Genomic DNA, 56,897 nt, shown 5'->3' on the forward strand with positions numbered 1-56,897 from the left:
GAGTAGGGAACTGCCAGGCATTAAATAAGTGAAGAAGCCCCGCACGAAAGTGCGGGGCTTTTTTACGTCTGCAGATCGTGAAAAACTGCATCACAACATCCATTTCAGCGTTTCTCAAGCCAGTCGGCAATGAAGTCTGCAACGCTGTCCGGACGATTTATATCCAGAACTGGCACGTTCAGCGTTAATTTCTGGTCGCTGGCGACAGCGATTACCTGCTCATCAAGCAGTTCCTCGATCCCACCCTTGATCCCGGCCCGCCATAAAACAATTTTAGGTACGGGTTCATCTTTGAAGCCTTCGACCAGCACGACCTCAAGCGTAGCGTGATCCATGCGGCTGAGCAGATAAGGCAGATTAATCGACTGCTTTTCCGGCGTCTCACACATCAGCGCCCATCGCTCTGAACTGGCCACTATTACCTGACTGGCACCCGCTTTTCTGAGCAGATAGCTATCTTTGCCAGGCGTATCCACATCCATCTGATGATGGGTATGTTTAATCAATCCTGCGCGAATACCTTTATCACCGAGAATCGGTATCACCTGCTGCAATAGCGTCGTTTTCCCGGTTCCACTCCAGCCCACAATGGCAAGTATAGGTAATGACATGTCAGCCTCTGTTGTTCAGGTCATCAGGTGTGTTGATATTGCGGAAGGCGGCCTCATCATCATCCATCCGGACAGCATGACCACCGTGGTCACGCAGAAAATGCATAAGACGTCGTTCTCCAGCCTGAAGATAGTCATAAAGAGGTGCAGCCATCTCCCGATGAATCAGCGCCAGCGTCGGGTGATCGCGCGACTGTGAACGTACCCAGGCTGCCGGCGCATCTCCGCGTTGATCGACCAGTTTTTCTACGAAGTTGAGAGGTATTGCAGGCGTATCACAGGAGCAAAAAGCGGCCCATTCACCATCGATGGCGAGCAACCCACTGTAGATACCGGCCAGCGGACCGGGATAATCCTCAAAGACGTCCTGCACCACGCGACATCCGCTTAACTGATAGCGATCAATATTACGATTCGCATTAATCATGACAATGTCGACTTGTGGCCTGAGCCGTTCAAGGACATGCTGATAAAGCGGCCTGCCATCCAGCTGTACTAGCCCTTTGTCCTGACCACCCATACGGCGGCCCTGACCACCGGCCAGAATGATGCCGGTTAATATTGTCATGACTGTGCCCTCGCTGATGACGCACTGTGAAAGGAGAAATCTGAATGAAATGCCATCGTTTAAACGAGTTAATCGCGTTGCTGCAACCCGCCTGGCAAAAAGAGCCTGATCTTAATCTGGTCACATTTTTGCAGAAACTGGCTCAGGAATCTGGTTTCCGTGGCCCGTTAAGTGAATTAACCGATGATGTATTAATTTACCATCTCAAGATGCGTGACTCAGCCAGCGATGATGAGATCCCAGGCCTGAAAAAAGACTATGAAGTTGATTTCAAAACAGCACTGCTCCGCGCACGGGGTGTCATTAAACAGGACGAGTAGTGTTATCCTTGGCTGCTATTTGCAAGGGCAACTACAGGTAACATGATGAGCGACGCTGCTTTTAATTTCCAGACATTGAATCCCGACGTGTTGCTTGATGCGCTCTGGGACACAGGAATTCGCGTCGAATCGGGTCTGACAGCCCTGAACAGCTACGAGAACAGGGTTTATCAATTCAGCGACGACGAAAAACGCCGCTATGTTGCGAAGTTTTATCGCCCACAGCGCTGGCGTGCCGAACAGATTGCTGAAGAACATCAGTACGCACTTGATCTGCTGGCTGACGAAGTGCCCATCGCGGCGCCACTGCGGTTAAAGGGTGAGACACTGCACAGTCACGCTGGCTTCTTCTTTGCCGTATTCCCCAGCCTGGGCGGACGGCAATATGAGACAGACAACGAAGATCAGATGGAGTGGGTAGGCCGCTTCCTGGGCCGCATTCATCAGACCGGGCGTAAAGCGCTGTTCAGGCATCGGCCTGCCATCGGTCTGGATGAATATCTGCATGAACCCCGGCAGGTGCTGGAGCACTCTCTGTTAGTGCCTGCATCGCTTAAAGTCGCACTGCTACAGGCTATCGATAAGCTGGGAAACACGCTGCAACAACAGTGGCACACCACGTGGCAGCCGCTACGATTACATGGCGACTGCCATCCGGGTAATATCCTGTGGCGTGACGGACCGCTGTTTGTCGATCTGGATGATGCCCGTAATGGCCCGGCCGTGCAGGATCTCTGGATGCTGATCAGCGGCGATCGTCAGGAACAGCGTATTCAATGGGATATACTGCTGGAGGCGTACAGTGAGTTCAGTGATTTTGATATTAATGAATTGTCACTGATTGAACCTTTACGCGCCATGCGCATGGTTTATTATCTGGCCTGGGTTGTCCGACGCTGGCAGGATCCCGCTTTTCCGCGCGCTTTCCCCTGGATGACAGATGAAGATTTCTGGCGCAGGCAAATTTCACTCTTTACCGAGCAGGAGAAGCTGTTGCAGGAACCTCCTCTGCAGCTGACACCGCAATATTAATGACGTAGTCAGGAGAATTTTTCACGATGAAAAAAATTTGGTTTGCACTGATGGGTTTAGTGCTGGCATTCAGCGCATCTGCTGCCCAGTTCACTGAAGGTAAACAATATGTGAGTCTGCCTAAACCTGTGGCCGGCGAACCTCAGGTGATGGAGTTCTTCTCCTTCTTCTGCCCGCACTGCTATCAGTTTGAACGTATTTATCACGTCAATGACGCGGTGAAAAAGAATCTGCCTGCTGACACTAAGATGGTGAAATACCACGTCGATTTTCTCGGTGGAGAGCTGGGGCCGGTCGTGACCCAGGCCTGGGCTGTCGCGATGGCGCTGGGCGTTGAAGATAAAGTGACAGCACCGATCTTCGATGGCATTCAGAAAACGCAGACCATCACCGATCCTGCCAGTCTGAAAGAGACCTTTGTCAAAGCGGCCGGTATCTCTGCGGCGGACTATGATGCAGCCTGGAACAGCTTCGCCGTAAAAGCGCTGGTTGCGCAGCAGCAAAAAGCCGCTGCTGATGTTGATCTGCGTGGTGTGCCTGCTATTTTCGTGAATGGCAAATACATGGTTAACAACGGCGGTCTTGATACCAGCTCTATGGATAATTTCGTCGCAGACTATGCGAACGTGGTTAAATTCCTGGTAAGCCAGAAGTAATCAGCCTCACACCCCCGTTAAACGCCAGCTCTGCTGGCGTTTTTTTTATGCCTTTGAACAACGGGCCAATTTTTGTCCATCTCCAGGGCATAAATTTAATATCCACACAAGGGATCGCGCTATTAAAAATAGCGATCGGGTCACGGAAATTAAATAAGCCAATGAAATTTATGGTTTTTATTCAAGTGCCGATTATTTATTTTCCTGAAAAACAGCGCGTTATAATTTTTACGCACAAAGTTATCCACAGAACGATCGTTGCGATCCTGTCCCCAAAAGCGTGAAAAACTCCAGACGTGGCACGCCTTAGTTCACCATTTCTGCCTGGTTGTGGCATCCTTATAGCCCAACTCATAGCAACGAAGACTACACAGACTTATGGCGCAAATAGCAGAAAATCCCCTGATTCTGGTCGATGGCTCATCCTACCTTTATCGCGCGTATCACGCGTTTCCGCCGCTGACCAATAGTGCAGGTGAACCCACTGGTGCCATGTACGGCGTGCTCAACATGCTGAAAAGCCTGCTGGCGCAATACAATCCGAGTCACGTTGCTGTGGTGTTCGATGCCAAAGGCAAAACCTTCAGGGACGAGCTGTTTGAGCATTACAAATCTCATCGTCCCCCGATGCCTGACGAGCTCCGTGCACAAATTGAACCACTGCATGAGATGGTGCGGGCGATGGGGCTGCCGTTGCTGGCTGTGAGCGGCGTCGAGGCTGATGATGTCATCGGTACGCTGGCGCTGGAAGCGGAGAAAAAGGGTCTCTCAGTGCTGATCAGCACTGGCGACAAAGATATGGCGCAGCTGGTCACGCCCGCCATCACGCTGATTAACACCATGAGCAACACCATTCTGGGACCAGAAGAGGTTGAGCAGAAATATGGTGTTCCACCCGCATTGATCATCGACTTCCTTGCCATGATGGGTGATAGCTCCGACAACATTCCTGGCGTGCCAGGCGTCGGTGAGAAAACGGCACAGGCGTTGCTGCAGGGGCTGGGCAGCATGCGGACGATCTATGACAATCTGGACAAAGTGGCCGATCTCGGCTTTCGTGGTGCCAAAACCATGGCGACCAAACTTGAGCAGAATCGTGATGTGGCTTTTCTCTCTTATCAGCTGGCGACCATTAAGACAGACGTTGAGCTGGCGCTGCCCTGTGAAGAGCTCACAGTCACTGAACCCGATACAGAGGCATTGCAGGCCCTGTTCAGTCGTTACGAGTTCAAACGCTGGCTGAGTGACCTGCAGGACGGTAAATGGCTGCAGGGTAAAAAGAGCACTACGCAGGCGCAAAAAGCGCAGGCCGATGAACCGGCCCCGGTGGCTGAAACCAGCAGCGTGTTACCGACCGAGGGTTATGTCACCATTCTGGATCAGGATCTCTTTGATAGCTGGCTGGAGAAGCTGAAAAACAGCGAAGTCTTTGCGTTTGATCTGGAGACCGACGCGCTGGATACCCTGAGCGCTAATATCGTCGGCATCAGCTTCGCGGTGGCGCCCGGTGAAGCCGCCTATCTGCCGGTTGCCCATGACTATCTTGATGCGCCTGATCAACTGGATCGCGCTACCGTTCTGGCACAGCTCAAGCCCTTGCTGGAAGATGAGAGCGCATGGAAAGTTGGCCAGAACCTGAAATACGATCGCGGCGTGCTGAAAAACTACGACATTGAACTGGCCGGTATCAAATTCGACACCATGCTTGAGTCCTATATCCTCAACAGCGTGGTGGGCAAACATGACATGGATAGCCTGGCCGCTCGCTGGCTTAACCATAAAACCGTGACCTTCCAGGAGATCGCCGGTAAAGGCAAAAATCAGCTGACGTTCAATCAAATCGCGTTAGAGCAGGCATCCCATTACGCTGCAGAAGATGCAGATGTGACCCTGCAGCTGCATCTGAAGATGTGGCCAGAGCTGGAGAAAGAAGCTGGCCCGAAAAAAGTCTTCGAACAGATTGAGATGCCGTTACTGACGGTGATTTCGCGCATAGAGCGCAACGGTGTGCTGATCGATCAGTCTATTCTGGCGCAGCATTCGAAAGAGCTGACGGCCCGACTGGCTGAGCTTGAGTTGAAAGCGCATGAGCTGGCGGGGGAACCCTTCAACCTCTCATCCACCAAGCAGCTTCAGGTGATCCTGTTTGAAAAACAGGGCATCAAGCCCACAAAGAAAACACCAGGCGGCGCGCCGTCAACCAGCGAAGAGGTGTTAGCCGAGCTGGCACTTGATTATCCGTTACCCAAAGTGATTCTGGAGCATCGCGGCTTATCCAAACTTAAGTCTACTTATACGGATAAATTACCGCTGATGATCAATCCGATCAGTGGCAGGGTACATACCTCTTATCATCAGGCCGTCACCGCAACCGGACGCTTATCCTCTGCCGATCCGAATCTGCAAAACATTCCGGTGCGTAATGATGAAGGACGCCGAATCCGTCAGGCATTTGTTGCGGCCAAAGGCCATCGCATTGTGGCGGCAGACTATTCACAAATCGAACTGCGTATCATGGCGCATCTCTCTCAGGACAAAGGATTACTGGACGCTTTTGCCCAGGGCGAAGATATCCACCGCGCGACGGCATCCGAAGTGTTTGGCGTGGCGCTGGATAAGGTCAGCGGCGAACAGCGTCGCAGCGCCAAAGCGATCAACTTTGGTCTGATTTATGGCATGAGCGCCTTTGGCCTGTCGCGTCAGCTGAATATCGGTGCGGGTGAAGCGAAAAAGTATATGGATCTCTACTTTGAACGCTATCCGGGCGTCCTGCGCTATATGGAGAACACACGCCAGCTGGCGGCGAGTAAAGGCTATGTCGAAACGCTGGAAGGCCGTCGGCTGTGGCTGCCCGATATTAAATCCGGTAACGCCATTCGCCGGAAAGCCGCTGAACGTGCCGCGATCAATGCGCCGATGCAGGGAACGGCAGCGGATATCATCAAGCGGGCAATGATTGCCGTGGATAACTGGCTGGAACAGCAAAACGACAATGCCGTCAGAATGATCATGCAGGTTCACGATGAACTGGTGTTCGAAGTCAAAGCCGGGGCGGTTGAAGAGGCGAGCCAGAAAATCCGTGCGTTGATGGAAGGTAGCGTACAGCTCGACGTACCTTTACTGGTTGAAGTCGGTGTGGGTGACAACTGGGATGAAGCCCACTGATTCGATGCGTGTGGTCGGTTCTGAAGAACAGAACCGGCCCTGAATCAGGTATAAGAAAATCGTTTAGTTGACCGGTTTAGCGTGGTCAACGCTGGCACTGAGAGAAAACACTTTTCTAACTGCTTATGGTCTAAACATTTTTTTCGTCATTAAACTACATCGCAACGCTATTTTTGTGACGTGCATGGTAAAAAAAGTCCTGTTTCATGTAAGTAAGCAACAAAAAAGCCTTTGTCACGCACAGAAAATCAGGTAAAGTTCGTCGCGTAGGGTACAGAGGTAAGATGTTCTATCTTTCAGACCTTTTACTTCACGTAATCGGATTTGGCTGAATTTAGCCGCCCCAGTCATTCTGTGACTGGGGCGTTTTTTATTGGGCTTTTTGTACCGTCAGCATCACCGGCACAAGGTTGCCACTCACTCTTCCGCGTCCTGATCTTCAACCGCAGGTTCAAGCGTATTAAACCAGCTGTCCAGCTTATGACGAACCTTATCCACGCCGATTTTCTTCAGAGATGAGAAGAGCTCTACCTGCACATCACCAACAAATTCGAGTGCGGCTTCACGCACGACATTGAGCTGCGCTTTACGGGCACCTGAGGCCAGTTTGTCTGCTTTAGTGAGAAGCAACAGCACCGGAATGCCACTTTCCACTGACCACTGAATCATCTGCCGGTCGAGATCTTTCAGCGGATGACGGATATCCATCAGGATAACCAGTCCTTTCAGCGCCTGACGTTTTTGCAGGTATTCACCTAACGCGCGCTGCCACTTCAGCTTCATCTCTTCCGGGACTTCGGCATAACCGTAACCGGGCAGGTCGACCAGACGCTTACCTTCTTTCACTTCAAACAGGTTAATCAGCTGCGTACGTCCCGGCGTTTTACTGGTACGCGCCAGACCCTTCTGATTGGTTAACGTATTCAGCGCACTCGATTTTCCCGCGTTCGAGCGGCCAGCGAAAGCCACCTCAATTCCGGTATCGGCAGGCAGATGGCGGATATCCGGCGCGCTCATGACAAAGTGGGTAACGTGGTAATTCAATTCAGACAAGGTGACACTCCAGAAAACGCATTAAGGCAATGCGGGCGATTATACGCGTTATGACGCGAAAGTGCTCAATCGCATCTCGGTAACAAACTTTGTAAGAGATTTGCCATTCACGGTGCGGGTTATTTCGCTTTTTACTTTAATTACTAAAAATAAAAAAATATGTAATTCAACCCCTTATCTTAAAACGTTCTTTTTTTGAACTAACTATTTTTGACACTGACTTGAGGCTTTTACCAGTTGGTCTACATTAGTGTGCAGTGCACGGCAGCACACATCAGGATGATGCGCTCAGGGATACCAGGAGGGTTATGAGCGATGGAATGGAACAGGGTCAGGGATGCGGCCAGACAGGGATAAGGAATAGCTCAGGAGTTGAGCAGGCGCGGGATTAACCGGGATGTTACGAGCCGAAAAGGATTTAAAACATGATTCCTTCTTATGAAGGTATGAAATAAGGCGACAGCTTGAGCTGTCGCCTTTTTTCTTTGTCTACTTTCTGCTAGATTTCGCCGCAATTCTATACTGAATAAAAAAAGCCGGGACCGAATACTATGAAGCAACCTGCACGAGCTGCTAACGGCAAACCTGCCGTCAAAGCCAAACGCAAATCGCGTGACGATATCAACCATGAAGCACGCGATCGCAAACGTGATAAAAAGCATCGCGGACATGCATCTGGCAGCCGTGCTAATCCGGCTGCGTCCGAAAACAATGGCGGACGTCAGGCGGACAGCGTCAAAGATCCGCGCATCGGGAGTAAAAAACCGGTGGCCCTGATCGCTGAAGGAAAAACCGCTGCCGTTAAACCAAAGAAAAGCGCAGAAAAACCGGCAGCAGAGAAGAAAGTGCGTCTGACACCAGAAGAAGAGCTGGCGAAGCTGGAAAATGACGAACGTCTGGATGCGCTGCTGGATCGGCTGGAAAATGGCGAAACGCTGTCGGCTGAAGATCAGGGCTGGCTGGATGCCTCGCTGGATCGTATCGATGAACTGATGGAGCAGTTAGGCATTGTGATGGATGATGCCGAAGATGAGCAGGCTGAAGAAGATATGTACCGTCTGCTGAAAGGCAACTAAGCAAATTTGATCGGCATGCGTTACCCGCATGCCGCGCTTAACAGGTAAACGACAATGTTTTGGCCTGGATCAATTTTCGCGCTGCTGGCGACATGTTATCTGCTGTGGTTATTGTTTAAACTACGACGCCTGTCGCGTCTGAAGCAACGTTTACGTCGGGTCTCATCCCGCTCACCTTTTATCTCCTCTTCTTCGCGACCTTCTCTCAGACGACGTCACCGGAAGGAGTGAGCATGCCATCGCAGCAGATTGAGTGGGATCAGGCGTTAATTGAAAAGTACAATTATGCCGGCCCGCGTTACACCTCCTATCCCACTGCGCTGGAGTTCAGCGAGCAGTACGCGGAAAACGACTTCCAGCGTGCCGTGGCGCGTTACCCTGATCGTCCGCTGTCGCTCTATGTCCATATTCCCTTCTGCCATCGTCTCTGCTACTTCTGCGGCTGCAATAAGATAGTGACGCGTCAGCGCCACAAAGCGGATCGCTATCTGGATGTGCTTGAGCAGGAGATTATTCAGCGTGCGCCGCTGTTTCGTCAGCGTCAGGTCACGCAGCTTCACTGGGGCGGCGGCACGCCAACCTTCCTCGACAATGCGCAGATTTCCCGGCTGGTGGGTTTACTGAAGCAGCATTTCAGCGTGGCCGATGATGCCGAAATGTCGATCGAAGTGGATCCCCGGGAAATTGCGCTGGATGTGATTGATCACCTGCGATCGCTGGGATTCAACCGGCTGAGCATGGGGGTGCAGGACTTCAACAAATCGGTGCAGGAGCGGGTTAACCGGGTACAGGATGAAGAGGTGATTTTCGGGCTGATGGCGCGTGCCCGTGAACAGGGGTTCAGCTCGACCAGCATTGACCTCATCTATGGTTTACCCCTGCAGACGCCCGCCAGCTTCGCCTGGACGCTGGAGCGGGTACTGGCGCTGAGCCCGGATCGTCTTAGCGTCTTTAACTATGCGCATCTGCCGGCGATGTTCGCGGCACAGCGTAAAATCAAAGAGGGTGAACTGCCATCGGCTCAGCAAAAGCTGGATATTTTACAGCAGACCATCGCAACCCTGACTCAGCAGGGCTACCAGTTCATTGGAATGGATCACTTTGCGAAGCCGCAGGATGAACTGGCTATCGCGCAGCGCAAAGGCCAGCTGCATCGCAATTTCCAGGGATACACGACGCAGGGCGACAGCGATTTGCTGGGGCTTGGCGTCTCTGCCATCAGCATGATTGGCGACAGTTATGCGCAGAACCAGAAAGACCTTAATACCTGGTACAATTGTGTGGAACAGCAGGGAAATGGCCTGTGGCGTGGCATCGCCTTAACCGACGATGATTGCCTGCGTCGGGACGTGATAAAAACGCTGATTTGTAACTTCTCGCTGAATTTTGCCGCGACAGAAGCGCAATGGGGCATTCGCTTCAGCGACTATTTTGCTGAGGACCTGGCGCTGCTGAAACCGTTGATAGCCGATGGGCTGGTGGAACAAACCGCTACGGGGCTGGAGGTGACGGGAATTGGCCGGTTACTGATCCGCAATATCTGCATGTGCTTTGATCGCTATCTGCGTCAGAAAGCGCGTCAGCAGCAGTTCTCCCGCGTTATCTGAAGAAACGGGCTGACAGACTTCACCAGCCCGAACTGAACCGCTTATTCCATGCCCAGCTCTTTGAGCTTGCGCGTCAGCGTGTTTCGTCCCCAGCCCAGCAAACGTGCCGCTTCCTGTTTGTGGCCCTGCGTATGACGCAGCGCAGTAGTGAGCAGCGTGCGCTCCATCTCCGGCTGGGCTTCTGACAGCAGATTCTGATGACCGGAACGCAGAGCGCGATCGGCCCACTGTGCCAGCAGCGTTGCCCAGCTGTCAGGCAGCGACTGTACCGGATTCTCCGGCGTACTGGATTCAAATAGTTCTCCGGGCAGGTCCTGAATCAGGACTTCCTGACCCGCAGCCATCACGGTCAGCCAGCGACAGGTGTTCTCCAGCTGACGCACGTTACCTGACCAGTGCAGTCGGGTTAACGCTGTCTCGGTTTCCGGATGCAGAATCTTCGCTTCCACACCCAGCTCACGCGCCGCTACCTGGAGGAAATAACGCGCCAGACGCGGGATATCCTCACGACGCTCACGCAGCGGTGGCAGATGCACACGAATCACATTCAGGCGGTGAAACAGATCCTCACGGAACTTGCCTTCCTGTACGCGTAATTCCAGATTCTGGTGGGTCGCCGCGATAATACGCACATCCACTTTGACCGGCGCATAGCCACCAACGCGATAGAACTGGCCATCGGCCAGCACGCGCAGCAGACGGGTCTGCACATCCAGCGGCATATCACCGATCTCATCCAGAAACAGCGTGCCGCCATCCGCCTGCTCAAAACGGCCCTGACGGATCTGGTTCGCCCCGGTAAAGGCGCCTTTTTCGTGACCAAACAGTTCTGATTCAATTAAATCTTTGGGGATCGCCGCCATGTTGAGCGCGATAAAGGGCGCTTTGGTGCGCGGGCTGTGGCGATGCAGCGCATGGGCCACCAGCTCTTTACCGGTACCGGACTCGCCGTTGATCAGCACACTGATCGACGAGCGCGATAATCGCCCGATGATGCGGAACACATCCTGCATCGCGGGCGCTTCACCGATGATATCGGTGGTGGGTCCGCTGACCGGCTGATTACGTGGCTGCTGCTGCTCCTGATAGTGGCTGATAGCACGCTCGACCAGCGCAACCGCTTCATCGATATCAAACGGCTTAGGCAGGTAATCAAAGGCACCCTGCTGATAGGCGCTGACGGCAGCGTCCAGATCAGAATGCGCCGTCATTATGATGACCGGAAGCATCGGATGACGCTGTTTAATCTGTTTCAGCAGCGCCAGGCCATCCATACCGGGCATGCGAATGTCTGACAGTAAAACGTCCGGGGTCTTGGTTGAGAGGGCATCCAGCACCTCGCTTGCGCTGTCAAAAGTCGCACAGCTCAAACCGGCTCCAGTGAGCGCGCGTTCAAGCACCCAGCGGATGGAGCTATCGTCATCGACGATCCAGACTATCCCTCGTTGCATAGAAACCTCACTGGCGAATAGGCAGGTAAACCGAGAATTCGGTGTGTCCCGGCCAACTGTTAAATTCTATTTTTCCTGAATGTTGATCAATCAGGCTACGGGCGATGGAGAGGCCTAAACCGGTACCGCCTTCGCGTCCGCTGACCATCGGATAAAACAGCGTATCCTGCAGCTGGGCCGGAATGCCGGGGCCATCATCTTCAATATCAATACGTGCCACCAGCCGATAACGCGTGCCGTGCAGCGTCAGCTGGAAAGCCGTGCGGGTGCGGATAATAATGGTGCCGCCATCGTCGCCCAGCGCCTGAAGCGCATTGCGCACCACGTTAAGCAGCACCTGTTCAATCTGATCGGGATCGTGCGGCAGTTCCGGCAGGCTGGGATCATAATCCCGTACCAGCGAGACATTCTCCGGCAGCTCCATCGACACCAGATTGACCACCCGTTCGGCCACCTGATGAATGCTCTGCGTGATGTGCATGCCCGGCTGCTGCGGCCCCAGCAGACGATCAACCAGATTCCGCAACCGGTCGGCCTGTTCAATAATCACTTTGGTATATTCATTCAGCGAGGGATCGGGCAGGGCGCGGGATAAAAGCTGTGCCGCGCCGCGCAATCCTCCCAGCGGATTTTTAATCTCATGGGCCAGGCCGCGAACCAGATCGCGAGCGGCCACCTGCTGGGCGTGCTGTAACTGCTCCTGACTGAGACGACGCTGATTATCCATCGGCGCCATTTCCATCAGGATTAAGCCATCGGGTAACCGCTGGGCGGTCAGCGACATAATGTGCGCGCGACCATCTACCACCAGCGTGACCTCACTGTCAGTAAATCCCTGGCCAGCCTCAAGACTCTCGCGCATCACCTCGATATTCAGCGAAAAGTAGCCGGTTAATTCCGGTAACGGCGTGCCGAACAATTTGCGTGAGCTTTGCGCCAGTAATTGCTGCGCCGCCGGGTTGGCGTAATGAATAACCAGATCGTTATCCACCAACAAAATACTGTTGATTAACGCGTTGAGAATCTGCCCTGCATCGGGCAGAGAGCCAGTTGCCATACAGCGTTCCTCTGCACTAAAGAGGTGCATTTTAGTCTTTAAGCCGAAAAGAGGGCGAATGAACGGTGAATTCGCGGAGAAAAAAGCCCATCCGAAGATGGGCTAAAAGTTTCCACGGCAACAAAAAACGTCTGACCAGTTAAACGCTGTAGTAGAGCTCGAACTCAACCGGGTGTGGCGTCATGCGAACGCGATCCATCTCTGCTTTACGCAGTTCGATGTAAGCATCGATCGATTCGTCAGTGAATACACCGCCGCGGGTCAGGAACTCGCGGTCTTCGTTCAGTGCATTCAGCGCTTCTTCCAGAGAGCCTGCAACTTTTGGAATCTCAGCTTCCTCTTCCGGTGGCAGGTCATACAGGTTCTTGTCCATCGCATCGCCAGGATGGATTTTGTTGATGATGCCATCCAGGCCAGCCATCAGCAGTGCGGTGAACGCCAGGTATGGGTTAGCCGCTGGATCCGGGAAGCGCGCTTCGATACGACGCGCTTTCGGGCTGGCAACAACCGGGATACGGATTGAGGCTGAACGGTTACGGGCAGAGTAAGCCAGCATAACCGGTGCTTCGTAACCCGGGACCAGACGCTTGTAAGAGTTGGTGGTCGGGTTCGCCAGGGCGTTGATCGCTTTAGCGTGCTTGATGATACCGCCGATGTAGAACAGCGCCATTTCAGACAGGCCGCCGTACTTATCGCCAGCAAACAGGTTCTGGCCACCTTTGGAGAGTGACATATGGCAGTGCATGCCTGAACCGTTGTCGCCAAACATAGGCTTCGGCATAAAGGTCGCGGTTTTGCCGTAAGCGTGCGCAACGTTGTGAACCACATATTTGTAGATCTGAATTTCGTCCGCTTTTTTGGTCATGGTATTGAAGCGGGTTGCCACTTCGTTCTGACCCGCGGTCGCCACTTCGTGGTGATGCGCTTCAACAACCAGGCCCATCTGCTCCATGGTCAGACACATGGCAGAACGGATGTCCTGTGATGAGTCAACCGGTGGAACCGGGAAGTAGCCGCCTTTCAGACCTGGACGGTGACCTTTGTTACCGCCTTCGTACTCTTTACCGGTGTTCCATGCCGCTTCGATATCGTCGATAGCAACGTGTGAACCGGACGTCGATGAGCCGAAACGGATGTCATCGAACAGGAAGAATTCTGGTTCTGGTCCAAACAGTACGGTATCAGCGATGCCGGAAGAGCGCAGGAAATCTTCAGCGCGCTTAGCGATAGAGCGTGGATCGCGGTCGTAGCCCTGCATGGTGCCTGGCTCGAGGATGTCACAACGGATGATCAGCGTAGAATCTTCGAAGAAAGGATCCATGACCGCCGTGGTGGCGTCAGGCATCAGCACCATGTCTGATTCGTTAATGCCTTTCCAGCCGCCGATAGACGAACCATCGAACATTTTGCCTTCTTCGAAGAAGTCAGCGTTAACCTGGTGAGCAGGGATCGTAACGTGCTGTTCTTTACCTTTGGTATCGGTAAAACGCAGGTCAACAAACTTAACTTCATGCTCGTTCATCATCGAGAGAACGTGTTCAGCGGACATACTCAACTCTCCTGGAAATGGTCTTTCATTATCTACATGGCGAGGAAACGTCGTTTCCGGAATACATTGCGGGAAAACAACTCCCTGACCAACCTCTTCCGGCACGCTCTTCAACCGACATCTGTCTGGCGTTTACGCTTGATTTAGATAAAGCGAATTCTGTGCCAACTTTTTTGATGTTGCTTAAATCGCCTTGTGGTGCACCTTTTTGTCATAAAGCGGCTGCACCACGATCGTTTTATTGCACCAGTGTGGTGCTTAACGGTCGTCTGACGGCACTATTTTGGTGCATAAGACCAACTTAGTGCATTTTCTGCACCGGTAACAGGGCAAATTGGCCTCCATGCAATAAACTTTCAGTGAAAAGTGTGATCGTGTTCAGTCTTCCGCTTAATCAGTGTACAATAACGCGCTATTTCTAATGCCTGAGGCAAAGCTGTGATCGAAAATTTGCGTAACATCGCCATCATCGCGCACGTTGACCATGGAAAGACCACCCTGGTTGACAAACTGCTGCAACAATCCGGTACTTTTGATGCCCGTACCGAAGCAACAGAGCGCGTGATGGACTCCAATGATTTGGAGAAAGAGCGTGGGATTACCATCCTCGCAAAAAACACCGCCATTAAGTGGAATGACTACCGTATCAACATCGTTGATACCCCGGGACACGCCGACTTCGGTGGTGAAGTTGAGCGCGTCATGTCCATGGTGGACTCGGTGCTGCTGGTTGTAGATGCGATGGATGGCCCTATGCCGCAAACCCGCTTCGTGACCAAAAAAGCGTTCGCGCATGGTCTGAAGCCGATTGTGGTTATCAACAAAGTAGACCGCCCTGGTGCGCGTCCGGATTGGGTTGTTGATCAGGTCTTTGACCTGTTCGTTAACCTGGATGCTACTGATGAGCAGCTCGACTTCCCTATCATTTTCGCCTCTGCGCTGAATGGTATTGCTGGTCTTGAGCACACCGACATGGCTGACGATATGACCCCGCTGTATCAGGCGATCGTCGACCACGTTGCGCCTCCGCAGGTTGAGGCTGACGCCCCACTGCAGATGCAAATCTCTCAGCTGGACTACAACAACTACCTGGGCGTGATCGGCATCGGCCGTATCAAGCGCGGTAAAGTTAAGCCTAACCAGCAAGTCACTATCATCGATAGCGAAGGCAAAACCCGTAACGGTAAAGTCGGTAAAGTCCTGACTCACCTGGGTCTTGAGCGTATCGACAGCGACCTGGCAGAAGCGGGCGATATCATTGCTATCACCGGTCTGGGCGAGCTGAACATCTCTGACACCATCTGTGATCCACAGAACGTGCAGGCGCTGCCAGCACTGAGTGTCGATGAGCCAACAGTTACCATGTTCTTTAACGTCAACACCTCACCGTTCTGCGGTAAAGAAGGTAAGTACGTGACGTCACGTCAGATCCTTGAGCGTCTGAACAAAGAACTGGTTCACAACGTGGCACTGCGCGTTGAAGAAACCGAAGATGCTGACGCGTTCCGCGTATCAGGTCGTGGTGAGCTTCACCTGTCAGTTCTGATCGAAAACATGCGTCGTGAAGGTTTCGAACTGGCGGTATCCCGTCCGAAAGTTATCTTCCGCGAAATCGATGGCCGTAAACAGGAGCCATTCGAGAACGTTACGCTGGATATCGAAGAGAACAACCAGGGTTCAGTCATGCAAGCCATGGGTGAGCGTAAGGGCGATCTGAAAAACATGGATCCGGATGGCAAAGGCCGCGTACGTCTCGACTACGTGATCCCAAGCCGTGGCCTGATCGGCTTCCGTAACGAATTCATGACCATGACTTCCGGTACCGGTCTGCTCTACTCTACCTTCAGCCACTACGATGACATTCGTGCGGGCGAAGTGGGCCAGCGTCAGAACGGCGTACTGATCTCCAACGGTCAGGGTAAAGCAGTTGCGTTTGCACTGTTCAGCCTGCAGGACCGCGGTAAGCTGTTCCTGGGTCACGGTGCAGAAGTCTATGAAGGCCAGATCATCGGTATTCACAGCCGTTCTAACGACCTGACAGTTAACTGCCTGACCGGTAAGAAACTGACCAACATGCGTGCTTCAGGTACTGATGAAGCCACGACGCTGGTTCCGCCAATCAAGATGACCCTTGAGCAGGCGATCGAGTTCATCGATGATGACGAACTGGTAGAAGTTACACCACAGTCAGTGCGTATCCGTAAACGTCACCTGACTGAAAATGACCGTAAACGTGCATCACGTGGTCCTAAAGACGCATAATTGCGCCTTTAACTGATAAAGAGCCCCCGCCTGCGGGGCTTTTTTTTTGCCTGAAATTCCTGCCTCTTCAGCCGGGCCAGCGATTATTTGTGGGATAGGTCGCGCTTTTTAGCTGCCCGCTGCCGTTTACGCTTTTCTCTCCGCGAGTGCCTGTTCAGCCTGCCCTTTTGCCGCTAGAGTGAATACTCCAGGGAACAGAAGGAGACACACCATGCTGTATATCTTTGATTTGGGCAATGTGATTATCGATATCGACTTTAACCGCGTGCTGGGTGTCTGGAGTGACCTTAGTCGTGTGCCGCTGGCCTCGCTGCAAAGCCATTTCCAGATGGATGAGGCGTTTGAACAACACGAACGTGGCGAGATCAGCGATGAAGATTTCGCGCTGGCGCTGTGTGAAAAGCTGGAAATCGCGCTGAGCTATGAACAGTTTGCCGCTGGCTGGCAGGCGGTATTCGTTGACGTGCGTCCGGAAATCCTGGCGCTGATGAACCGGCTGCGGCTGGAAGGTCATCGGGTGGTGATCCTCTCTAACACCAACAAACTGCATTGCGAATTCTGGCCAACGCAGTATCCGGACGTGCAGCAGGCAGCCGACAAGCTCTATCTCTCCCAGGAGCTGGGCATGCGTAAACCGGAAGCCCGGATATACCAGCATGTGCTGGACGCAGAAGGTGTGGCTGCCGATCAGGCGGTATTTTTTGACGATAATCCACAAAACATTGAGGCGGCCCGCGCCCTGGGTATTGAAAGTGTACTGGTTACTGACAGTAAAACGGTACCCAACTGGTTTGCAGGTCAACAGTAATTCATGATGTCACGTAAATTTCGTCCCGGGCTGCATGCGTTCTGGTTGTGGCTCAAACTGTTGTGGAAACGCATTGATGAGGATGGCATGACGACCCAGGCCGGTAATCTGGCTTATGTCTCATTGCTGGCGCTGGTGCCGCTGATTGCGGTGGTGTTTGCCCTGTTTGCGGCGTTTCCGGTCTTCTCTGATATCAGTGTGCAGTTGAAGCACTTTGTCTTTACCAATCTGATGCCGGCTGCAGGTAACACGCTGCAACGCTATCTTGAGCAGTTTGTGGCTAACGTAAACCGGATGACGGCGGTCGGAGCGGTCGGCCTGATTGTTACCGCCTTACTGCTGATGCATTCCGTCGATACCGCGTTAAACACCATCTGGCGCAGCAACAAGAAGCGGCCGATGGTCTATTCCTTTGCGGTCTACTGGATGATCCTGACACTTGGCCCGTTACTGGCCGGTGCCAGTCTGGCGATCAGCTCCTATCTGCTGTCGCTGCGCTGGATTAACGCGACAGGCGTCACCAGCCTGGTCGATCAGATGCTGCGTATTTTCCCGCTCCTGCTGTCGTGGCTCGCCTTCTGGTTGCTCTACAGCATCGTTCCTACCCAGCGAGTGCCGCCGCGCGATGCGCTGATTGGCGCGCTGGTTGCCGGTGCGCTGTTTGAGCTGGGCAAAAAGGGCTTTGCGCTCTATGTTACTATGTTCCCCTCTTATCAGCTGATCTACGGCGTACTGGCCGTGATCCCCATTCTGTTTCTCTGGGTCTACTGGACCTGGTGTATTGTGTTGTTAGGCGCTGAAATCACCGTTGCGTTAGCCGATTATCGGCAGTTAAAGCAGCAACACAAAGAGGAGCAACGCGAGGAAACATGATTGCATTGATTCAACGCGTACAGCGCGCCAGCGTCAGCGTCAATCAGGAAGTGGTCGGTGAAATTGATGCCGGTTTACTGGTTTTGCTGGGCGTGGAAAAGGGCGATGACAACGCGCGTGCGGAACGTCTCGCAGAACGCGTATTGGGCTATCGCATCTTTAGTGATGAGCAGGGCAAAATGAACCTGAGTATTCGCCAGGCGGGCGGAAGCGTGCTGGTGGTGTCACAGTTTACGCTGGCCGCAGATACCCAAAAAGGGATGCGTCCCTCCTTTTCGGGTGGCGCCGAGCCCGCTGAAGCCGAGCGGCTGTATGAATATTTCAGCGACTGCTGTCGCAAGCAGGGCATCACCACGGCTAATGGCCGTTTTGCTGCGGATATGCAGGTCTCGCTGGTGAATGATGGTCCTGTGACGTTCTGGTTACAGGTGTGAGAACGTCAGCTGAGCGGCAGGGAACTGGCCACACATCCGAGCGGGAGAAACATTACATGTATCACCTTCGCGTGCCACAGACGGCGGAAGAACTGGATATCTATTATCAGTTCCGCTGGGAGATGTTGCGTAAACCTCTGCGTCAGCCGCAGGGGTCGGAACGTGACGCCTGGGATGCGCTGGCGCATCATCAGATGGTGGTTGATGAGCAGGGAAATCCGGTCGCCATCGGCCGTCTCTATATTAATGCCGACAATGAGGCCGCTATCCGCTTCATGGCCGTTCATCCTTCGGTTCAGGGCAAGGGATTGGGTACTCTGGTGGCGATGACGCTGGAATCCGTGGCGCGTCAGGAAGGGGCTAAGCGGGTAACCTGCAGTGCCCGCGAAGATGCTGTCGCTTTCTTCGCTAAACTCGGCTACATCAATCAGGGCGAGATTACCGCGCCGCAGACGACGCCGGTACGTCACTTTCTGATGATCAAACCGGTCGTCACGCTTGACGATATCCTGCATCGCGCCGACTGGTGCGGTCAGCTGCAACAGGCCTGGTATGATCATATCCCGCTCAGCGAAAAGATGGGCGTCCGTATTCTGCAGTTTACCGGGCAAAAATTTATCACCACCATGCCGGAAGCGGGCAACCAGAATCCACACCAGACGCTGTTCGCTGGCAGCCTGTTTTCGCTGGCAACGCTGACCGGCTGGGGGTTGATCTGGTTGCTGCTGCGCGAGCGTCATCTGGGTGGCACCATTATTCTGGCGGATGCGCACATTCGCTATAGCCACCCCATCAGCGGACGGCCTGGCGCGATTGCCGATCTGGGCTCATTAAGCGGCGATCTCGACCGCCTGGCGCGCGGACGTAAAGCGCGTGTGCAGCTCGAAGTTGAGCTGTTTGGCAATGATGAGTGTGGCGCTGTGTTTGAAGGGGTCTATATCGTCCTGCCCGCCGATCCTGATGGGCCGCTGGAAGAGGGGGGGTCCGGCGCGCGTATCAACTAATCATCAGGGCCGCTTCAGCGGCCCTGATCTGTTGTTAACGTACCTCGCCAGCCTGCATGGTCTGCTGCAGTTGCTGACTGTCGGTTGTCACTGACAAACTGCCATTAACCGTCGGGCGCAGCGGCTGATTTGCGGTTAATGCACCGCTGAGCTGCAGCTGCATATTGCTGTCACCGGTTAACGGCAACGCGGGCCATCCCCAGTTCTGCAACACATTCACCGGTACAGCACGACCTGTCAGTTGCAGCGTCAGCGGACGGGCTGGCTGCTGGCCTACGGTGGCCGTCCCTTCGAGCAGACCCTTATTACTGAACGCACTCAGCTCCGTAATCTGAATCTGCTGCTGGTCAGCGCTCAGCGCAATCGACGGATGACGCAGGTCGGTGCGATTAAAGGTTGATTCTGCCGCGTTCAGGCTGAGCTTACCCGACCAGATCCCCCACTGGTGCTGCTGCGCCAGCAGCAGGTTTTCACCGGATCCATCCAGTGAGGTCAGCTGGAAGGGAAAAGCCGGATTGATGTCGATAATCAGGTTTCGGTTAGAGGTGAAGCGCGTCACCTCTACGCTATCCAGCCACGCGGGCAGTGTCGCCTGCCAGCGATCGCGCCAGTCCTGCGGCAGAGTGTATTCCAGTCCCGCCACCGCCAGGTTTTTCAGTGTCAGGCGCTTATCGCTACGCGACCAGTCACCGTCAGCCCGAATCACCCCATTCGCCCAGCGTGAACTGAACTGCGTCAGCGCCACGCCCTGCGGTGAGAAGTCCAGGTTAACGATGGGGTCATTTAGTTCGAATCCACCGTTGATAAAATTGCTGGCATTCAGCGCCAGCGAACCATCGTTACTTTGCCAGTCATCACCCTGCCAGTTAACGTTTCTCAGCGTCAGATCCAGATCCGTTACCGCCCAGTCAGGCCCCTGCAGGCGGGCATCGGTCATGTCGAGCCGCGTAATGGCGATCGAGGGGACAACCTGCAGGCTATGCAGGAAATCTTTCAGGCTGCTGGTGGTCTGCAGACGGATGTCGTTCAGGCGCAGCTGATTAATTTTCCAGTTGCCCTGGGCATCGCGCTCACCGTTGCCGGTCATAGAGCCACGCGCCAGGTCGGCACCAATATTGTCAAAGCGCATCCGACCCTGGGCAACACTGCCCTGGATCAGTACGTTTTCACCCGGCACATTATTCAGCGTCATGCTGCCTGCGCTCATCTGGAAGCGGGCATCGCGGCCCAGCATATCAAGGGCAGTGGGTTTCCACGGCAGAATGCCGCCATTAACCTGCTGAGCAAACAGCGGTAACGCGCTGTTGGGGCTGTCGATACGCATATTGTTGAGTTGCAGGCGATCGGCCTGAATCGGTAGCGCGCTGCCTGGCGCCAGATTGGCCAGATTCACTTCTCCATCTCGCAGCTCAAGGCTGCTGAAATGCAGCGGATCGCTGAACTGAATCAGTGCCAGACCGAGATCGACCCGTTTCGCCACCAGAACTGCAGGCTGTCCATCGTGACCAAAGCTGAAGTCATCCAGAATGATATGAGAGGGAGAGGAGAAATTGTGTTCAATTTTACTCAGGGAGAGATGCCATTCGGTTTTGTCACTCACCCAACGGCTAAACCAGCCTGCACCCCACTGTGTCTGCAACAGAACATAGATCACGACCAGGGTGAAAAGCAGCAGCAAAAGTAAGGTGAGGAAAAACTTTCCAATAAATTTCATAGCATCCTTCCCGAGTTAAATCCGGTGAGAGGTTGTTATGCCTGAATTACCGTTACAGCTCAACAGCCTGGATGTAAATCCGAATAATTAGCAGGCAGGCCGAAGCCTGCCTCTGGCCTTACTTCTCTGGCGGAAAAATCAGGTTGAGTACGATAGCGGTAATACCGCCCGCCGCTATACCGGAAGAGAGCAGGGTTTTCAGCCAGTCAGGCGCAAACTGCAGGATCAGCGGCTGCTGGGAAACGCCCAGGCCCACCGCCAGCGACAGCGCAATAATCATGATGGCGCGGCGGTTAAGCGGCTCGCGTGACACAATGCGGACACCCGAGGCGGCGATGGTGCCGAACATCACAATGGTGGCGCCGCCGAGTACCGGTTCAGGGATCATCTGCACCAGTCCGCTGACCGCCGGGAACAGCCCCAGCACAATCAGCATCAGCGCGACAACAAAGCCGACGTAGCGGCTGGCAACACCGGTCAACTGGATCACGCCATTGTTCTGACCGAAGCAGGAGTTCGGGAAAGTATTAAACAGCGCGGAGACAAAGGAGTTGAGGCCATTCGCCAGCACGCCGCCTTTCAGGCGTTTCATATAGAGGGGTCCGCTGACCGGCTGCTCTGACACATCCGAGGTGGCGGTGATATCGCCGATGGTCTCCAGAGAGGTCACCATAAACACCAGCATCAGCGGGATGAGCAGATTCCAGTCGAAGCCCAGCCCGTAATAGAGCGGGGTCGGCACCACGATTAGCGGCTGATCGGTGGGGATGCCGGCGGCAGGCAGCATGCCCATCGCCCAGGCCAGCAGATAGCCTACCGCCATGGCAATGACCAGGGAGGCAACGCGCAGGTAGGGGTTCTTCTGCCGGTTAAGTAGCACGATCACCAGCAGCACAGCCCCTGCCAGCATCAGATTTTTCGGCGCACCAAAAGTATGATCGTTAATCGCGCTGAAACCGCCGCCAATGGAGGTCAGCCCTACCTGAATCAGCGACAGGCCGATAATCATCACCACGATACCGGAAACCAGCGGCGTAATGATCCGGCGCGCCAGGTGCAATACGCGTGACAGCACCATTTCGGTACAGGAGGCGATCATCAGCGTACCAAACAGCGCCGCCATCATGGTGGGCACGTCAGCGCCGCCATTTTTTAGCGCCATGCCGCCCATAATCAAGGGCGTAACGAAGTTGAAGCTGGTGCCCTGAATCGACAGCAGGCCCGAACCCACCGGCCCCCATGTTTTGATTTGCAGCAGTGATGCCACACCCGATGCAAACAGCGACATGCTGATCACGTGCCGGGTATCCTCTGCGGGCAGCCCTAACGCCTGACAAATCAGAATCGCGGGGGTAATGACCGCGACAAACATCGCCAGCAGATGCTGACCGGCGGCAAACAGCGTTTGCGGCAGAGGAGGACGATCTTCAAGACGATAAATCAGTTCGCTTTGCGTGGCGGAAGGCTGTTCTGGCTGCGGATTAGTGGACATCTTCTGTTCTTCCCAAAAAATAATGTGGCGATTGTAATCATCCGCAGGCTAAAAGCAATCGTTTGCCCGGCAGGGATAAAAAAGCCGAATCAGATGGGGATCATTCAGACGTTGGTATAACGGGTGTTCTCTGGCAGCCAGCGTTCAATTAATGCGCTGGCCTGCTCGGGATAGTGCTGGTGGATGTGGCGCGCCACACGCTGAACTTCGGGCACCATCGCCGCATCGCGCAGCAGGTCGGCCACTTTAAATTCGGCATTGCCGGTCTGACGCGTGCCCAGCAGTTCACCCGGCCCGCGAATCTCCAGATCGAACTGGGCAATGACGAAGCCGTCATTGCTGTCGCGTAGCACCTGTAAACGCTTCTGCGCCGTCTTGCTCAGCGGCGCTTTGTAGAGCAGTACACAGTGTGATGCCACGGCACCACGGCCCACACGGCCCCGCAGCTGATGCAGCTGTGCCAGCCCTAACCGCTCCGGGTTTTCGATGATCATCAGGCTGGCATTCGGCACGTCCACGCCAACCTCAATCACGGTCGTCGCCACCAGCAGCTGCAGTTCATTCGCTTTAAACGCCTGCATCACCGCCTGTTTTTCCGCAGGCTTCATACGGCCATGCACCAGCCCGATGTTTAAGTCGGGCAGCGCCGTTTTCAGGGATTCCCAGCTGGCTTCTGCCGCCTGTGCTTCCAGCAATTCTGACTCTTCAATCAGGGTGCAGACCCAGTAGGCCTGACGCCCTTCGCGGCAGGCATGCTCAACCCGCGCCACAATCTCATCGCGTCGGGTATCGGGGATAGCCACGGTGGTCACCGGTGTACGTCCTGGCGGCAGCTCATCGATGGTTGAGGTATCGAGATCGGCATAAGCGGTCATCGCCAGGGTGCGCGGAATTGGTGTGGCGGTCATGATCAGCTGATGCGGATGGAAGCCCTGCTCCTCACCTTTCTCCCACAGCGCCAGTCGCTGGTGGACGCCGAACCGGTGCTGCTCATCAATAATGACCAGTGCCAGACCGTTGAACTGCACCTGCTCCTGAAACAGGGCATGTGTGCCCACCACCATCGCCACCTGACCGCTGGCTATCGCTTCCTGCTGTGCCTGGCGGGCTTTGCCTTTCTGTTTTCCAGCCAGCCAGCCCACTTCAATGCCCAGCGGCGCAAACCACTGGCGGAAGTTACTGGCGTGCTGTTCAGCCAGCAGTTCGGTCGGCGCCATCAGGGCTACCTGCTTACCATGTGCGATAACGTTCAGCGCAGAGAGGGCGGCGACCAGTGTTTTACCCGAGCCGACGTCACCCTGCACCAGCCGCATCATCGGAAAGTCATTTGCCAGATCTTTCTCTATCTCCGCCACCACGCGTTTCTGCGCATTGGTCGGTGAAAAGGGCAGCGCTGCCAGCAGCTGGTCGCTAAGGTTGTGCCGGGGAAGCATCGGTAAAGCGTAATAGCGCTGAGCACCGGCGCGTACCGCCAGCATGCTGAGGTTGTGCGCCAGCAGCTCTTCCAGAATCAATCTGCGTTGTGCCGGATGACGACCACTCTCCAGCTCGCTGAGTTTTAGATCGGGTGGTGGACGATGCAGCGTGCGGAGCGCATCTGGCAGGCTGATTAAACCGCCGCTCAGTTCCTGCGGCAGCAGTTCGGCAATCGGGCAGCTCTCCAGCAGCGTCAGTGCCTGATCGGTGAGATTACGCAGCGTGGCCTGCCGGATACCTTCGGTGGTGGGATAAACCGGCGTTAAGGTCTCTTCCAGCGTCACATTGCTCTGTTCGCCCTGGATTCGGTATTCGGGATGGATAATCTCAGCGCCACGCTGACCGCGTTTAATTTCACCATACGCGGTGACGCGCCGGCCCGGTGACAGGTTGTTCTTCATCCCGGCATTAAAATTAAAGAAGCGCATCGTCAGTACGCCGCTGCCATCGCTAATCTGACACACCATCATCCGGCGGCGACCAAAGGTGATATCTGTGTGCAGCACTTCGCCTTCTACTGTGGCCCAGATACCGGGCAGCAGATCATCAATGGCATAGAGTTGGGTACGATCTTCGTAGCGTAGCGGGAGATGAAGCAGGAGATCCTGAATGGTGTGCAGGTCAATTTTGGCCAGCTTTGCCGCCTGGCTGGCACCGACGCCGGTCAGGGTACTGAGCGGGATGGCATCCAGCAGACGGCCTTTCATCTTCTTTTACCGGTCGATTGCATGGTTGCCCACCAGCTGGGATCGGCGTCGACTTCGCCCTGCGCATTGATGCGCGGATAGGGTAAACCTTTCTGTTTTGCGACCCGCGCCAGTACCGGGAATCCGCCTTCGAACAACAGGCGTTGCTGCTCATCTTCGTCCAGCAGGCTGTAGTCGCGCAGGTACAGACCCGCGTTCTGTCGCTGCCGCTGTGCTTCATACAGGATCAACGCGCAGGCGACCGAGACATTCAGTGACTGCACCATACCCACCATCGGAATCACAATCTGCCGATCGGCCAGCGCCAGCGCTTCTTCGGTGATGCCGGTTTTTTCCTGGCCCATCAGGATGCAGGTCGGAAGGGTATAATCGATCTCACGGAAATCCACGGCATCGGCAGAGAGATGGGTCGCTAAAACCTGCATCTTCTGTTGTTTGAGCTTTTTTACAGCATCGCCGATGGTGGGATGGGTGACCACTTTAACCCAACTGTTGCTTCCGGCAGATGCGGAAGCCTGAGTGCGCATCCGCTGGCTCGGCCAGACGGCATGCACTTCGTGGATGCCGACGGCGTCCGCCGTGCGGATCACTGCGGAAACATTGTGCGGCTTATGCACCTGCTCCATACAGACCGTGAGATCGTGCTGGCGCAGTGCCAGCATCGCCTGAATCCGGGCAAATCGTTGATCGTTCATGCCTAATTACGGTTACGATGGACTTTGATCACATCCGGCATCACGCGAATTTTACGCATGATATTCGCCAGATGGACGCGATCACGTGCGGTCAGGCGGATAAAGGCGCTGTAAACGCGGCCATCACGCTCTTCGGTATTCAGGCTCTGAATATTGGAACCGGCCGTGTTGATTGCCGCCGTCAGGTTAGCCAGTGCACCCTGATGGTTAAACATGTCGACTTTGATTTCCGCCACGAACTCCTGCTCGGTGACTTTATCCCACTCGACCGGCATGAATTTTTCAGGCTCTTTCTGGTAGCCGCGAATATTCCGACAGGATTCATGATGCACCACCAGCCCTTTGCCGGGACTGACATGGGCAACAATCGGGTCGCCGGGAATCGGACGGCAGCATTTGGCGAAGGTAATCAACACGCCATCTGCACCTTTGATCGGCAGCTTACCGCGCTTGCTATTGCTGCTGATGGCGTTGCTGTCAGCCTGCAACAGGTTCTTCGCCACCACGACGCTCATCGCATTGCCCAGACCGATTTCTGCCAGCAGATCGTCAAGCGAGGTCAGCTTCATACGATCCAGCTCCTGCCTGATATTCTCAGGCGGAATCTCAGCCAGTTTACGGCTGCCGCCCAGCGCATGGCTGAGCAGGCGGCGACCCAGATTGACGGAGTCTTCGCGTTTGAGGTTTTTCAGCAGCTGACGAATTTTTGCGCGGGCTTTGGAGCTGACGACAAAGTTGAGCCAGGCGGCGTTAGGACGGGCGCCTGGCGCGGTGATGATCTCAATCGTCTGACCGCTGGTCAGGGTTTGCGACAGCGGATAAGGCTGGCGGTCAACGCGTGCGCCAACGCAGGCATGGCCGATATCGGTGTGGACCGCATAAGCGAAGTCCACCGGCGTCGCACCGGTTGGCAGCTCAACAATGCGGCCTTCAGGTGTAAAGACGTAGATCTCATCGGGAAAGAGATCGGACTTCACGCTTTCAATAAATTCAAACGAACTGCCCGCACTCTGTTGCAGCTCCAGCAGGCTTTGCAGCCAGCGCTGAGCGCGAATCTGTGCGGTGGTGCCACTTTCGCCCGCCTGTTTATAAGCCCAGTGCGCAGCGACCCCCATTTCCGCCATCTGATCCATATCCTCGGTGCGAATCTGTACTTCGACCGGCACGCCGTGCGGACCAATCATTGAGGTATGGAGCGATTGATAGCCGTTCGCTTTGGGGATGGCAATGTAATCTTTGACGCGGCCCGGACGCGGTTTATACAAACTGTGCATCTGGCCCAGAACGCGATAGCAGGTATCCAGATCTTTCACGATGACGCGAAAGGCATAGATATCCATGATCGAGTGAAAACGCTGCTCTTTCAGCGTCATTTTGCGGTAAATCGAGTAAAGATGCTTTTCACGCCCGCTGACGCGGCAGGGAATGCCCGCTTCCTGCAAACGGCCGTCGATCTCAGAAAGAATCTTCTGGATCATCTCTTTACGATTACCGCGCGCGGCTTTCACCACCTCTTTAATGACCCGATAACGGTTCGGATAGAGGGCCTCAAAACCGAGCTCTTCCAGCTCTGTTTTAAGATGATGAATACCCAGGCGGTGCGCCAGCGGACTGTAAATCTCTAACGTTTCCAGCGCGATGCGGCGACGTTTGTCCGGGCGTAATGCGCCGAGAGTGCGCATATTGTGGGTGCGGTCAGCCAGCTTGATGAGAATGACGCGGATATCCTGCACCATCGCCATAATCATCTTGCGGAAGTTCTCTGCCTGCGCTTCTTTCTTGTCGCGGAATTTCAGCTTATCCAGCTTGGAAACGCCTTCGACCAGTTCCGCCACGCTTTTACCGAACAGTTGTTCCATGTCCTGGTAAGTGGCAGGCGTATCTTCGATCACGTCATGCAGCAGCGCGGCCATGAGAGTTTCATGGTCGAGCTTCATTTCCGCCAGAATACAGGCCACGGCAACCGGATGGGTGATATAAGGCTCACCGCTGGAGCGTGTCTGTCCCTCGTGGGCATCACGTGCGACAAGGTAGGCTTGCTGGAGGCGCTTGATCTGCTCCTCTGGCAAGTATTTTTCAATCAGTTGATTGAGGCTTTCAAACAGATACAAGGGCGACCTGCAGGTGGCTGTTAACGACGACCTTCAGCGATAGCGGTAACGGCCTGTAACTCAGCGGCTTCCTGCTCTTGCTGTTCCTGACGATCACGCACATCTAAAATCTGATTGGTGACCAAACCTTCTTCGATTTCGCGCAGGGCGATAACGGTAGGTTTATCGTTCTCTTCCGGAACCAGTGGATCTTTGCCGCCTACCTGCATCTGACGTGCACGACGTGCAGCGACCAACACCAGGTCAAAACGATTACCAACTTTTTCTACTGCGTCCTGAACGGTTACGCGTGCCATAGGTGTGCTACTCCACAGATGAAGAAATGACTGCGCATCATACTGAAACTGTATTCAGACTGCCAACAGTTTGCTGATTAAAGCATCGTGACGCGCCTTCTGACGCGCCATACGCAGACGTTCTGCGCGAATAATGGTTTTCAGATCGGACAGCGCCAGATCGAAATCATCATTCACAATTAAATAGTCATACTCGGCGTAGTGGCTCATTTCCGCTACCGCCTGAGCCATGCGACGCGTGATCACCTCTTCGCTGTCCTGGCCACGACCGCGCAGACGGCGATCGAGCTCTTCTTTCGAAGGCGGTAAAACAAAGATGCTGCGTGCGCCAGGCATTTTGGTGCGAATTTGCTGCGCACCCTGCCAGTCGATGTCGAGAAACACGTCAACGCCGGTTGCCAGCACCTGCTCAATAGCATGGCGCGAGGTACCGTAATAGTTGTCGAAAACTTTGGCATGTTCGAGGAAAGCCTCTTCCGCGATCATCTGCTCAAATTCATGCTTCTCAACAAAAAAGTAATGTTCGCCATGGGTTTCACCCGGACGCATACCGCGCGTCGTGTGCGAAACAGAGACCTGCGTATCATACAACGGCTGGGTCTTTAACAGCGCCTGAATCAGGCTGGATTTACCTGCGCCGCTGGGAGCAGAAACAATATAGAGCGTGCCTTGAGCCATGGTTTTCTTGAATTGATTAAAAGCGGAGTCGATTTCCTGCACAGTATACACAGCTTCCCGCCGCCACGCAGCGTTTGCGCAGCGGCAACACCCAACTTTTGCGCATCTTCGCGCAAATCTCTGTCGGACGACTGTAATTATTCCCTGATTGCGACGGCATCCCTTCCATAGCTGAACATCACCTCTGGCTGACGCTGAAGCACCGGTATTGAATGCTGCAAAACGTCAGGAGAGAGATCATGAAAGGATTCGGCTGGCCGCTGTTTGCGGCTGCTCTGTGGATCGTCCTATGGCCTGCGCATAGCGCCCTTTGTCCGGTCTGGACTCCCACCCGGGCGACAGAAGAGATCCGTCGTCTGCAACAGCAGCTGCAGCACTGGGATGATGCTTACTATCGTCAGGGGCAGAGTCCGGTGGCTGATGCAGATTATGACAGTCTGCAGCAGCGACTGAATCACTGGCAGCACTGCTTTAACCCTCCGCAGCCCGCTTACGCACCGCAACTGCCGGGTGAGGGTGAGCACCTGCATCCGGTCGCCCACACGGGCGTAAAAAAGATGCGCGACAAGCTGGCCCTGGCTTACTGGATGCAGGGGCGGCACGATCTCTGGGTGCAGCCGAAAGTGGATGGCATTGCCGTTTCCCTGGTTTATCGCCACGGCAGACTGGTTTCACTGTTGAGTCGTGGTGATGGATTACGCGGTGAAGAGTGGCTGGCTAAAGCCGCCTGGATCCCTGCGATTCCGCTGCAGATCGAGACCGGACTTGAAGAGGTTGTGCTGCAGGGTGAGCTGTTTTTGTCGATGACCGGTCATCAGCAGGCGGTTGATGGCGGCAGGAATGCGCGCTCACAGGTCGCTGGCGCCATGATGAGCAAGCAGCGGGTTCCTCTGCTGGACTCGCTCGATATTTTTATCTGGGCCTGGCCAGATGGCCCCGCCACGATGACGGAACGCCTTCAGCAACTCAGCCGCTGGGGACTGGGCGTTGCCGCAAAATGGAGCCACAGCGTTAAAGACGAAGAGGAGGTTGCAGCGTGGCGGAAGCACTGGTTTCATGCTGAGCTGCCCTTTGTCACTGACGGTGTCGTCGTTCATCAGAGCCTGCGACCTGCGGGCAAAAACTGGCTGCCTGGAGAGGGAACATGGGCCGTTGCCTGGAAATATCAGCCTCCGGAAGTCAGCGCTGAAGTGCTCTCCGTCGATTTTCCAGTCGGCCGAACCGGGAAGATAGCCGCGGTACTTAATCTGCAGCCGGTACAGCTGGATGATAAGACGGTCAGGCGGGTCAATGTTGGATCGCTGCGTCGCTGGCAGGAGAGCGATATCGTGGCGGGAGATGTCATCACACTGAGTCTGGCAGGCCAGGGCATTCCCCGGCTGGAGCGGGTGATCTGGCGCGTGGCAGAGCGGCACTATCCTCAGCCTCCCGACGCGTCGCGCTACACGCCGCTGAGTTGTTACACCTTCAGCGCTGAATGCCAGAAGCAGCTACTGGCAAAATTACGCTGGCTCAGTCAGAAAACGGTACTGAATATTCCTGGCGTTGAGCGCAGCACCTGGCTGCACTTACTGGAAACCGGCAGTATGACGCACCTGTTCGGCTGGCTGACGTTAACACCGGAACGGATCGCCGCCGCAACGGGCCTCTCTCGGGAGCGGGCGGGTCAGCTCTGGCACCGTTTTAATCTCACCCGTCAGCAGCCGCTTCGTCGCTGGGTGGATGCCTTAGGTGTTTCACTGCCGCGGAAGGCCCTCAATGCGCTGCCCGATCAGCAGTGGGAGAGCTTAACGCAGCGGGATGTCAGGGACTGGCAAGCTTTACCGGGTGTCGGGGCGGCGCTGGCAAAGCGCCTGGTTACGCAGTTCCATGATGCCCGCCTGCAGACGCTGATCGCTTTTCTGAGACAGCAGGGAATTCCCGCATCCTCAATGCTCGGGATGGGGATAGTTGAAAATCGGCAAACCAAGACGGAAGCGCAGCGCCAGTAAACGGGCGAAGAATCCGAACAGCAGGGTAATGATAATCACCGCTTCATGCGCCAGTGTGGTTTTCAGCAGCAGGATATACATCCAGCCAGAGGCGAAAGCGATACCGGCGTAGAGTTCCTTCTGAAACACCAGCGGAATGCGATTACAGAACATGTCACGCAGTACGCCGCCAAAGACGCCGGTAATGACCGCACTTATCGCGGCAATAATCATGGCGTGTCCTGAATCGAGCGCAACCTGCGCGCCGATAATAGAAAAGACCACCAGTCCTAACGCATCGAGCACCAGAAACACTTTGCGCAGATGCGTCATCAGGGGTGCCAGGAAAGTGGTCACTACCGCTGCTGCTGCAACAATCATGATGTATTCGGGATGTTTCACCCAGCCCAGCGGATAGTGACCCAGCAAGATGTCGCGCACCGAACCGCCACCAATGGCGGTCACGGACGCGATAATGATGACACCGAACAGATCCATTTTGCGACGCCCCGCCGCCAGCGCACCCGTCATGGCTTCAGCAGTAATACCAATAATGTAGAGAACGGTCAGTAACATAGCAGACTCCAGTAAGACGGCGGCAAGACTACGGCATTGCTTGAGAGACGGCGCCGAAGATTTTCTGGCGATCGGCGTCCGGGATGAGCGCAGTTTATACCAGCCAGCGCTGGCGTCATCATAGAAAGACTTTTTTGCGAAGGGACTGCGGCAGGTGATTGAAAAAGTTGAGAGGAAACAACGTACAGAGGGTTTGCGCGTTCCGGTGTGGGGTTTTCCCACTCAGGGCGGGCGGTGAACTGACGACGATCGCCAGATAGCCGCTGGTCGAAAACCATTTATACAGGAGATAAAAAAGGGCTGGATGCTGCGGGAAAAGAATCGATCAGGTAAATATTGCGACAGACTAAATAAAAAGAAAAGGCGTGCTGGTTAACAGCACGCCAACGCATCGTTTCGGATGCTCAGAGCCCACCATACAGACTTATTTTATTATTTGTTTCTTGCACGAATTTTAGAAAATGCATTCAGGCTAAAACGGTATTCCGGCTGGAACCATGAACGACCGTAGTAGCAGTAAATCAGCATACGAATGGATGCCATCGCCAGGTAACCCCAGATCGCACACAATACTGAAGGGGTCAGCCAGACGGTAAATAAGGTGACGGCAAGTCCGGCTAATACCGAGGAGGTTTCAGCAAAAGCGATACGGGTATATTGTTTTTCGCGCTGTAATATCGCACGGTAATGCTGACCTTGTGGGATGATAATAAACACCACTGAGACCATCTGCAGCATTAATGCCAGTTCAGGCTGATCAAAAAGGCTGGTCAGCAGATGGCTGCCAGTAAATAACAGACCAAACACCGCGACCCCCATCAACATATTACCCCAGTAGATCGTGGAGAGGTCATTGATAGAGAGAATCGAGCGGCGGATCAGCGTATTTGAGAAGCCCCGATCGGCCAGAGTATCGATAGCCAGTAAAGCTATCACGGCGATCGCCAGCAGATTGAGCTCATTCGCCTGCAGAATCTGCGCCAGCAACGAGAGTTGTAATACGCCGATGCCAATAATTTTGATTGAAGAGAGCAGAGACCATTTTGCGCCATTCAGACTGCTTTCACGTATTGCCATTATATACTCGTTAGAGTCCATCGACTCTGTGAGAATTAAATAGTTGTGTAACGGCAAGGAGAGGTTGCTGTAACACCGTTAGTTAGTGCAATTTTTCCGGCCGAAGTCCTGAAAACGCTTTACAGGCTTGCCATGTTATTATGGGTTCAATCAAATGATGCCTGGATAAAAAAGATATCCCTGGTAAAGTTGCTGTTTCGTGTCATGGCGGAATTCCCTGCAGCGAATAAGAATTCCGCCAGATCACGAATAAATCCTGTTGTAGTTTTATATTCTCCTGCCAGCATCCTTGCGGCAATCTCAACGCATTCTTTTTCTGATAACAAAGGATACGCTGAGCGGTCCATGACTTTTTTCCTGCTTTATCATTATGGGTATTGCTGTGTGTGGAATGATTTATACATTGTTTTATTTAATTTAACACCATAAGAAAAGTCTGATTACGCGACCGCAGAAATAAATGGTTTCACTTTATGCATGATAAATATTAAATCCCCAGCAGATTGCTAATAAACGATTGTTAATGATTAATGTATGGGTCAGTCAGAAATTGTTTGTGCGGCAAACCAGGAGGCCCGAAATCAGAGGGGGTCGCCTGCCTTTCAGAGGATTTTGCCAGGATTTTTCCTGGCAGCGATGCTTAAGCAGGGTTGGTGATAAATGCGTAAGGATGATGAGTAATCAGATAAGCGCTTTATGCTTTATCGTCGAAAGTTTTTCTATTTTTTTTCATTAACGGCCAGTGATAAATGCAGAGAAAAAGGCGCGCTAAATCATTGATTTATTGTGTAAGAAGCTGGTTGAGTTTCTCAAGATCGTTGCTAACCCATTCAATATCCTGCTTAAATTTCTCATCTGAAGTAAATGGCTGGCGATAAACCGTTACCATCACCTCGGCGCCCTGTTCGTTTGCTATCACGCGCATCGGTACGTAGATCTCCTTTCCCGAGCCGCTATCAATCCAGTGATCCATTACCCCAAACGGATTATGTGGCGAGAACCGGATCTTCACATTGCCCTGGGGGCCTTTAGCACGCCAGCGATTGCCATCGGGTTCTAACGCACTGTGCGTCAGCCCGGAAGCCCACTTTGGGAAAAACTCTGGCTTCCAGATGGTTTCATAAAGATCTAACCAGTGACGTGGAATCGTCAGGCTCAGAGTGCGAGAGGAGAGCATGTAACCTCCGGTGAATAAGCTAAAAAGGCATTAAAGCATGGGGTCAGGCTTGTTAAAACGTTGTAACAGCAGAAGTGTGGTGTTGAAAGGGTTTCGTACAAACGGCAGACAACGGATGATGCTGTCTGCCACTGACTCAGATGAAATTGCCGCGCGCAGAAACCACATGATCTTCGCTATGGCCGTTAGCGTGCCGCAGAACAAAGCTGTCCGACTGCGCCATCACGGCACAACTGTGATTAGGGAAAATACGCAGCAGCATGCCGACTTCAGGGCGGCGATCCTGATAAAGCAGAAAACCGTGCTCCTCAGATAATTTTGTCACTTCATAAGTCTGACCCGCTTCGTCGGCTGCCACACCAAAGCCGCTGGCATTGGTGCCGTGTGGCCCTTTATCCGAACTCAGCATTTTTGACCCGGCATCCACAATCGCGAAATGATCGTTCACCGCCACGACACGGGTAATGACGCTCATTGCCAGCTGATCGACGTGACTTAATCCGAGACGGCAGGCGGTAAGGTCCAGTAGTGCATAGTTTCCTGGCCGGATTTCATTCATGCAGGGTGCAATCTCTGCTGCCAGCGCCGTAGGCGTTGAACCTACAGAGAGAGGGCAGTCGGTAAAACCAGCCGCCTGCAGTTTTGCCTGTACTCGCTGCATCAATGCCGTTTCCTGCCGGGCGACATCCGCAATGGCCGCGGCATTACCGGCACCATAAACGTGGCCAGCATGTGACACTAATCCGGCAAAGCGTAACCCTTTGTCCTGCAGCGCCTGAGCAATCAGCACCGCTTCATCTGTATCAGGATTGACACCTATCCGATGTAATCCAACATCAACCTTAATCGCTACCGCCAGGTCGCATTCCGGTTGCTGCTGGCAGGCATCATCAATAGCCGCCACGCCCTGCAGTCTGTCCGCAATCAGGGTGAGCTTTGCCTGATGAAGCACGGCGTGGCGCAGCAATTCAGCCACGCTTTGCGGTTGCACAATCGGGTAGGCTAATAGCAGATCACGAACACCGCCCTGAATAAAGCTGATGCCTTCGCTGGGCTTAGAGACGGTAACACCCTGTGCACCGGACGCGATCTGACGCTGCGCAATCCAGACGCTTTTATGCGTTTTGATATGGGGTCGCAACGCGACGCCTGCCGCACTGGCTTTGCGCTGCATATGCTGCAGGTTCTGCTCCAGGCGCTCTGCATCCACTTCAATATAGGGCGTAAGGCGATCATCAATCAGCGGACGCTGCCACTGCTGTGTATCGTTGATATCCATAAGATTGTCCGGCATTGACGAGGTAAGGGGATTCATCATTCCTTAATTATCTCTTTGATACCAGCCTGCCGGAAGCAAACAGGTGTGCTGAACAGCAGAAACTGTAGAGGTAGCTATAACGGCAGAGGCAGTATGAGAGCACAGCAAACGGGGATGAGAGAGTGGACGTAAAGCAGATGTCGTTCAGCGGATTAAAACAACAAAGCAGGCACGAGGCCTGCTTTATCAGTTAACTCAGACGTAGAGCGACTTTTCACCCGGTGGCCGGGTTTTGAAGCGACGATGCAGCCAAAGATACTGTTCGGGTGCGCGAAGGATCTGATTTTCGATCACTTTGTTCATATAAGCAGCAGCAGCAGCCTCGTCCGTATGAGGATAATTTTCCAGCATCGGTTCGATGATCAAATGGTAGCCATCATTTCCTGGATTACGAATCAGCATAATTGGCACCATCGCTGGCTTCGCCAGACGCGACAGAACAAAAGTCCCGTTAGTCGTGGCGGCTTTTTCCACCGCAAACAGCGGCGCAAAGGTGCTGCCTTTAGGGCCGTAATCCTGGTCAGGCGCAAACCAGACCGATTCACCCTGTTTCAGGGCATTAACCATACCGCGTAGATCACGACGGTCGATCATCGCTTTATTTGAGCGCATCCGCCCTTTGGTCTGCACATACTCCATCGCCTGGTTATTGTGTGGGCGATACATCGCCATCATTGGCTGACAGAGTCCGCTGATGCGGCCGCCCAGCTCCAGTGACATGAAATGTACACCAATCAGCATCACGCCTCGCTTTTCTTTCTGCGCGGCATGCAGGTTTTCCATTCCCGACACTTTAAACAGACGTCTTACCGCACGGTCAGACCAGAACCAGGCAATACCGGTTTCAGCCAGCGCCATCCCAAGCGACGCGAAATTGCCGGCAATCATATGTTCTGTTTTTTCTTCGCTGATGCCCGGAAAGCAGAGTTCGATGTTACGACGGGTAATACGCTCGCGGCGCTGCAGGAAATGGCGAGAGATTTTGCCGGCACCGGCACCGAGACGCATAAGAACAGGATAGGGGAGCTGGACCAGCAGCCAGAGTACGCCAAGGCCAAACCAGGTAAACCAATAACGCGGATGCAGCAGCGAACTGCTAAATTTTCCGGTGTTTTTCATTAACAACCTTCATGGGATAGAGGGATGCATCGCACAAAGAGCACTTCCATGAGTCTTAAGGCGGTACAGCTGTACTGATTTCGACCAACATTTTATCAAAAAGTGCCTTCAAAGAAAGGGAAACTCCGGCATCTACAGGATTGACCTGTTTCATGGAGAGGCGTTAATAACGGCGATAAAAGTACATTAACCCTATAAAATCATTATTTTTCAACTGCTTAATCTAAGCCTGAAAGCAGCTTTAATTGTAAGCGAGGCCGTTTCAGGAACAGTCTGGAAATGATTATTTATTTATCTTTACCTGATTCTGATGCTGGCCGCGCTGAAAAAGCGATCAATTGACGGAAGGAGCTAACACTTTAAGTGCTGACAGCGCCTGACAGGGGAACAAAGCGCTACTGCGAGCGCTTTGTTGAGTGGAAATTACTCGATCTTCTGGATATGAATGATGATTTTGAGTAAATCTTATAAAAATCAGCTTCTTATTTTGGTTTTTTATGACGATTTACTATTCTACTCATCAATCCAGTTTCCGATGAGCACAGCTACAAGCTCATCAGCTTACTGGCTTGATGGTTGTCGTAAATCTTTCACCTTTGACCAGTTCACCAGAAGGTTTTCGATAGTAAGATTCACCATCAAGCCGGTAGTAAGTGTAACCATCCTTTGTCTTAGTGATTTCCATGATCCAGGTTGACTTGTCTATACAATTTTCTTCTGTTTTCATGTCGTCGAAGCATAATAAGTAATCAGTATCATGGTCTGGAAAAGCCCCTGAGTTCCTGGGAGCGAGCTTTTGATACTTCCCATCAAACTTCCAGATTGAAACATTGTAAGTTTCAGGGGAAGAGATGGTTTTAACTCCATTATTATCCCACCATTCGATTTTATCGCTATCAGTGAAAGGGATATTTTTAACTAATAATTCTTTATTAGCTTCAGAACCATGAATTGCAAGCACCTTTGGAGAACTAAAGAAGCTTACGTAAAACAATAGTAACATTGCCAATGCCACCATAAAAATAATAATCTTTTTAATTCGCATTGGTTTCTCCTGCTATTTATTTCAAACTCAGCTTTCATATTGGTTAAAAAAGGCTTAAAAGCAAAGTATTCCCATCTTTGAAGGATAAACCATATACGAAAGGCTCTGATAAAATGAAACTTAGGATTCTGGATGTCAGTTTTATCGAGACCGAAATGATCCTGCCCTGTAAAAGTTATTTTTGCAATATAACCATTATCAGTTATATCGAGCTGGTTTATCAGTATGTTTGTAGCATGAATATCATGTATCGACATACCTAATCCATTGAAACTGTCGGCCCAACGGTTAAACTTAGGAAGTATTGAATTGCCTATAGCTTGTGTTATTAAATCTTTATCTGTAACTGATAAGCTTTTTTGTCCATCAACAATAATTTTATCTAATGAAGATTTGATTACTGTAAGTGGTGAGAGTGGCGATGTTTGACCACCTAATATTAGCGTCTTATATGCACTATCAAGAAAGGGACTGGAATAGCTTTTTCCGTTACCGTGATAAAGATGCTTTACGAGATTGTTGAATATTTGATGTTGCCCAGGGTAATATGCAGGCATAGAAAGACGAAGAAACTCATTGAAAAGAAGTTCAGCCATTTCCGTTCTGGATTTTCGACGGGTATTCTGAAAGGCGTTAAATATTGATACTTCCTTTCCAGTCCAGGGATTGACGACATTTGAAACATCATCCAGGTCTAAATCACTTCTTAGCTGTTTTTCAGTGAGATCTCCACACTTCATATCATCAGTGCTGTAATCGTTAAACTTGTGCTTCGTTTGAAAAATGGTGGCAGGAAACTTCAATGCTGGCATGATGACTTCCTTGTGATATTAATGTTTCATCCTGAAAAATCATGTAATTAATCGAATGCTAAATTATTTTAATATCGACATATCTGTAAAATCCAATGCTTCTTTGCTACAGCCCTGTTCATATAACTACCAGTCGCAGGTATTAAGCAGACTGATGTAATACTAAACGGCATGGTCGGAAAAGTGAAGGAGTGTAAGTCCCACCTTTCATTATGACCAATGACTATCCCTGACCTCACAGGAAAAAATGTTACCCATATAACTGACCTGTTAAACCAGACTCAGGACTACACCATTCTGACTATTCATTAATAGCTGGTTAAGCAGACGATTTCCCCACTTTACTCCCAAAACCAGTGAACTTTGACAGTGGAATATGGGCATCATGGAAAAGTAAAAAAGCCCATTTAACATGGGCTTGTGGGATGTACTGTGCAGGTGTGGAAATTACTCGATATTCTGAATCTGCTCGCGCATCTGCTCAATCAGCACCTTCAGTTCAATAGCTGACGTAGTGATTTCGGCGTTGATCGACTTCGAAGCCAGCGTGTTCGACTCACGATTGAACTCCTGCATCATAAAATCGAGACGGCGGCCAACTGCTTCTTTCTTTTTCAGGATGTTGTAAGTCTCTTTAACGTGCGCATCCAGACGATCCAGCTCTTCAGAAACGTCAACACGCTGCGCCATCATCACCAGTTCCTGCTCAAGGCGATTGTTTTCCAGCTGGACTTCAGCATCTTCCAGTTTGGCGACCAGCCGCTCACGCTGCCATTTGATCACCTCAGGCATCTGCGCGCGCACTTTGCTGACTTCCTGCGAGACGCCTTCCAGACGCTGCTCAATCATCGCTTTCAGGGCGGTACCTTCGCTTTCGCGTGCCGCAATAAAGTCATCAAGCGCACCATCCAGTGCCTGCAACAACTGGGTGTTGATGGCATCCAGATCCTGTTCCTGCGCAGACATCACACCTGGCCAGCGCAGAATATCCAGCGGATTAATCGCGCCTTCGTCGCTCTGCATTTTTACCCAGTTGGCAGCCTGCACCAGCTGTTTCGCCAGCGTTTCGTTGAGCATCAGTTCGCCCTGTGCGCTGGGATCGGCATCATAACGGAGGTTGCACTCAATTTTACCGCGCGTCAGACGCTGGCGAATGCGCTCGCGGATAACCGGCTCCAGCCCACGAAACTGTTCCGGCAGGCGGATGTAGGTTTCCAGATAACGCTGGTTCACGGAACGCAGCTCCCAGGCGGCGCTGCCCCATTCGCCTTTGGCTTCGCTGCGGGCATAAGCGGTCATACTGCGGATCATAAGCGGTACTCATTTGCGGAAAGATGGGTGAAGTATAGCGAGGCGAGCCACGGCATAACAGGCATAAGCGTCGCACAGGAAAATAACGAACCATTTCCGCTTTCAGCGACAGCCACTTATGATGACCATTGACCCTTTGTGAGGATGACTGATCTATGTCTCGCGTTATTGCCCTTCCTGTTGTGATGGCTCTGCTGCTGGCAGGTTGCCAGGCACGCCACTCGCCGCCCACTAAACCGCAACCCATCTGTGCGGGTGGCGACATGATGATGCAGACCACGTTGTGGTTTGGACTGAGCAAGCCTGATGGCGGCAGGGTGAGTTCACTCGACTGGATGAACTTCGTGGATAATGAGGTCACGCCACGGTTTAAAGCGGGCCTGTCGGTCTATGATGCCAAAGGGCAATGGCTGGGCGAGAACGGTCAGCTGGCACGGGAGAACAGTAAGGCGTTGATGCTGATCCACGGGATCGACCCCGCCACCAACGTTGATATTGAGGCGTTACGCAGCCTCTATAAAAAACGGTTTGGTCAGGAGTCGGTTATGCGGGTGGATGCACCCGTCTGCGTCGGATTCTAAGGCGAAAGCGGGCGGCAGAATTGCCGCCCGTTGAATAATCAGATAAACAGACCGGCAAAGGCTGCGGAGAGCAGACTGACCAGCGTGGAGCCATAGACCAGCTTCCAGCCAAAACGGGAAACCACATTTCCCTGTTTCTCATTCAGGCCTTTTATTGCGCCCGCCACAATGCCGATAGAGGCAAAGTTAGCGAACGAGACCAGGAACACCGACAGAATACCCAGTCCACGCGCACTCATGCCTGCCGCGACTTTCTGCAGTTCAATCATCGCCACAAACTCATTCGCCACCAGTTTGGTTGCCATGATGCTGGCCGCCTGCAGGGCATCGGCTTTGGGAATGCCAATCAGCCAGGCCAGAGGATAGAACAGGTAGCCGAGCAGTTGCTGGAAGCTGTAGCCGAACACCTCCGCAAACAGCGCGTTGACGGCAGCAATCAGGGCAATAAAGCCAATCAGCATGGCCAGAATAATCATCGCGACTTTGAAGCCTGCCAGGATGTACTCACCCAGCATCTCAAAGAAGCTCTGCTCTTCATGCAGTTTATCCAGCGCGATAGGCTGCTCATCCTGGCTTTTCATCGGGTTGATGATCGACAGGATAATAAAGGTGCTGAACATGTTAAGCAGCAGTGCCGCAACCACATATTTCGGTTCGATCATCGACATATAAGCACCGACAATCGACAGCGAAACGGTAGACATCGCGGTCGCCGCCATGGTGTAGAGCCGGCGCGGCGGGATATCACCCAGAATCCCTTTATAAGCGATGAAGTTTTCCGACTGCCCAAGAATCAGCGTGCTGACGGCGTTGAACGACTCCAGCTTGCCCATGCCGTTAATCTTCGACAGCAGCGTCCCGAAAATACGGATCAGCAGCGGCAGGATGCGCCAGTGCTGCAATATGCCGATCAGTGCCGAAATAAAGACAATCGGGCAGAGCACGCCAAGGAAGATAAATGCCAGCCCCTGTTTGCTCATTCCGCCAAACACGAACTCCGTGCCTTGTGCGGCAAAACCCAGCAGCGTTTCAAAGAAACCGGCGAACGAACCGACCAGCGCCAGACCCCCGGCAGAGTGAAGGAAGAACCAACCCAGCGCGGCTTCCACCACAATCAGTTGAACAATAAAGCGCAGACGAATCTGTTTACGGTCATGACTGACCAGCAGCGCAAGGGCAAAAATCACCACCAGCGCCAGCAGGAAATGAAGAATGGCGGCCATATGTCTTTTTTATCAGAGAGAAAGGAACGCGCATTTAGCCACAGCTGGCGGGGAATTTCATCTGATGCCTGCGTCAGACCAGCGTAAGAGACAGCGGACAAGGAAGTCCGTATAATGCGCAGCCAATCATTAGCAAGCCGGAGAATACCCATGCGTCCAGCAGGCCGTAGCGCACAACAGGTGCGTCCAGTCACATTGACCCGCAATTACACCAAACACGCAGAGGGTTCCGTTCTGGTGGAATTCGGCGAAACGAAAGTGCTTTGCACTGCCTCGGTAGACGAAGGGGTTCCGCGTTTCCTCAAAGGCCAGGGCCAGGGTTGGGTAACGGCCGAATATGGCATGCTGCCGCGTTCGACCCACAGCCGTATGGCGCGTGAAGCTGCAAAAGGCAAGCAGGGCGGACGTACGCTGGAGATTCAGCGTCTGATCGCCCGTTCACTGCGCGCCGCGGTTGATCTTAAAGCGCTGGGTGAATTTACCATTACGCTCGACTGTGACGTAATTCAGGCCGATGGCGGCACTCGCACCGCATCAATCACCGGAGCCTGTGTGGCGCTGGCTGATGCGCTGAACAAGCTGGTGGCCAGCGGCAAACTGAAAGCGAACCCGATGAAGGGCATGGTCGCGGCGATTTCAGTGGGCATCGTCAAAGGCGAAGCGCTGTGCGATCTGGAGTATGTTGAAGACTCAGCCGCAGAAACCGACATGAACGTCGTGATGCTGGAAGATGGCCGCATGATCGAGGTGCAGGGCACTGCCGAAGGCGAACCGTTCAGCCATGAAGAGTTGTTAACGCTACTGGCGCTGGCTCGGGGCGGAATTGAGGAATTAATTCAGGCGCAGAAAGCAGCGCTGGAAAATTGATGTAACAGGCGACCTCAGAGTCGCCTTTTCTTTATTTGAGGAGTGAGAAATGAAAGCCTGGCAGCGTCAGTTTATTGAATTTGCCCTGAACAAGCAGGTGCTGAAGTTCGGTGAGTTCACTTTGAAGTCCGGGCGTAAAAGCCCCTATTTCTTTAATGCTGGTCTGTTTAACAGCGGACGGGATTTAGCGCTGCTGGGACGCTTCTACGCGCAGGCGCTGGTGGATGGCGCTGTTGATTTTGATCTGCTGTTCGGCCCGGCCTATAAAGGCATTCCGATTGCCACCACCACGGCGGTGGCGCTGGCGGATCATCATGACCGCGATGTGCCTTACTGCTTTAACCGTAAAGAAGCGAAAGATCACGGCGAAGGTGGCCTGCTGGTTGGCAGTCCGCTGCAGGGCAAAGTGATGCTGGTGGACGATGTGATCACCGCAGGCACCGCGATTCGTGAGTCGATGGATATTATCGGTGCGCACAACGCCACTCTGGCAGGCGTGCTGGTCTCGCTTGATCGTCAGGAGCGTGGACGCGGAGAAATGTCGGCGATTCAGGAAGTGGAACGTGATTACGGCTGCAAAGTGACCGCAATTATTACGCTGGCAGACCTGATTGCCTGGCTGGAAGAGAAGCCTGAGATGGCCGATCATCTGGCTCAGGTACGTGCCTATCAGAAAGCGTACGGGATTTAACAGAGGCGGGCGCAATGCCCGCCTTCTTTTACGCTTTACGCCAGCTGCGCGGCAATCAGCGGCCAGCGAGCCTCAAAGTCTGCGGTAGGACTGAAACGAAACTCAGAACGGACATACCGTGACAGTAAACCCTCACAGAATGCCAGCAACTGACTTGCCAGCAGCGCCTCATCAGCCTGAAAGGCTTCGCCCTCGCGCATTTTCCGTTCCCGCATCACCTGTCGCAGCTGCACTTCAATCCGCTCAAACAGCTGATTGATGCGTCCCTGCAGTCGGTCCTGCTCAAACATCAATGCATGGCCGGTCAGAATGCGCGTCAGTCCCGGATTACGCTCACCAAATCCCAGAATCAGTTGCACGATCAGACGCAGACGCGTCATGGTCTCTTTTTCATCCTTGAGGATCAGATTGATGCGGGTAATCAGACTGTCTTCGATAAACTCAATCAGGCTATCGAACATTCGTGTCTTACTCGGGAAGTGACGATACAGCGCCGCTTCAGAAACGCCCACCGTGGCTGCCAGTTTGGCTGTGGTAATGCGCTGACTGCCATCACCCGACTCCAGCATCTGCGCCAGCGCCTGCAAAATCTCTTCGCGACGATTCCGCTTCGCGACTTTTTTTTCTGCCATGACCTTAAAGACCCCTGAAATTCACCTAAAAACAGGCAACACCTACGCATCTGCCACAGGAACGCGTCCTGTGGCGATGAGGAAAAAATAACGGGCGTAAGTGAAAGTCGGTAATGCGGGTTACTGGCGACCGGAGTGGCCGAAGCCGCCTTCGCCGCGCAGGCTGGCGTCGAAATCTTCGACCAGGTTAAATTCCGCCTGCACCACCGGTACAAAGACCAGTTGTGCCATGCGATCGCCGGGCTGCAGCGAGAAGCTTTCCTGGCCGCGATTCCAGACCGAGACCATCAGCTGTCCCTGATAGTCGGAGTCAATCAGACCCACCAGGTTGCCCAGCACGATGCCATGTTTATGGCCAAGGCCTGAGCGCGGCAGGATCACAGCGGCCAGATCGGGGTCGGCAATATGAATCGCCAGGCCGGTCGGAACAAGCGTTGTGGTGCCTGGTGCGATGTCGAGAACATCATCAATGCAGGCGCGTAAATCTAACCCAGCGGAACCTGAAGTCGCGTAGGTCGGCAGTGGAAACTCTTTGCCGACGCGCGGATCCAGGATTTTAACGTCTATTTTTTTCATCATAACGGCTGACAATCTCGTCTATTAATTGTTGGCCAAGGAGAGACTTATCGCTGAGCGGTAAGCGTTTTTCTCCATCCTGCCAAAAAAGGTGAAGAGCATTGGTGTCGCTATTAAACCCCTGTCCGGCTTTAGCGACGTCGTTAGCGCAGATCAGATCCAGATTCTTGCGCACCCGTTTTTGCCGGGCGTATTCTTCCACATTCTGTGTTTCAGCAGCAAATCCAACGACGAATGGCCGGTTTTCCTGAAGTGCAGCGACGCCGGCAACAATATCGGGATTCTTTACCAGGTTCAGCGTGACGTTATCATCGCCGCCCTGTTTCTTGATTTTATCGGCCGCAATATCGGCTGCCCGGTAGTCTGCCACGGCTGCGCTTGCAATGAAAATATGTTGTTTATCTATCTCACTCATGACGGCGGCCTGCATCTCCAGCGCGCTGGTCACATCAATTCGCCGCACACCCGCTGGCGCAGACAGGGTGACCGGGCCGCTGACCAGCGTGACCTGTGCACCGCGTCTGGCGGCGGCGTCGGCAATAGCAAAGCCCATTTTGCCGGAGCTGTGGTTAGTGATGTAGCGCACCGGGTCCAGCGCCTCACGGGTAGGGCCGGCGGTAATCATAATGTTGAGATGTTGCAGATCGTTGACGGGCGTAGCCCACTGCACCGCATGGTCAACAATCACCAGCGGGTCGAGCATCCGGCCCGGCCCGACATCGCCGCAGGCCTGGCTGCCGCTGTCCGGTCCCCAAATCAGCACGCCACGCGCCTGCAGGCTCTGCAGGTTATGCTGGGTCACCGCCGCACGATACATCTGCTGATTCATAGCGGGCACCACTGCCACGGGTGAGGCCGTCGCTAACACGGCGGTCGTCACCAGATCGTTTGCCATACCGGCAGTAATACGGGCAATCAGGTCAGCAGTGGCCGGTGCCAGCACAATAAGATCGGCCCATTTTGCCAGTTCAATATGACCCATCGCCGCCTCCGCTGCCGGATCAAGCAGATCGTCAAATACCGGATAGCCGGAGACAGCCTGCAGGCTGAGCGGAGTAATAAATGCTTTCGCCCCCTCTGTCATCATCACGCGGACATCAGCACCGCGATCGCGCAGGCGGCGCACCAGCTCAGGTGCTTTATAAGCAGCAATACCGCCGCTCACGCCAAGAAGAATTTTTTTGCCGGCTAATCCCATCATGATGTTGGCCTCACTAAGCTCTCTGCCGCTCGCGGCGGCGAATGCACGGACTTTATCACAAAAGCGCGGATGCGCCTTTTCACTGACTGCGTTTGCGAGCCGTCTCGTAGATTGCAGCTTCACTGATAGCTGCACTCTTCATGATGGGCCATGCTGAGGCTCATCTCAGGGAGAGCGGACATGAAAATAAAGGGACCACGGGAAAAACTCCGGAAGCTGGGTGCGCATGCCCTCAGCGATACTGAACTACTGGCCATTTTTCTCCGTACCGGATCGCCTGGACAGAACGTCCTGGAGCTGGCCGGACAGATGCTGGACGGTTTTGGCTCGCTTTATCAGCTCATGACGTCAGACAAAGCGGCATTCGGTGAAATCAAAGGGGTCGGCGATGCCAAGCTGGCACAGCTTCATGCGATTGCCGAACTGGCGAAGCGTTTTTTCGCCAGTAAGCTGGCCCGCGAAAGCGCAATGGAAAATCCACAAATCACGCGCCAGTATCTGCAAAGTCTGTTAGCCCATCAGGAGCGTGAGATCTTCATGGCACTGTTTCTGGATAATCAGCATCGGGTGCTGCGGGCACAAAATATGTTCTCTGGTTCCATTAACAGCGTGGAAGTTCACCCCCGCGAGATCGTCCGGGAAGCGCTGAAGCTCAATGCTGCCGCTCTGATACTGGCGCATAATCACCCGTCGGGCATGGCGGAGCCGAGCCGTGCAGACCGTGAAGTGACCCATAAAGTCAGCGAAGCCTGCCAGCTACTCGACATCCGTCTGCTCGATCATCTGGTGATTGGTCATGGCGAATATGTCTCCTTTGCCGAGCGGGGATGGCTCTGACAGGGGGAAATTTCACGCCAGGTGGCGGCTTTTTGCCCGATCATTCGGGATCTTTATCTGTTCGGGACTTGAGCACTTGGGCTGAGCGGCGTATACTACGCCACCTTTGAGAATCTCGGGTTTGGCGGTTAGGCCAGCTTAGCGGGTTCCATGGAATTCGCCTGGCGGGCTGCAAGCCTGACGAGGCGGCCCAAACCTAATTTTTAAAGCTCGAGCTGATTTGATTTTTGGAGATATTGACATGTCACGAGTCTGCCAGGTAACTGGAAAGCGTCCGGTGACGGGTAACAACCGTTCCCACGCAATGAACGCGACGAAACGCCGTTTCCTTCCGAACCTGCACTCACACCGTTTTTGGGTTGAGAGCGAGAAGCGCTTCGTTACTCTGCGTGTATCTGTTAAAGGTATGCGTATTATTGATAAAAAGGGCATTGATACGGTGTTAGCCGATATGCGTGCCCGTGGTGAGAAGTACTAAGGTACTAAGGAACTGAATCATGGCTAAAGGTATTCGTGAGAAGATCAAGCTGGTTTCCTCTGCTGGTACAGGTCACTTCTATACCACCACGAAGAACAAACGTACTAAACCAGAGAAGCTGGAACTGAAAAAGTTCGATCCGGTTGTACGTCAGCATGTGCTCTACAAAGAAGCTAAAATTAAGTAATTTTAGTGTTCTGCTAAAAACCCGGCTCCGGCCGGGTTTTTTGTTTGTGTAAAACGCTGAGGAGAGGGTATGCCAGAGTTGCCAGAGGTTGAAACCAGCCGTCGCGGTATCGAACCGCATTTGGTCGGTGAAACCATCCTTCACGCCGTGGTGCGTAATTCACGTTTGCGGTGGCCTGTTTCGCAGGAGATCCTGGCGCTGAGCGATCAGCCGGTGCTCAGTGTGCAGCGCCGGGCGAAATATCTGCTGCTGGAGCTGCCGCATGGCTGGATCATTATCCACCTTGGCATGTCCGGTAGCCTGCGCGTGCTGTCAGAAGAGCTGCCAGCGGCGAAGCATGACCATGTTGATCTGGTCATGAGCAACGGCAAAGTGCTGCGCTACACCGACCCGCGCCGCTTTGGTGCCTGGCTCTGGAGCAGCGATCTGGCGGGCAGCAGCGTGCTGGCACATCTCGGGCCGGAGCCGCTTAGCGAGGAGTTTGACGGCGCTTACCTGTTTGAGAAGTCACGCGGCAAGCGGACGCTCATCAAGCAGTGGCTGATGGATAACAAAGTGGTGGTGGGCGTGGGCAACATTTACGCCAGCGAGTCACTGTTTACCGCCGGGATCATTCCCGATCGTGCTGCCGGCAGTCTGTCGCAGGCCGAAGCGGAACTGCTGGTCAATACCATCAAAGCGGTGCTGTTACGCTCCATTGAGCAGGGCGGAACCACACTGCGTGACTTCTTACAGACCGACGGTAAACCTGGCTATTTTGCACAGCAGTTACAGGTTTATGGGCGGGCAGGCGAACCCTGCCGGGCATGCGGTACGCCGATTGTCAGCGGCAGACATGGACAGCGCAGCACCTACTGGTGCCCGAATTGCCAGCATTAAGCCAGTTTAGCCAGCAATGCCTGATGCACCGGCGCGGGCAGGAAGGCGGTCACATCGCCGCCGTGACGCGCCACCTCTTTGACCAGCGAAGATGAGATAAACGAGAAGCCTTCAGACGGCATCAGGAAAACACTCTCCAGCGTTGGCAGCAGGTGACGATTCATCTGCGCCAGCTGCATTTCATATTCAAAGTCTGACACCGCACGCAAGCCACGAACCAGCACATTCGCCTGCTGGTCACGGGCGAAATTCGCCATCAGGTCGCTGAATCCGACCACTTCAACGTTGGGCAGATGGGCTATCACTTCACCGGCCAGCGCCACGCGCTCATCCAGGCTGAACATTGGTTTTTTGCTGGGGCTGGCGGCAACGGCCAGAATGACCTGATCAAACATCTGCGCTGCTCGCGTCACGATGTCGAGATGGCCGAGCGTCACAGGATCGAACGTTCCGGGATAGATGGCTTTCGTGATCATACTCGCCCTTTTGCCGAAGCATGATTCAGCGCCCAGAGGGCTGAATATTTATTGAAGGTATATTGCGCATTGACCACCGCCAGAATCCAGCCCTGCTTTCCGTCTAGAAAACCGGCACGCAGCAGCAGGGTTTTCATAAACGCGCCCAGCGTATGGCTGAACAGAGAAAACAGGCTGCAACGCTTACCGCGCCGATGGCGTTCCGTAGCCCAGGCTTCGGCATAAGCCAGCTGCTTGCGCTGAAAGGCGATTAAATCGCGGCAGGTCAGATGCTGCAGATCGCCGGGTAATGCCACCACCGGCGCGCCGTCACTTTGCAGTGATTCATGCACCAGATTGTCATTGTAGCGGAAGGTGCGTGGGTAGAGTCGCATGACGCGGTCAGGATACCAGCCGCTATGGCGCATAAAGCGGCCGAGAAACAGATTACTGCGGCCCAGGCTATAAACCGTACGGCTGGGTGGCGCGACCAGCACCTGCTCAATCGCGGCGCGCAGTTCAGGTGTCACGCGTTCATCCGCATCGATCATCAGAATCATGTCGCCGGTGGCATAGTGCTGCGCGCGCTGGCGCTGGATACCATAGCCCTGCCAGTCATCATTGAGGTAGACCTTCGCCCCAGCCTGTGTGGCGATGTCGACACTGTTGTCATGGCTGCCTGAGTCCAGCACGATAATTTCATCGGCCCAGCTGACCGAGGCCAGGCATTCAGGCAGCAGTTCCGCTTCGTTTTTGGCGATCATCACCACGGAAAGACGTTGGCGTGCTGACATTAGTGGGCCCGTGGTGGCAGATGCGGTTCGAGTAACTGTAGCAGACGCTGTAGCGCACCCTGATTCTGGTGCAGCACGTCTACCGCATGACGTCCGTAATAACGGCGGTAATCATCATCCTGTAACAGGTTGGTGACCTCTTTTTCCAGCGAAATCACGTCGGTGACGGTGATCAGCCCCTGGCCTTCCTGCAACTTGCTGCAGATATCTTTGAAGTTCCAGATATGGGGTCCCATCAGAACCGGAAGCGCATGGGCAGCAGGCTCTAGCGGGTTGTGTCCACCCCGTTCAACCAGGCTGCCGCCGACAAAGGCCAGATCGGCAATGCCGTATAGCAGCATCAGTTCGCCCATTGAATCTCCGATGACCACCTGCGTTGAGCCAGACGGGATCTCGCCGCTGCTGCGCAGGATAAAACTGAAGCCGCGTTCCTGCGTGAGTTCACGGGCATCGTTAAAACGCTCGGGATGGCGGGGCACCAGAATCAGCAGCAAATCCGGAAACGTCTGCAGCAGGCGGCGATGAGCATCCAGCACAATGGCCTCTTCACCTTCGTGCGTGCTGGTGGCGATCCACACCGGACGGCGCGGCGCCCACTGACGACGCAGCGTCACCGCTCTGGCGGCCAGTTCTGGCGTCACGGAAATATCAAACTTCAGGCTGCCGGTAATCGTTAGTTGAGAACGTTTCAGGCCCAGGCTCAGGAAGCGGTCGCCATCTTCCGCATTCTGCGCCGCGATAAGCGTGATGCTCTGCAACAGTCGGCGCATGAATTTACCCAGCTTGCGGTAGCCTTTGGCCGATCGGGCCGAGAGGCGGGCATTGGCGATCACCAGCGGAATATTACGCTGGTGCAGAATGCGGATAATATTCGGCCACAGCTCGGTTTCCATGATGATCACCAGGCGTGGGTTGACCGTATCCAGAAAACGATTAATCGAACCCGGCAGATCATAAGGCAGATAGACGTGATGCACATCTTTGCCAAATGCAGATTGCGCGCGTTCAGAGCCGGTAGGCGTCATGGTGGTGACGGTAATCGGCAGGGTCGGGTAACGATGACGCAGAGCGCGCACCAGCGGGATCGCAGCCAGGGTTTCACCCACAGAGACCGAGTGCAGCACAATGCCGTCGGGCTTAACTTTGCCGACACAATAGCCATAGCGTTCTGCCCAGCGTTTGCGATAGGCAGGCGCTTTACGACCGCGCAGCCACAGGCGCAGCCAAATCAGTGGCTGAATTAAGTAGAGCAATGCGGTGTAAAAGGTCGTCATAGTTACCGTTACAGCAAATTCGCGTCTAAAAGCAGATTAAAATCAGATGGCGGCATGTTATCAGAAACCCCGCATGCACTCATCCCACATTGTCAGTTGCTGCTCAGGACCTGCTGATAAAGCGAAGTCAGCGCCTGCGCCAGCCGTTGTGGACCATAAGGTTCAATTTTGCGCCGCGCCGCGTCACCCATTCGTGAATCGACGGAAAGCGCCGGTAATGCATTAACAGCCTGATTTAACCCGTTGATATCCAACGCATCACAGACGAAGCCTTCCTGACCAGCGGTAATAAATTCTGCGCCACCGCAGCCAATGCTGGTAATCACCGGTAAGCCGCAGGCCATCGCCTCCAGTACCACATTAGGAAAAGGATCGTAGAGGGTGGGCAGCAGCAGGCCATCAGCCGCGTGATAGAACGGCTGCACATCCTGCTGTACGCCGACAAAGCGCAGGCGGTCCAGACAGTTAAGCTGATTTGCCAGCTGCTGATACCGCTGCAGTTGCTTATCCTGACCCACCACAATCAGATAACGGTCGCTGGCAGCCAGCGCCTGTATCGCCGCTTTCAACCCCTTGCGTTCAAAGCCGGAGCCGACATAAATCAGTACGGTGGCCGCATCGGGCAGCGCCAGCTGCTGACGGGTGGCGCGACGTGCAGCTTCCGTGGCGGGCTGGAAACGGCTGGCATCGATAGCATTATGAATAACGTGGATTTTTCCGGCGTCGAGCGAGAAACAGCGCAGGATATCGCGCTTTACCATCTCAGAATTACAGATCACCGCTTTCAGCGTCGGAGAGTTAAACATCTCCGCTTCCGCCTGCAGGACATAGCGATGATAAGGGCTGAGCACAGCACTCAGTCGTTGCCACGATGAGACGATGCGGGCGCGCTGTTCCAGCCAGACGCGATGAACACCATCACCCGCGCGAAAAATATCACAGCCCGCGATGCGCTCGTGGCTTTGCACAATATCGAACTTTTCGCGCTCCCAGCAGGCGCGTGCTGCAAGGGCAAAACCGCGCTCACGGGATACCCGGCCCAGCTTTGCAGGATTACAGATATGCAGATGCCAGTCAGGATTGGGTGTGCCCTGCCAGCTGCGGGTAATGATGTTGAGATCGAGCTGCTCGCTGCCCAGCGCTTCCAGCGCGCGCGAGATAAAACGCTCGGCACCGCCATCCGGACGATATTTCTGCCGGACAATCGCCAGCCGTAACTTACTCATTCAGATAGCTCCTCGCTGCCGCGACCACATCCTTCACCGGAATGGCCGACAGATAACGCTGGTCTGTTTTGGTGTCGATGGAATCGGGTGAGGGCAGCGGGCCATAATCCCCCGCCCAGATGACATGATTATTGTCGCCCCATGGCCGCCAGTGCTGCAGCTTGGTCGGGCCAAACAGCGCAATACAGGGCGTTTCAAGTGCGGCGGCCATGTGCATTGGTGCAGAGTCGACACCAATAAACAGCCGGGCATGATCGATAAGCGCCGCCAGCTGCGGCAGAGTAAACTGACCGGCCAGCGAAACCACATCCGGCGACGCACACAGTGCCCGAATGCGGTTGATCATTGCCAGCTCCTGTTTGTCCGGCCCGGCGGTCAGCACCACTTTGCGGCCCGGCTGCGCCAGCTGATCGAGCGTGGCAGCAACGCTCTCCTCTTCCCAGCATTTAAAGCCCCAGCGTGAGGTCGGCTGCACCACAATATAGGGCGCGGTGACCTGGTGTTCTGCCAGTCGGGTCAGCACAATTTGCTGGTCAGCGTCGCTGTAGTGCATTGAGACCCGTGCGCCGTCGCTGCTGATGCCGAGGGGTGCCAGCGCCGACATATTCTGCTCAACGGTATGCAGCTTGCTGTGATTGTGTGTGGAGACCAGCTGGTTGTGACACCATCGCCACAGGACGTTATCACGTTTTTTAAAAGCGAAACCGATACGTACTGGCGCCGCAGAGAGCCGCGTAATCAGGGCAGCCCGCCACTGATCGGCCAGATTAATCACCAGATCATAATGTGCGTCACGTATGGCGCGAATTAATGCACGCTCATGGCCCAGCTTGCGCCAGGTGCCCTCCTGCTTCCATTTACGATCGATGACGTGTAAATGGCGGATAGCCGGATGCGCTTCCAGCATCGGACGCGTCTCCTGATAAAGCAACACGTCGATGCTGGCCTGCGGATAACGCTCATGAAGCGCATTGATGGCGGGCGTTGTGAGCAGCATGTCACCATGATGGCGCAGCTTAATCAGTAATATATTTTTTGGAGAGATGTTTGCTGGAGTCAGGCTGGCCATAAACAAGAGTTCTCAGAATTCAGTGAACCGATTGTAGGGCAAACCCTTTTTAGGATAAAGCCAGCCTCAAAGGTTATTTCTCACGCCAGCGATAGAGTCGGGCTAGCCACAACAGCAACTGATACCACTGCTTAATTCCCCGGGCGTTGCGTAACATGCGCAGGTGTGTCCGGGTGGCGAACAGCTCGGCAATGATTGCCTGGCGTGCACGGGCGTCAGGCTCACGTCTCACACTGTGGCAAACGCTGAGCGCTTCATGGGTCACCTGATAGTGAAACGACGGGTAGATCTTTACGCGGTCACGATAGCGGTCATTGAGCTCTTCCAGCAGCCGCGCAATCTTCATGTAGTGACGCTGATACTCAACGTTGCGCTCGCCGGTACGTTTGCGATTGCTGATTGAGGCGTCGTGCATATAGTAGCGATAGAGTACCGCTTCGGTATAACGCACGCGTTTTGCCAGCAGCATAAACTCGGTGGTCCAGGGAATATCCTGATGATGCAGGCCGGGTTCAAACTGCAACTGATGCTGCTCAATCAGTTCCCGGCGATAGATGCCCAGCCAGACCACATGCATATAACGATGGGTTTTCAGCGCGGTATTCAGCCAGTCGGCACCGCTCAGCACCGGCGTGCTGCGCAGGCGATCCAGCGGAATCAGCGGCTTTACCCGCTGGCTGTGTTTGAAAAACCACTCGGCGTTGCACTGTGCCGCATCCAGATTATCTGCTTCCGCCAGCGTCACCAGCGTCTGATACATATCGGGTTGCATGGTGTCATCCGCATCAGGAAAGGTGACATATTTCCCGCGGGCAATCGCCAGCCCGGCGTTACGGGCGCGCGAGACGCCGCCATTTTCCTGATGAATCACACGAATGTGAGAATGCTGCTGTGCATACTGATCGGCGCGCTCGCCTGAGCCATCGGTTGAACCGTCATCGACGATAATGATCTCAAGCAGAGTCAGCGTCTGCGCCAGCAGTGACTGCATGAACTCATCAAACATGCTGCCCGCATTGTACATCGGGGTAATGATACTCAGCAGAGGAGAAGTACTCATGACAATATCTGCACCAGCATTGTATTCACTGCGAAAAGGCGTTGCCTCGTCATAAATCATTTCCAAATCAGCAGAGTGAAATCAGGGAGTTCACAATTATAAAACGATGTTGCATCCCTGCTTTACTAAAAACCATGCCCGACAATAATAATGCGCTATATGCGCTTTTTTTACGCAATGTGGTCGTGCAGGTAAACAGATTATTATGCTGGCTTGCTGTCAGCGTCGTTATTACAGAGGTCGTGGCAAACAGCCGGCGGGATAAGTGACGGGAAAGTCAGGCGCTGAAATAACAGCGCCCGCATCAATCTGATAAACCTGAGTGTGCTATTGCTCACTCTGTTTAAAAAACTTGAGACTGACATACTTCATCATCCAGCTCAGGCTTTCAGCATACTGTTTCTGATGCCATTTTACGCGGGCGAATCGCTTCATTTCTTTATAATGCTTTGGCGTATCAAGCGGTTGTGAAGCCCAGGGTGAGCGCTGGTAATAGCTATAGTAGCGCTGGGAAAGATCGCTGCCAGCCCATGCATGCCAGGGTTTGCATTTACCGGTGTAGTGAATCATCACCGTCTCTTCTGGCACGCCCGTGTGATCCCATACTTTATTGGCGATGATGTCATAAATGTGGTTATAGCGGTCTGGCAGGATCAGGACCTCATCCTCCAGCACGATATTCAGCGCATCCTGATCGGGAAAACCAAACTCTGCGCCCCGCGTTACCAGCACGTCGGTAATGCGCGCGGTGGTCTGCCTTTCGAGCCAGCGTGGAATATTAATCAGCATAAAACCGGAGTTGAAATAGTGGTGATGCTTCAGCCCCAGCCTTGCGCACTGGTTATGTCGCGCTCGCGGTGTGTCATTACAGGCCGCCAGCGTGTAATCAGTGATATCCAGTGTGAACAGGGGAGAGTAGTCGCCCACCACCAGGGTGTCAGCATCAATATAGATCACACGATCGCTGTAGCTCGCCACGGTTTCCGGGATCAGGAAACGGTAGTGGATACTTTTGGGATAGCGTCCGACCGCAGGCAACTGATCAACCCAGGCACGGTTAAAGATATGCAGCGTGATCGCCAGACGATGGCCCGTGGCCAGCGATCGCAGTTTTTCCACATCCTCTTCGCAAAGCGAGTCTGAAAAAACATGGGCGTGGAAAGCGGTATCAGGATGATGGCTGAGAAGTGAAAACAACGTAATGCCCAGGCCACGCGCGTAGGCGTAGTTGATGCCAAACGCAACATGAACCGGATTATCATCCGTGTCAGCAAGCGTGTTAACCAGCAGCTGACTTTGCTGAACGGCCTCAGCAAGAGGGGTAATTGCCATTACGCTTCACTATTCCAGATTATGAGTAATAAACGTTTGTATTCTAGTCAGTTTATCGTGATCCAGCCCGAATAATTTTTCAGCAGGCTGATCAAACTGAAAACGAGTGGCAAAAACGAACGTCGACGCAGCAATATTATCCGGTCCGATAAACAAAACGTTATTGACCGGACGCTGTTCCCGGACTTCACACGGGCCATAAAGCATGATCACCGGTATCTGCTGCGCATCCGCAATATAAGCATTGCCAGAGTCAGAGGAGATGTAGAAATCCATCTGTGCAATGGCCCACGGAACCTCTTCCAGTTTTAGCTCACCAATCAGACTGACGATATTGTCTTTCGGGCCGGTCAGGCTCAGTAACTCATCCAGCCACGGCTGCTCAGCCGGTGGGCCAAACACATAAAAGGTGCAGGGCAGGTCAGCCAGCGACGCCATCAGCTGCTGCCAGATGCTGGCAGGAATGGTTTTAGCCCGGTTACCGGCAGAAATACTGATGCCAATTTTAATACCGCTGCGCGGATTAAGCAGCGCGGCGGGCGGCGCAGGCGGCTGCCAGAGCGGTGAGGTCGCATGCTTAGGGAAATCGGTGTAGCGGTAGTCACGATTAATCAGCTTCAGGTAGCTGTCGAGCGTTAAATCCGTTTTGGTGTGGTCGACAATTCCGCTGGCGCTGCGATAGAAGGTCTTATGGTAGGACTTACGCACATAGGTGCGCAGAAACTGCTTGTTCGGTGCGTTGCAGAGCGCGGCGAAAAACAGGTTCACGCTGTTTGGCTGCACCAGATAGACGTTGTCATAGCGGTTCATCAGAGTGAAAGCGAGCTTCAGTTTGGCAAAAAAGCTGCGCTTCGCCTCTTCAATCAGGAAATAGCGGCTGACCGTGTCATCGTGACGCGCCAGCGGCTCCACCGCTTTGCTGATCAGCAACTCAGACTGACCCAGCGCACGCAGCATCGGGGTGATATTAATAAAATCACCAATCTTTGCCGTCTGGATGATCAGGCTGCGTCCGGTTGGACGGTAAAACAGCCGCATTATGGCCCGGAAAGGCAGCAGAAGCAGGTAGATCAGCACATAGTTCATGGCATGTTTTCCGTAATAACGGCTCGCAGTTTCTCTGCCACCGTGTCAGCAGTCAGCTCTGCCAGATTATGATTCGGGGCGCTCAGTGCCTGTTGGTTCTGCCCGTAACCGCCAATCAGTCCAGGATCGGTCGGACCATACAGCGTGAGGTTGGGGCGATCCAGTGCCGCCGTCAGATGGCTCAATCCGGTATCCACTGAGACCACCGCCCGTGCGCCCGCCAGCTGTTGTGCTATCGCTTCCAGCGTCAGCTTAGGCAGTACATCGACATGCTCAAATCCTTCTGCAAGGCGCTGCGCACGCTGATGCTCATGTTCAGCACCCCAGGGCAATTTCACCCGCAACCCGCTGGGCTGCATCTGCTCAATCAGCTGTCGCCAGTGTGATTCCGGCCAATGCTTGTTGTCACGCGTTGTGGCATGCAGAAAGACCAGGTAATGATGTGCGTCAGCGGGCAGATGATGCAGAAAGTGTCCGGCAATCGCGTAGTCACCCTGACTTTGCGGTTTTTCATAGCCCAGGCTTTTGGCGAACAGTTCGCGCGTCCGCTCAACCGCGTGCTGTCGCTTACTGACCTCATGGCGGATGTCATACCACCAGCTGGCGAACGGCTCACGTGCGCTACGGCTGTCCTGCCCATGTTTCACCCCTTTCGATAAGCGGGTGACCAGCGCGGCACTTTTGATCAGGCCCTGTGCATCAATCACGATATCGTACTCACGTGACTGTAACGCGCGCTTAAACAGCACGCGCTCTTCACGCTGCTGACTGCCAAACCAGTGTTTGCGCCAGCGGCGAATCGCAACCGGTAACACCTTATCTACTGCGGGATGCCAGCCAGGGATCTGTGCGAAATTCTCTTCCACTACCCAGTCGAAACGGATGCCGGGAATGGCATGCATTGCATCGGTCAGTGCCGGGAGCGAATGCAGCACATCGCCCATTGATGAGGTTTTAACAATCAGGACGTGCATGGCACCTCCTGTGGCGCGAGCAGTTCGCTCAGCGTCTGATGTACACGTTCAGGCTGAATATCGATCAGGCTCTGGTGATAGCCCTGTTCGGCATCGCCTTTGCGCACTTTGTGATAGCCGGTAATCAGGCGAATAATTCGCGCCTGCTTTGCCAGCGGCGGCGTAAAGTCAGGGCTGCTTGGTCCATAGAGCGCCACCAGTGGACGATCCAGCGCCGCGGCGATATGCATCAGGCCGGAGTCGTTGCTGACCACGGCACGGCATTGCGCCAGCAGAATCACCGCCTGTTCCAGCTGAGTTTCACCTGCCAGATTACGGCAGTGGCCGCGAGCCTCTTCGGGCAGCGCCGCGATAATCTCTTCGCCGGTCGGGCGA

At 53.8% G+C, this 56,897-nt stretch carries 55 protein-coding genes (1 of these 55 running past the window's edge); 19 read left to right on the plus strand and 36 right to left on the minus strand.

Features of this window, described 5'->3' with window-relative positions; translation table 11 throughout:
* Positions 1 to 104: 104 nt before the first annotated feature.
* On the minus strand, positions 105 to 611 hold the full coding sequence (mobB, locus tag AFL22_RS16160) for a molybdopterin-guanine dinucleotide biosynthesis protein MobB (RefSeq protein ID WP_052271761.1): 507 nt from the start codon (positions 609 to 611) through the stop codon (positions 105 to 107).
* A gap of 1 nt (position 612) precedes the next feature.
* Positions 613 to 1,179 (minus strand): molybdenum cofactor guanylyltransferase MobA, encoded by a 567-nt coding sequence (gene mobA, locus AFL22_RS16165; protein WP_052271762.1) that lies wholly within the window; start codon positions 1,177 to 1,179, stop codon positions 613 to 615.
* 44 nt (positions 1,180 to 1,223) lie between these two features.
* Between mobA and AFL22_RS16170 the strand changes: the two genes are divergently transcribed.
* The 4 genes from AFL22_RS16170 to polA all read left to right on the plus strand — a co-directional run bounded on the left by AFL22_RS16170 (position 1,224) and on the right by polA (position 6,352).
* Positions 1,224 to 1,499 carry a YihD family protein gene (locus AFL22_RS16170; protein ID WP_003850728.1) on the plus strand — a complete coding sequence of 92 codons (276 nt, stop codon included), beginning with the start codon at positions 1,224 to 1,226 and terminating at the stop codon, positions 1,497 to 1,499.
* Between the two features lie 45 nt (positions 1,500 to 1,544).
* Complete coding sequence (locus AFL22_RS16175; RefSeq protein ID WP_052271763.1) at positions 1,545 to 2,531, plus strand: serine/threonine protein kinase; 987 nt, start codon at positions 1,545 to 1,547, stop codon at positions 2,529 to 2,531.
* Between the two features lie 26 nt (positions 2,532 to 2,557).
* Positions 2,558 to 3,187: a thiol:disulfide interchange protein DsbA gene (gene dsbA, locus AFL22_RS16180; protein WP_010672112.1), complete on the plus strand. Its 630-nt coding sequence runs from the start codon at positions 2,558 to 2,560 to the stop codon at positions 3,185 to 3,187.
* 378 nt (positions 3,188 to 3,565) lie between these two features.
* A complete protein-coding gene (gene polA / locus AFL22_RS16190; protein WP_052271764.1) occupies positions 3,566 to 6,352 on the plus strand; it encodes a DNA polymerase I in 2,787 nt (928 codons plus the stop codon).
* Positions 6,353 to 6,769: 417 nt separating this feature from the next.
* Here polA and yihA read toward each other — a convergent pair whose 3' ends face one another.
* Positions 6,770 to 7,405, minus strand: coding sequence for a ribosome biogenesis GTP-binding protein YihA/YsxC (gene yihA, locus AFL22_RS16195; protein ID WP_052271765.1), 636 nt, complete (start codon positions 7,403 to 7,405; stop codon positions 6,770 to 6,772).
* Between the two features lie 551 nt (positions 7,406 to 7,956).
* On the opposite strand from yihA, the gene yihI reads away from it, so the two are divergent.
* Together yihI and hemN are read left to right on the plus strand one after the other, a co-directional pair.
* Positions 7,957 to 8,481, plus strand: coding sequence for a Der GTPase-activating protein YihI (yihI, locus tag AFL22_RS16200; RefSeq protein WP_010258445.1), 525 nt, complete (start codon positions 7,957 to 7,959; stop codon positions 8,479 to 8,481).
* A gap of 233 nt (positions 8,482 to 8,714) precedes the next feature.
* The gene (gene hemN, locus AFL22_RS16205; RefSeq protein WP_052271766.1) at positions 8,715 to 10,088 is read left to right on the plus strand and encodes an oxygen-independent coproporphyrinogen III oxidase; all 1,374 of its coding nucleotides are present in this window, start codon (positions 8,715 to 8,717) and stop codon (positions 10,086 to 10,088) included.
* 41 nt (positions 10,089 to 10,129) lie between these two features.
* On the opposite strand, the gene glnG is transcribed toward hemN, so the two are convergent.
* The 3 genes from glnG to glnA form a co-directional block, all read right to left on the minus strand.
* Positions 10,130 to 11,539: a nitrogen regulation protein NR(I) gene (gene glnG / locus AFL22_RS16210; RefSeq protein ID WP_010258440.1), complete on the minus strand. Its 1,410-nt coding sequence runs from the start codon at positions 11,537 to 11,539 to the stop codon at positions 10,130 to 10,132.
* Positions 11,540 to 11,546: 7 nt separating this feature from the next.
* Entirely contained in the window at positions 11,547 to 12,596 is a 1,050-nt protein-coding gene (gene glnL / locus AFL22_RS16215) for a nitrogen regulation protein NR(II) (RefSeq protein ID WP_008926971.1), read from the minus strand.
* Between the two features lie 139 nt (positions 12,597 to 12,735).
* Entirely contained in the window at positions 12,736 to 14,145 is a 1,410-nt protein-coding gene (glnA, locus tag AFL22_RS16220) for a glutamate--ammonia ligase (protein WP_010258434.1), read from the minus strand.
* A 438-nt stretch (positions 14,146 to 14,583) separates the two neighbouring features.
* Between glnA and typA the strand changes: the two genes are divergently transcribed.
* From typA to fabY, 5 genes are all read left to right on the plus strand, one after another.
* Positions 14,584 to 16,407 (plus strand): ribosome-dependent GTPase TypA, encoded by a 1,824-nt coding sequence (gene typA / locus AFL22_RS16225; protein ID WP_010258429.1) that lies wholly within the window; start codon positions 14,584 to 14,586, stop codon positions 16,405 to 16,407.
* 211 nt (positions 16,408 to 16,618) lie between these two features.
* Positions 16,619 to 17,215 carry a glucose-1-phosphatase gene (gene yihX / locus AFL22_RS16230; protein WP_010258428.1) on the plus strand — a complete coding sequence of 199 codons (597 nt, stop codon included), beginning with the start codon at positions 16,619 to 16,621 and terminating at the stop codon, positions 17,213 to 17,215.
* 3 nt (positions 17,216 to 17,218) lie between these two features.
* Positions 17,219 to 18,088, plus strand: a complete 870-nt coding sequence (locus AFL22_RS16235) for a virulence factor BrkB family protein (RefSeq protein WP_010672108.1) — start codon at positions 17,219 to 17,221, stop codon at positions 18,086 to 18,088.
* Positions 18,085 to 18,522: a D-aminoacyl-tRNA deacylase gene (gene dtd / locus AFL22_RS16240; protein ID WP_052271767.1), complete on the plus strand. Its 438-nt coding sequence runs from the start codon at positions 18,085 to 18,087 to the stop codon at positions 18,520 to 18,522. The genes AFL22_RS16235 and dtd overlap by 4 nt, the downstream gene beginning before the upstream one ends.
* Before the next feature lie 56 nt (positions 18,523 to 18,578).
* Positions 18,579 to 19,526, plus strand: coding sequence for a fatty acid biosynthesis protein FabY (gene fabY / locus AFL22_RS16245; RefSeq protein ID WP_010258423.1), 948 nt, complete (start codon positions 18,579 to 18,581; stop codon positions 19,524 to 19,526).
* A gap of 34 nt (positions 19,527 to 19,560) precedes the next feature.
* On the opposite strand, the gene AFL22_RS16250 is transcribed toward fabY, so the two are convergent.
* The 7 genes from AFL22_RS16250 to gmk all read right to left on the minus strand — a co-directional run bounded on the left by AFL22_RS16250 (position 19,561) and on the right by gmk (position 28,695).
* Positions 19,561 to 21,240, minus strand: a complete 1,680-nt coding sequence (locus tag AFL22_RS16250; protein WP_052271768.1) for an AsmA family protein — start codon at positions 21,238 to 21,240, stop codon at positions 19,561 to 19,563.
* 118 nt (positions 21,241 to 21,358) lie between these two features.
* On the minus strand, positions 21,359 to 22,732 hold the full coding sequence (locus AFL22_RS16255; protein ID WP_033786501.1) for a uracil-xanthine permease family protein: 1,374 nt from the start codon (positions 22,730 to 22,732) through the stop codon (positions 21,359 to 21,361).
* Between the two features lie 104 nt (positions 22,733 to 22,836).
* Positions 22,837 to 24,915, minus strand: a complete 2,079-nt coding sequence (gene recG / locus AFL22_RS16260) for an ATP-dependent DNA helicase RecG (protein ID WP_010258417.1) — start codon at positions 24,913 to 24,915, stop codon at positions 22,837 to 22,839.
* The gene (gene trmH / locus AFL22_RS16265; protein WP_010258414.1) at positions 24,912 to 25,610 is read right to left on the minus strand and encodes a tRNA (guanosine(18)-2'-O)-methyltransferase TrmH; all 699 of its coding nucleotides are present in this window, start codon (positions 25,608 to 25,610) and stop codon (positions 24,912 to 24,914) included. Before trmH ends, recG begins: the two co-directional genes overlap by 4 nt.
* A gap of 2 nt (positions 25,611 to 25,612) precedes the next feature.
* Positions 25,613 to 27,721 carry a bifunctional GTP diphosphokinase/guanosine-3',5'-bis pyrophosphate 3'-pyrophosphohydrolase gene (spoT, locus tag AFL22_RS16270; RefSeq protein ID WP_010258411.1) on the minus strand — a complete coding sequence of 703 codons (2,109 nt, stop codon included), beginning with the start codon at positions 27,719 to 27,721 and terminating at the stop codon, positions 25,613 to 25,615.
* A 20-nt stretch (positions 27,722 to 27,741) separates the two neighbouring features.
* Complete coding sequence (gene rpoZ / locus AFL22_RS16275; RefSeq protein ID WP_003851346.1) at positions 27,742 to 28,017, minus strand: DNA-directed RNA polymerase subunit omega; 276 nt, start codon at positions 28,015 to 28,017, stop codon at positions 27,742 to 27,744.
* 54 nt (positions 28,018 to 28,071) lie between these two features.
* Entirely contained in the window at positions 28,072 to 28,695 is a 624-nt protein-coding gene (gene gmk / locus AFL22_RS16280; protein ID WP_010258405.1) for a guanylate kinase, read from the minus strand.
* A gap of 239 nt (positions 28,696 to 28,934) precedes the next feature.
* On the opposite strand from gmk, the gene ligB reads away from it, so the two are divergent.
* Positions 28,935 to 30,686, plus strand: coding sequence for an NAD-dependent DNA ligase LigB (gene ligB / locus AFL22_RS16285; protein WP_052271769.1), 1,752 nt, complete (start codon positions 28,935 to 28,937; stop codon positions 30,684 to 30,686).
* Here ligB and AFL22_RS16290 read toward each other — a convergent pair.
* From AFL22_RS16290 to AFL22_RS16330, 9 genes are all read right to left on the minus strand, one after another.
* Positions 30,624 to 31,241 carry a trimeric intracellular cation channel family protein gene (locus tag AFL22_RS16290; RefSeq protein ID WP_010258398.1) on the minus strand — a complete coding sequence of 206 codons (618 nt, stop codon included), beginning with the start codon at positions 31,239 to 31,241 and terminating at the stop codon, positions 30,624 to 30,626. The genes ligB and AFL22_RS16290 overlap by 63 nt on opposite strands.
* 432 nt (positions 31,242 to 31,673) lie before the next feature.
* Positions 31,674 to 32,318 (minus strand): oligosaccharide flippase family protein, encoded by a 645-nt coding sequence (locus AFL22_RS16295; RefSeq protein ID WP_010258395.1) that lies wholly within the window; start codon positions 32,316 to 32,318, stop codon positions 31,674 to 31,676.
* Between the two features lie 146 nt (positions 32,319 to 32,464).
* On the minus strand, positions 32,465 to 32,665 hold the full coding sequence (locus tag AFL22_RS16300; protein WP_052271770.1) for a hypothetical protein: 201 nt from the start codon (positions 32,663 to 32,665) through the stop codon (positions 32,465 to 32,467).
* 434 nt (positions 32,666 to 33,099) lie between these two features.
* A complete protein-coding gene (locus tag AFL22_RS16305; protein ID WP_010258391.1) occupies positions 33,100 to 33,495 on the minus strand; it encodes a hypothetical protein in 396 nt (131 codons plus the stop codon).
* Positions 33,496 to 33,631: 136 nt separating this feature from the next.
* Positions 33,632 to 34,774, minus strand: a complete 1,143-nt coding sequence (locus AFL22_RS16310) for an alanine racemase (RefSeq protein ID WP_052271786.1) — start codon at positions 34,772 to 34,774, stop codon at positions 33,632 to 33,634.
* Positions 34,775 to 35,008: 234 nt separating this feature from the next.
* Positions 35,009 to 35,932, minus strand: a complete 924-nt coding sequence (gene lpxP, locus AFL22_RS16315; RefSeq protein WP_022624898.1) for a kdo(2)-lipid IV(A) palmitoleoyltransferase — start codon at positions 35,930 to 35,932, stop codon at positions 35,009 to 35,011.
* A 556-nt stretch (positions 35,933 to 36,488) separates the two neighbouring features.
* On the minus strand, positions 36,489 to 36,977 hold the full coding sequence (locus tag AFL22_RS16320) for a DUF943 family protein (protein ID WP_052271771.1): 489 nt from the start codon (positions 36,975 to 36,977) through the stop codon (positions 36,489 to 36,491).
* Entirely contained in the window at positions 36,914 to 37,789 is an 876-nt protein-coding gene (locus AFL22_RS16325) for a DUF3289 family protein (RefSeq protein ID WP_082239217.1), read from the minus strand. The genes AFL22_RS16320 and AFL22_RS16325 overlap by 64 nt, the downstream gene beginning before the upstream one ends.
* Before the next feature lie 447 nt (positions 37,790 to 38,236).
* Positions 38,237 to 39,100, minus strand: coding sequence for a YicC/YloC family endoribonuclease (locus tag AFL22_RS16330; RefSeq protein WP_010258384.1), 864 nt, complete (start codon positions 39,098 to 39,100; stop codon positions 38,237 to 38,239).
* Between the two features lie 155 nt (positions 39,101 to 39,255).
* Here AFL22_RS16330 and AFL22_RS16335 point away from each other — a divergent pair, with 155 nt between their 5' ends.
* Positions 39,256 to 39,681, plus strand: a complete 426-nt coding sequence (locus AFL22_RS16335; protein ID WP_010672099.1) for a DUF3574 domain-containing protein — start codon at positions 39,256 to 39,258, stop codon at positions 39,679 to 39,681.
* A 38-nt stretch (positions 39,682 to 39,719) separates the two neighbouring features.
* Here AFL22_RS16335 and AFL22_RS16340 read toward each other — a convergent pair whose 3' ends face one another.
* Positions 39,720 to 40,904 carry a nucleoside transporter C-terminal domain-containing protein gene (locus AFL22_RS16340; RefSeq protein ID WP_052271772.1) on the minus strand — a complete coding sequence of 395 codons (1,185 nt, stop codon included), beginning with the start codon at positions 40,902 to 40,904 and terminating at the stop codon, positions 39,720 to 39,722.
* A 150-nt stretch (positions 40,905 to 41,054) separates the two neighbouring features.
* Here AFL22_RS16340 and rph point away from each other — a divergent pair, with 150 nt between their 5' ends.
* On the plus strand, positions 41,055 to 41,771 hold the full coding sequence (rph, locus tag AFL22_RS16345; RefSeq protein ID WP_010258378.1) for a ribonuclease PH: 717 nt from the start codon (positions 41,055 to 41,057) through the stop codon (positions 41,769 to 41,771).
* Positions 41,772 to 41,820: 49 nt separating this feature from the next.
* The gene (gene pyrE, locus AFL22_RS16350; RefSeq protein ID WP_031591887.1) at positions 41,821 to 42,462 is read left to right on the plus strand and encodes an orotate phosphoribosyltransferase; all 642 of its coding nucleotides are present in this window, start codon (positions 41,821 to 41,823) and stop codon (positions 42,460 to 42,462) included.
* Positions 42,463 to 42,497: 35 nt separating this feature from the next.
* Here the strand turns inward: pyrE and slmA are convergent, their stop codons facing one another.
* From slmA to coaBC, 3 genes are all read right to left on the minus strand, one after another.
* Entirely contained in the window at positions 42,498 to 43,094 is a 597-nt protein-coding gene (gene slmA, locus AFL22_RS16355) for a nucleoid occlusion factor SlmA (protein ID WP_010258372.1), read from the minus strand.
* A 120-nt stretch (positions 43,095 to 43,214) separates the two neighbouring features.
* Positions 43,215 to 43,673 carry a dUTP diphosphatase gene (gene dut, locus AFL22_RS16360; RefSeq protein ID WP_022624903.1) on the minus strand — a complete coding sequence of 153 codons (459 nt, stop codon included), beginning with the start codon at positions 43,671 to 43,673 and terminating at the stop codon, positions 43,215 to 43,217.
* Entirely contained in the window at positions 43,651 to 44,871 is a 1,221-nt protein-coding gene (coaBC, locus tag AFL22_RS16365) for a bifunctional phosphopantothenoylcysteine decarboxylase/phosphopantothenate--cysteine ligase CoaBC (RefSeq protein ID WP_022624904.1), read from the minus strand. The genes dut and coaBC overlap by 23 nt, the downstream gene beginning before the upstream one ends.
* A 180-nt stretch (positions 44,872 to 45,051) precedes the next feature.
* Between coaBC and radC the strand changes: the two genes are divergently transcribed.
* The 4 genes from radC (at position 45,052) to mutM (ending at position 47,252) form a co-directional block, all read left to right on the plus strand.
* Entirely contained in the window at positions 45,052 to 45,708 is a 657-nt protein-coding gene (radC, locus tag AFL22_RS16370) for a DNA repair protein RadC (protein ID WP_010258361.1), read from the plus strand.
* 241 nt (positions 45,709 to 45,949) lie between these two features.
* A complete protein-coding gene (gene rpmB, locus AFL22_RS16375; RefSeq protein WP_006121249.1) occupies positions 45,950 to 46,186 on the plus strand; it encodes a 50S ribosomal protein L28 in 237 nt (78 codons plus the stop codon).
* Between the two features lie 19 nt (positions 46,187 to 46,205).
* Entirely contained in the window at positions 46,206 to 46,373 is a 168-nt protein-coding gene (gene rpmG, locus AFL22_RS16380) for a 50S ribosomal protein L33 (RefSeq protein ID WP_003024094.1), read from the plus strand.
* Between the two features lie 69 nt (positions 46,374 to 46,442).
* The gene (mutM, locus tag AFL22_RS16385) at positions 46,443 to 47,252 is read left to right on the plus strand and encodes a bifunctional DNA-formamidopyrimidine glycosylase/DNA-(apurinic or apyrimidinic site) lyase (RefSeq protein ID WP_010672095.1); all 810 of its coding nucleotides are present in this window, start codon (positions 46,443 to 46,445) and stop codon (positions 47,250 to 47,252) included.
* Here mutM and coaD read toward each other — a convergent pair.
* From coaD to rfaF, 10 genes are all read right to left on the minus strand, one after another.
* A complete protein-coding gene (gene coaD / locus AFL22_RS16390; protein ID WP_010258279.1) occupies positions 47,249 to 47,728 on the minus strand; it encodes a pantetheine-phosphate adenylyltransferase in 480 nt (159 codons plus the stop codon). The two genes, mutM and coaD, sit on opposite strands and share 4 nt — an antisense overlap.
* Positions 47,725 to 48,501 carry a glycosyltransferase family 2 protein gene (locus AFL22_RS16395; protein ID WP_052271773.1) on the minus strand — a complete coding sequence of 259 codons (777 nt, stop codon included), beginning with the start codon at positions 48,499 to 48,501 and terminating at the stop codon, positions 47,725 to 47,727. The genes coaD and AFL22_RS16395 overlap by 4 nt, the downstream gene beginning before the upstream one ends.
* Entirely contained in the window at positions 48,501 to 49,775 is a 1,275-nt protein-coding gene (gene waaA / locus AFL22_RS16400; RefSeq protein ID WP_010258275.1) for a lipid IV(A) 3-deoxy-D-manno-octulosonic acid transferase, read from the minus strand. The genes AFL22_RS16395 and waaA overlap by 1 nt, the downstream gene beginning before the upstream one ends.
* 92 nt (positions 49,776 to 49,867) lie before the next feature.
* Complete coding sequence (locus tag AFL22_RS16405; protein ID WP_052271774.1) at positions 49,868 to 51,001, minus strand: glycosyltransferase family 4 protein; 1,134 nt, start codon at positions 50,999 to 51,001, stop codon at positions 49,868 to 49,870.
* On the minus strand, positions 50,994 to 52,070 hold the full coding sequence (gene rfaQ / locus AFL22_RS16410) for a putative lipopolysaccharide heptosyltransferase III (protein WP_010258272.1): 1,077 nt from the start codon (positions 52,068 to 52,070) through the stop codon (positions 50,994 to 50,996). The genes AFL22_RS16405 and rfaQ overlap by 8 nt, the downstream gene beginning before the upstream one ends.
* Positions 52,071 to 52,143: 73 nt before the next feature.
* Positions 52,144 to 53,130 carry a glycosyltransferase gene (locus tag AFL22_RS16415; RefSeq protein ID WP_229518756.1) on the minus strand — a complete coding sequence of 329 codons (987 nt, stop codon included), beginning with the start codon at positions 53,128 to 53,130 and terminating at the stop codon, positions 52,144 to 52,146.
* A gap of 327 nt (positions 53,131 to 53,457) precedes the next feature.
* The gene (locus AFL22_RS16420; protein WP_010672088.1) at positions 53,458 to 54,462 is read right to left on the minus strand and encodes a glycosyltransferase; all 1,005 of its coding nucleotides are present in this window, start codon (positions 54,460 to 54,462) and stop codon (positions 53,458 to 53,460) included.
* Between the two features lie 9 nt (positions 54,463 to 54,471).
* Positions 54,472 to 55,548: a glycosyltransferase family 9 protein gene (locus AFL22_RS16425; RefSeq protein ID WP_010258264.1), complete on the minus strand. Its 1,077-nt coding sequence runs from the start codon at positions 55,546 to 55,548 to the stop codon at positions 54,472 to 54,474.
* Entirely contained in the window at positions 55,545 to 56,522 is a 978-nt protein-coding gene (gene rfaC / locus AFL22_RS16430; protein WP_010258262.1) for a lipopolysaccharide heptosyltransferase RfaC, read from the minus strand. Before rfaC ends, AFL22_RS16425 begins: the two co-directional genes overlap by 4 nt.
* Positions 56,510 to 56,897, minus strand: partial view of an ADP-heptose--LPS heptosyltransferase RfaF gene (gene rfaF / locus AFL22_RS16435; RefSeq protein ID WP_052271776.1) — the 3' portion only. The gene runs 668 nt beyond the window's last position; the window shows 388 of its 1,056 coding nt (coding positions 669-1,056); its start codon lies off the right edge, out of view; the stop codon is at positions 56,510 to 56,512. Before rfaF ends, rfaC begins: the two co-directional genes overlap by 13 nt.

The organism is Pantoea sp. CFSAN033090 (genome assembly GCF_001264395.1).
Classification (GTDB): Bacteria; Pseudomonadota; Gammaproteobacteria; order Enterobacterales; family Enterobacteriaceae; genus Pantoea; species Pantoea agglomerans.

What these genes read in the sequence shown, in the direction of transcription:
- mobB (WP_052271761.1), bottom strand. Translation starts at nt 611, where the DNA reads ATGTCATTACCTATACTTGCCATTGTGGGCTGGAGTGGAACCGGGAAA.
- mobA (WP_052271762.1), bottom strand. Translation starts at nt 1,179, where the DNA reads ATGACAATATTAACCGGCATCATTCTGGCCGGTGGTCAGGGCCGCCGT.
- AFL22_RS16170 (WP_003850728.1), top strand. Translation starts at nt 1,224, where the DNA reads ATGAAATGCCATCGTTTAAACGAGTTAATCGCGTTGCTGCAACCCGCC.
- AFL22_RS16175 (WP_052271763.1), top strand. Translation starts at nt 1,545, where the DNA reads ATGAGCGACGCTGCTTTTAATTTCCAGACATTGAATCCCGACGTGTTG.
- dsbA (WP_010672112.1), top strand. Translation starts at nt 2,558, where the DNA reads ATGAAAAAAATTTGGTTTGCACTGATGGGTTTAGTGCTGGCATTCAGC.
- polA (WP_052271764.1), top strand. Translation starts at nt 3,566, where the DNA reads ATGGCGCAAATAGCAGAAAATCCCCTGATTCTGGTCGATGGCTCATCC.
- yihI (WP_010258445.1), top strand. Translation starts at nt 7,957, where the DNA reads ATGAAGCAACCTGCACGAGCTGCTAACGGCAAACCTGCCGTCAAAGCC.
- hemN (WP_052271766.1), top strand. Translation starts at nt 8,715, where the DNA reads ATGCCATCGCAGCAGATTGAGTGGGATCAGGCGTTAATTGAAAAGTAC.
- glnG (WP_010258440.1), bottom strand. Translation starts at nt 11,539, where the DNA reads ATGCAACGAGGGATAGTCTGGATCGTCGATGACGATAGCTCCATCCGC.
- glnL (WP_008926971.1), bottom strand. Translation starts at nt 12,596, where the DNA reads ATGGCAACTGGCTCTCTGCCCGATGCAGGGCAGATTCTCAACGCGTTA.
- glnA (WP_010258434.1), bottom strand. Translation starts at nt 14,145, where the DNA reads ATGTCCGCTGAACACGTTCTCTCGATGATGAACGAGCATGAAGTTAAG.
- yihX (WP_010258428.1), top strand. Translation starts at nt 16,619, where the DNA reads ATGCTGTATATCTTTGATTTGGGCAATGTGATTATCGATATCGACTTT.
- AFL22_RS16235 (WP_010672108.1), top strand. Translation starts at nt 17,219, where the DNA reads ATGATGTCACGTAAATTTCGTCCCGGGCTGCATGCGTTCTGGTTGTGG.
- dtd (WP_052271767.1), top strand. Translation starts at nt 18,085, where the DNA reads ATGATTGCATTGATTCAACGCGTACAGCGCGCCAGCGTCAGCGTCAAT.
- fabY (WP_010258423.1), top strand. Translation starts at nt 18,579, where the DNA reads ATGTATCACCTTCGCGTGCCACAGACGGCGGAAGAACTGGATATCTAT.
- AFL22_RS16250 (WP_052271768.1), bottom strand. Translation starts at nt 21,240, where the DNA reads ATGAAATTTATTGGAAAGTTTTTCCTCACCTTACTTTTGCTGCTGCTT.
- AFL22_RS16255 (WP_033786501.1), bottom strand. Translation starts at nt 22,732, where the DNA reads ATGTCCACTAATCCGCAGCCAGAACAGCCTTCCGCCACGCAAAGCGAA.
- recG (WP_010258417.1), bottom strand. Translation starts at nt 24,915, where the DNA reads ATGAAAGGCCGTCTGCTGGATGCCATCCCGCTCAGTACCCTGACCGGC.
- trmH (WP_010258414.1), bottom strand. Translation starts at nt 25,610, where the DNA reads ATGAACGATCAACGATTTGCCCGGATTCAGGCGATGCTGGCACTGCGC.
- rpoZ (WP_003851346.1), bottom strand. Translation starts at nt 28,017, where the DNA reads ATGGCACGCGTAACCGTTCAGGACGCAGTAGAAAAAGTTGGTAATCGT.
- gmk (WP_010258405.1), bottom strand. Translation starts at nt 28,695, where the DNA reads ATGGCTCAAGGCACGCTCTATATTGTTTCTGCTCCCAGCGGCGCAGGT.
- ligB (WP_052271769.1), top strand. Translation starts at nt 28,935, where the DNA reads ATGAAAGGATTCGGCTGGCCGCTGTTTGCGGCTGCTCTGTGGATCGTC.
- AFL22_RS16290 (WP_010258398.1), bottom strand. Translation starts at nt 31,241, where the DNA reads ATGTTACTGACCGTTCTCTACATTATTGGTATTACTGCTGAAGCCATG.
- AFL22_RS16295 (WP_010258395.1), bottom strand. Translation starts at nt 32,318, where the DNA reads ATGGCAATACGTGAAAGCAGTCTGAATGGCGCAAAATGGTCTCTGCTC.
- AFL22_RS16300 (WP_052271770.1), bottom strand. Translation starts at nt 32,665, where the DNA reads ATGGACCGCTCAGCGTATCCTTTGTTATCAGAAAAAGAATGCGTTGAG.
- AFL22_RS16305 (WP_010258391.1), bottom strand. Translation starts at nt 33,495, where the DNA reads ATGCTCTCCTCTCGCACTCTGAGCCTGACGATTCCACGTCACTGGTTA.
- AFL22_RS16310 (WP_052271786.1), bottom strand. Translation starts at nt 34,774, where the DNA reads ATGGATATCAACGATACACAGCAGTGGCAGCGTCCGCTGATTGATGAT.
- lpxP (WP_022624898.1), bottom strand. Translation starts at nt 35,932, where the DNA reads ATGAAAAACACCGGAAAATTTAGCAGTTCGCTGCTGCATCCGCGTTAT.
- AFL22_RS16320 (WP_052271771.1), bottom strand. Translation starts at nt 36,977, where the DNA reads ATGCGAATTAAAAAGATTATTATTTTTATGGTGGCATTGGCAATGTTA.
- AFL22_RS16325 (WP_082239217.1), bottom strand. Translation starts at nt 37,789, where the DNA reads ATGCCAGCATTGAAGTTTCCTGCCACCATTTTTCAAACGAAGCACAAG.
- AFL22_RS16330 (WP_010258384.1), bottom strand. Translation starts at nt 39,100, where the DNA reads ATGATCCGCAGTATGACCGCTTATGCCCGCAGCGAAGCCAAAGGCGAA.
- AFL22_RS16335 (WP_010672099.1), top strand. Translation starts at nt 39,256, where the DNA reads ATGTCTCGCGTTATTGCCCTTCCTGTTGTGATGGCTCTGCTGCTGGCA.
- AFL22_RS16340 (WP_052271772.1), bottom strand. Translation starts at nt 40,904, where the DNA reads ATGGCCGCCATTCTTCATTTCCTGCTGGCGCTGGTGGTGATTTTTGCC.
- rph (WP_010258378.1), top strand. Translation starts at nt 41,055, where the DNA reads ATGCGTCCAGCAGGCCGTAGCGCACAACAGGTGCGTCCAGTCACATTG.
- pyrE (WP_031591887.1), top strand. Translation starts at nt 41,821, where the DNA reads ATGAAAGCCTGGCAGCGTCAGTTTATTGAATTTGCCCTGAACAAGCAG.
- slmA (WP_010258372.1), bottom strand. Translation starts at nt 43,094, where the DNA reads ATGGCAGAAAAAAAAGTCGCGAAGCGGAATCGTCGCGAAGAGATTTTG.
- dut (WP_022624903.1), bottom strand. Translation starts at nt 43,673, where the DNA reads ATGATGAAAAAAATAGACGTTAAAATCCTGGATCCGCGCGTCGGCAAA.
- coaBC (WP_022624904.1), bottom strand. Translation starts at nt 44,871, where the DNA reads ATGATGGGATTAGCCGGCAAAAAAATTCTTCTTGGCGTGAGCGGCGGT.
- radC (WP_010258361.1), top strand. Translation starts at nt 45,052, where the DNA reads ATGAAAATAAAGGGACCACGGGAAAAACTCCGGAAGCTGGGTGCGCAT.
- rpmB (WP_006121249.1), top strand. Translation starts at nt 45,950, where the DNA reads ATGTCACGAGTCTGCCAGGTAACTGGAAAGCGTCCGGTGACGGGTAAC.
- rpmG (WP_003024094.1), top strand. Translation starts at nt 46,206, where the DNA reads ATGGCTAAAGGTATTCGTGAGAAGATCAAGCTGGTTTCCTCTGCTGGT.
- mutM (WP_010672095.1), top strand. Translation starts at nt 46,443, where the DNA reads ATGCCAGAGTTGCCAGAGGTTGAAACCAGCCGTCGCGGTATCGAACCG.
- coaD (WP_010258279.1), bottom strand. Translation starts at nt 47,728, where the DNA reads ATGATCACGAAAGCCATCTATCCCGGAACGTTCGATCCTGTGACGCTC.
- AFL22_RS16395 (WP_052271773.1), bottom strand. Translation starts at nt 48,501, where the DNA reads ATGTCAGCACGCCAACGTCTTTCCGTGGTGATGATCGCCAAAAACGAA.
- waaA (WP_010258275.1), bottom strand. Translation starts at nt 49,775, where the DNA reads ATGACGACCTTTTACACCGCATTGCTCTACTTAATTCAGCCACTGATT.
- AFL22_RS16405 (WP_052271774.1), bottom strand. Translation starts at nt 51,001, where the DNA reads ATGAGTAAGTTACGGCTGGCGATTGTCCGGCAGAAATATCGTCCGGAT.
- rfaQ (WP_010258272.1), bottom strand. Translation starts at nt 52,070, where the DNA reads ATGGCCAGCCTGACTCCAGCAAACATCTCTCCAAAAAATATATTACTG.
- AFL22_RS16415 (WP_229518756.1), bottom strand. Translation starts at nt 53,130, where the DNA reads ATGAGTACTTCTCCTCTGCTGAGTATCATTACCCCGATGTACAATGCG.
- AFL22_RS16420 (WP_010672088.1), bottom strand. Translation starts at nt 54,462, where the DNA reads ATGGCAATTACCCCTCTTGCTGAGGCCGTTCAGCAAAGTCAGCTGCTG.
- AFL22_RS16425 (WP_010258264.1), bottom strand. Translation starts at nt 55,548, where the DNA reads ATGAACTATGTGCTGATCTACCTGCTTCTGCTGCCTTTCCGGGCCATA.
- rfaC (WP_010258262.1), bottom strand. Translation starts at nt 56,522, where the DNA reads ATGCACGTCCTGATTGTTAAAACCTCATCAATGGGCGATGTGCTGCAT.